Source organism: Delftia sp. PE138, from assembly GCF_018320755.1.
GTDB classification, from domain to species: domain Bacteria; phylum Pseudomonadota; class Gammaproteobacteria; order Burkholderiales; family Burkholderiaceae_C; genus Comamonas; species Comamonas tsuruhatensis.
This window is the reverse complement of the sequence record NZ_JABEPN010000005.1, coordinates 224,222-280,937: the sequence shown is the minus strand read 5'-3', so window position 1 is coordinate 280,937 and position 56,716 is coordinate 224,222. Positions and strand designations below refer to the sequence as shown.

The following is a 56,716-nucleotide window of genomic DNA, read 5'->3' as shown; positions in this document are numbered from 1 at the left end:
TTGGGCGCCAGCGGGCTGGCTATGCGGCGCAGCCGCCAGCCCAGCCAGGCCAGGGCCAGGGTGAAGCCCAGGATCATGGACACGCCCGCGCTGGCCACGCCCAGGCGCGGCAGGCCGCCCCAGCCCGCAATCAGCGCCGGCGTGCAGACCAGGCCCGTGCCGGTGGAGATCAGCAGGGCCAGCATGGGCGAGACCGTGTCGCCCACGCCGCGCAGCAGCGAGGTGGCCAGCAGGAACACGAACAGCCCCGGCATGCCCAGCAGCACGATGCGCGAATACAGCGTGGCTTGCTCCATGATGTCGGGCGGCGTGCCCAGCAGACGCATCAGCGGCTCGGTGAACAGTCCGCCGAACAGGGCCACGACGGCGCCGAACAGCAGCCCTATGCACATGGCCGTGCCTGCGATGGCGCGCAGCTTGTCGTGCATGCGCGCACCGTAGGCCTGGCCTATCAGCACCGAGGAGCCTGCGCCCAGGCCGATCACGAAGGCGATGAAGAGAAACATCACCGGAAAAAAGGCCGCGACGGCCGCCAGGGCCTGCACGCCCAGCATCTGGCCGATGAAGACGCTGTTGATGGTGCCCGACAGCGACTGCAGGATATTGGCCAGGACCATGGGGCCCAGGAACACCAGGAAGGTGCGCCACAGCGGCTGGGTGCCGTGGGCGATGGGCGGCCCGGCGGGGCTGGATGCGGCAGGCGCAGCAGCCTGGGGCAGAGGTTCGTTAGGTTTCGTCATGTTGTGTCTGTTAATGCGACGAGAAAATGCAATGGAAGGCGGGGGCTTCAGTCCTGCGCTGGCGATGGCGGCGAGGACCAGGCAGCGCTGCTCAGTTGCTGCAGATAGCTTCGCACATCCTCGGGCCAGGTGGCGGTGTGCCTTGCAAAGGCGTCGGCCTGGTGTGCAAAGAGGGCGCGGCTGGCGTCCTCGAAATGGGGCAGGTCGCCCGCCATCTCGCTCATGAATCGGTAGGCGGCCTCGGTGGCGGCGCGCACGGCATCCTGTGCGGCATGCTTGCCACGCGCCTCGTCCACCAGTCTGCGCAGTGCGCCGGAGGCGCCGCCGGGCTGGCGGTTCAGCCATTCCCAGTGCCGTGGCAGCAATGTGACTTCGCGTGCCACCACGCCCAGCTTGGGGCGGCCCACGCTGCGCGGTGCGGCGGCTTGTCCGGGTGCGGGCGATGCGGCCAGTTCGCTGCGCCAGTCCAGGTCCAGCCGCATGCCGCTGTGGTCGTCGAAAACCCACAGCGGCGGCGCCGATCCGCTGCCTTGCGGCTGCTGTTCATGGCTTTGCAGGAACTGCAGGACGGCAGGCCTGTCCCCCTGCAGCAGGCGGCCATGGCCCTGGAAGATGGTGTAGCTGGGTGCGGGCTCGGCGCCCGCCATGCAAGAGTCGGTAGTCATGTGCTAGATATTAGCCGGGTAAAATATGCAAGTCAATTAAACCCGGGTAAATGTCTGCATGGATGCCGCGCGCCCAAAGAAAAAGCCCCTGGCAGAGACTGCCAGGGGCTTCGCAGAGGGAACTGCAGGCGTCGGTCAGACGCGCTTGCGGTACTCGCCGGTGCGGGTATCGATTTCGATCTTGTCGCCCTGGCTCACGAACAGGGGCACGGGCACTTCAAAGCCGGTGGCGATCTTGGCGGGCTTGAGCACCTTGCCCGATGTGTCGCCCTTGACGGCGGGTTCGGTCCAGGTGATTTCGCGTTCCACGGACGTGGGCAGTTCGCAGGAGATGGCCTTGCCGTCGTAGAACACGACTTCGGCCTGCATGCCGTCTTCCAGGTAGTTGATGGCGTCGCCCATGTTGGCGGCTTCCACTTCGTACTGGTTGTATTCGGCATCCATCCAGACGTACATCGGATCGGCGAAGTAGGAGTAGGTGCACTCCTTCTTGTCCAGGATCACGTTGTCGATCTTGTCGTCGGCCTTGAACACGACTTCGGTGCCCATGTTCGACAGCAGGGCCTTGAGCTTCATGCGCACGGTGGCGGCGCCGCGGCCACCGCGAGCGTATTCGGTCTTCAGGACGATCATCGGGTCCTTGCCGTGCATGATCACGTTGCCGGCGCGGATTTCTTGAGCGATTTTCATAGCTTGCTTGGCTGAGGTTGAAGCCGCTCAACAGGGCAGGCAAGCGAAGTCGCTGGGACGGTGCGCCTGCCGCAGTTCCGCGGCGGGTGCAACCCTGGTTGGTCGATGGCGGCCGGCTGGCGGTCGCCCGCAACGGCGCCTCCAGGGAGGCAAAACGTGCATTCTAGCTTTTTTCGGTCACGAAAGCTTGCAGCTGCTCAATCAATGGGGTCTGTTGCAGCAGCCGCGCGCGCGCGGCCAGTGCGCAGTCCTGCCATTGCCGCAGCAGCGCAGGCGTGATTGCGGGCAGGGTGCTTGCCGGTGCCATGCCGTTCCAGGCATGGTGGAAGGCGCGCAGGCTGGCCGGCGCCTGCAGCCAGTCCAGGAAGGCGTCGAGCTTGTCGTGGTGGGCGTCGTCGTGCTGGGGATAGATGTGCCAGACCAGGGGCTGGCCGGCCCACAGCGCGCGTACCAGCGAATCCTCGCCGCGCACCAGGTTCAGGTCGCAGGCCCAGAGCATCTCGTCGAACTGCGGCTGGGGGCAGGGCTGCAGCGCATGCCGGGTCACCGAACCGTGGTCTGCGGCGGTCACGCCGGCCATGGCCTGCTGCACCGCGGCTGCCGCGCGCCCGGGAGTCACCAGCAGATGCGTGGCCTGTGGTGCGGGCGGCGCAGCATGCAGCTGGCACAGCCAGTGCGGCAGGGCAGGCGGTTCGTAGCAGAACAGCGAGATGGCGCAATCGCCGGTGCCTAGGCCGTGGCGTGTGCGCCAGGCCTGCCGGCCCCCGGAAGCAAAGGCTGCCTGGCGCGCGGCCAGGTCCGGCTCGCGCAGCAGGCCACCCGTGGCGGCCGTGAAGCCCGGATAGAAGAACCAGCGCGTCAACCCCGCAGCCGGCCCCGACATCAGCGGCGATGGCAGGCGGTGGCAGCGCTCCACATAGTCCTCGGCCGACAGGTACTCCAGGTTGATCCACAGCGGTGCCCGGCGCGCGATGGCCGCCAGAAAGGGCGGCGGAATCTCGCAGCCGAAGGCCTCGATGACCACATCGCCCACGGCCTGCGGGACGTCCTGCGCCTGCGTGGGCCAGCCGTGCACGCTGAGTCCGGCCGGGTGCGGCCGGGGCGCCATCCAGGCCAGGGCGCTGGCGTCGTCCATCCACAGCCGCACGCGCTGGCCGCGTGAGGCCAGGTCGGCCGCCGCGCGCCAGCACACGCCGATGTCGCCGAAGTTGTCTATGACCTGGCAGAAGATGTCCCAGGTCCGTGCAGCGGCCTGCTCTGGCTGCGGGTCCGGGGGGATGGGGTTGAAGGCAAGCATGGGAATCAGGGTTCGCACAGGTGTTCGACCAGCAACTGCGCCACGGGCGGCAGTGCCTCCTGCGAGCGCACGCACAGCATCAGCTGGCGCTCGGCCCAGGGCTCGTCCAGCGCAATGCAGCGCAGCGGCAGGGCGCCCAGGTACAGGCGTGCGCTGCCTTCGGGCAGGATGCCGACGCCCAGGCCCGAGGCCACCATCAGGCACAGCGCGTCATAGCCCGTGACCTTCATGCGCAGCCGGGGCTGCAGGCCCAGGTCGGCCGCGGCGCGCGTGATCTGGTGGTTGAGCGCGCTGCCCGCGTGCATGCCCACCAGGTCATGGTCCAGCACCTGGGCCAGCCGCAGCGAGCGCCGACGCGCCAGCGCATGGCCCTGGGGGACGATGACGATGAGGCGGTCGCGCCGGTACGGGCGCAGGCGGATCTTCTCCCCGTAGCTGCCCTGGTTGAGGATGCCGATATCGGCCTCGTTGTCGGCCACGGCGCGCGCGATGTCGCTGCTCACCCGCTCCTGCAGGCGCACGTCCACATGCGGGTGCTGGTCCAGGAAGCGCTGCAGCTGGGAGGGCAGGAACTGCGTGATGGCCGAGATGTTGGCCATCACGCGCACATGGCCGCGCAGGCCGCTGCCGTACTCGCGCATCTGCTCGCCGATGCCGTCCAGGTCATTGAGCACGCCGCGCGCCATGTTCAGCAGTGCATAGGCGGCGGCCGTGGGTACGCTGCCGCGGTTGCTGCGGGTGAACAGCTCCACCTGCAGCTGGCTCTCCAGCTCGGCCAGCCGCCGGCTGGCGGCCGAGGGGGCGATGTGTTCACGTGCGGCGGCGCGGGCGATGGCGCTTTCCTCCATCACGGCCACGAACAGGCGCAGCGAAATCGGGTCGAGTTTCATGGGGTGGCGATTATCGCCCGGCCCCGCCCGACCGGGTTCTGCCATGCCGGTTTGCGATGGCAGCGTCGCGCTTGAGCGTTTTGCGGCCGGCGCGGACGGCGGCAAGATCGGCGCCGCGGCAATGCCATCGGAGGCTGGCCGCAGGAGACAAAGAGGAAGCGCTAACCCATGACACAACAGACAAGGCAGGCCCCCACACCCGGCGCGCTCAGCGGCGTGCGCGTGGTCGAGATGGGGCAATTGATCGCCGGGCCGTTCTGCGGCAAGACGCTGGGCGAGTTCGGCGCCGACGTGGTCAAGATCGAGGCGCCGGGCGCGGGCGATCCGCTGCGCAACTGGCGCCTGATCAAGAACGGCACCTCGGTCTGGTGGCAGGTGCAGTCGCGCAACAAGCGTTCGGTGGCGCTGGACCTGCGCCAGCAGGAGGGCCAGGACATCGCGCGGCGCCTGATCGCCGAGGCCGATGTGCTGGTGGAGAACTTCCGTCCCGGCACGCTGGAGGGCTGGGGCATGTCGCCCGAAGAGCTCCATGCGCTCAACCCCGGGCTGGTCATCCTGCGCATCTCGGGCTACGGCCAGACCGGCCCCTACCGCGACCTGCCGGGCTTTGGCGTGATCGGCGAGGCCATGGGCGGCCTGCGCCACCTGACGGCAGAGCCAGGCCGCGTGCCGGTGCGCGTGGGCGTCTCGATTGGCGACACGCTGGCCGCGCTGCATGGCGTGATCGGCGTGATGATGGCCCTGTACCACCGCAAGGTGAACGGCGGTGCCGGCCAGGTCATCGACGTGGCGCTGCATGAGGCCGTGTTCAACGTCATGGAAAGCCTGCTGCCCGAATACAGCGCCTTCGGCGCCGTGCGCGAGGCCGCAGGCAGCGCGCTGCCGGGCATCGCGCCGTCCAACGCCTATCCCTGCCAGGACGGCTGGGTGCTGGTGGCCGGCAATGGCGACTCCATCTTCAAGCGCCTGATGGCCACCATCGGCCGCCAGGACCTGGCCGACGATCCGCAACTGGCCGACAACGCGGGCCGCGTGGCGCGCATTGCCGAGATCGATGCCGTCATCGGCGGCTGGACGCGCACGCAGAGCGTGCAGGCCGTGATGGACCAGCTGGCCGCCGCACGCGTGCCGGCCGGCAAGGTCTACACCGCCAAGGACATTGCCGAGGACCCGCACTACCGCGCCCGCGACATGATCCTCAGCCAGCACACGCGCGACGGCGACGACATCGAGGTGCCGGGCATCGTGCCCAAGCTCTCGCTCACGCCGGGCACGGTGCGCACCAGCGCCCCCCATGTGGGCGACGACACCGACGCGGTGCTGGCCGAGGCCGGCCTCACGGCCGAACAGATTGCGCTGCTGCGCAGCAAGGGAGTGATCCAATGAATGCCGTCCACCCCACGGATGTCTGGCAGGGCGCGGGCCGCCGCGTCTTCTTCAACGAGGTCGGCACGCGCGACGGGCTGCAGATGGAGCAGGCCTTTGTCCCCACCGAAGACAAGATCGCCCTGGTCAATGCGCTGTCGCAGGCCGGCCTGTCCAAGATCGAGGTCACGGCCTTTGTCTCGCCCACGGCCATTCCCGCACTGCGCGACGGCGAAATCGTCATGCGCGAGATAGAGCGCCGCCCCGGCACCGTCTACACCGCCCTGGTGCCCAATGCCCGGGGCGCCGAGCGCGCCATCGAGGCGCGCACGGACGAACTCAACCTGGTCATGTCGGTCAGCGAGACCCACAACCTGTGCAACCTGCGCATGCAGCGCAGCCAGTCGTTCGCGGCGCTGGCCCAGGTCGTGGCCACGGCGCAGCAGGCGGGCGTGCCCGTCAACGTCTCGCTGTCATGCTGCTTTGGCTGCCCCATGGAAGGCGATGTGCCGCAGCAGGAAGTCTTCGGCTGGGTGCAGCGCTTTGCCGATCTGGGCGTGCAGGGCATCACGCTGTGCGACACCACGGGCATGGCCTTCCCGACCCAGGTGCGCGCCATGGTGGCCGCCTTCCGGCAGCGCTGGCCGCAGCTGGGCATGACCCTGCATTTCCACAACACGCGCGGCATGGCGCTGGCCAATGTGCTGGCCTCCATCGAGGCGGGCGGCGACCGCTTCGATGCCTCCATCGGCGGCCTGGGCGGCTGCCCCTATGCGCCGGGCGCCTCGGGCAATGCCTGCACGGAGGACATCGTCCACGCGCTGCAGCTCATGGGCTACGACACCGGCGTGGACCTGGCGCAGATCGTCGCGGCCGCGCGCAGCCTGCCCGCGCTGATCGGCCATGACACGGCCAGCCAGATCGCCAAGGCCGGCGCGCGGCTGGACCTGCACCAGCCACCGGCCGACTTTGCAGCCATCCGCGAACGGGCTTTGGCCAAGGGCTGAGGCCGGCGCGCATTCTCATTCACAAGAACCGAGCAAACCAAGGAGACAAAGATGAAGAAGATTCAATGCAGACAGATCGCAGCCGTGGCCATGGCCATCGCAGGACTGGGCCTGGGCGGCACGGCCGCGCTGGCCCAGGGCGGCTACCCCGCCAAGACCATCACCATGATCGTGCCGGCCGCAGCCGGCGGCACCACCGACCTGGCCGCGCGCATGGCGGCCCAGGCGCTGGCGCCGGTGATCGGCCAGTCGGTGGTGGTGGACAACAAGGGCGGTGGCAACGGCTCCATCGCGGCCAGCCTGGTCAAGCGTGCCGAGGCCGATGGCTACACCCTGCTCATGCAGTACTCGGGCTACCACGTGATCTCGCCCCACCTGACCAAGACCCGCACCTGGGAGCAGGGCGACTTCCAGCCCGTGGCCAATGTGCTGTCGGCGCCGCAGATCATCGTGGTGCGGTCCGAGCTGCCCGTGAAGACGCTGGCCGAACTCGTGGCCTATGCCAAGGCCAACCCGGGCAAGCTGAACTACGCCTCTTCCGGCAACGGATCGCTGCAGCACGTGACGGGCGCCATGCTGGAGCAGCAGGCCGGCATCAAGATGGTCCACGTCCCCTACAAGGGCACCGGCCCCGCGCTGCAGGACCTGCTGGGTGGCCAGGTGGACCTGACCTTCGGCACGGCGCCGCCCTTCATGCCCCATGTGCAAAGCGGCAAGCTGCGCGTGCTGGCCGTCACCGGCACGCAGCGCCTGCCCAGCCTGCCGGATGCGCCCACCACGGCCGAGGCCGGCTACGCAGGCGTCAACGCCACCTCCTGGTTTGCCGTGTTCGCGCCCGCCGCCACGCCCAGGCCCGTGATCGACAAGCTCACGGCCGACCTCAAGAAGGTGGTGGAGAACCCGGCCTTCAAGCAAAAGGCGCAGGAGCAGGGCGCCACTGCCGACTACATGAACCCGCAGCAGCTCGGCGCCATGGTCAAGACCGACTGGGCCAACTGGGCCCAGGTGGTCAAGTCCTCGAAGATCGAGGCCGAGTAAGAGCCCGAGGGCCCGCAGGCCCGCTGCGGCGTGCCCGGGCAGCGGCCACAATAGGCGCATGTCCGAACCCCATTCCGATGAACTGCTGGCCCAGGTGGCAGCGCTGCCGGGCCTGCCCGGCGTCTACCGCTATTTCGACGCGGCAGGCACGCTGCTGTACGTGGGCAAGGCCATCAACCTCAAGCGCCGCGTCTCCAGCTACTTCACCAAGAACCATGGCGGCACGCGCATAGGCCACATGGTGAGCAAGATCGCCCGCATGGAGACCACGGTGGTGCGCTCCGAGGCCGAGGCCCTGCTGCTCGAAAACAATCTGATCAAGACGCAGCAACCCAAGTACAACATCCTGTTCAGGGACGACAAGAGCTATCCCTATCTGAAGATCACCGGCGTGGCCGCGCGCGACGGCCGGGATGGCGAGCCGGCCCACCAGCTCTTCGCCCGCATGGCCTACTACCGCGGCGCCGTGGACAAGCGCCACCGCTACTTCGGCCCCTATCCCAATGCCTGGGCCGTCAAGGAAAGCATCCAGCTGCTGCAAAAGGTCTTCAGGCTGCGCACCTGCGAGGACACGGTCTTCGCCAACCGCTCGCGGCCCTGCCTGCTCTACCAGATCAAGCGCTGCTCCGGCCCCTGCGTGGACCTGATCTCGCCCGAAGCCTATGCGCTGGATGTGCGCAATGCCGAGGCCATGCTGCGCGGCGAGACCCAGGAACTGCTGCGCCAGCTGGAGGCCCGCATGATGGAGCACGCCGGGCGCATGGAATACGAGCAGGCCGCCGAGGTGCGCAACCAGATGACGGCACTGTCGCGCGTGCTGCACCAGCAGGTCATAGAAACCGCCGACGACCGCGACGTGGACATCCTCGCCGTGAAGGTGCAGGGCGGCCGCGCCTGCGTGAACCTGGCCATGGTGCGCGGCGGCCGCCACCTGGGCGACCGGCCGTACTTTCCCGCCAACCTGGGCGATGCCGCCTCGGTCTACGCCGGCGAGGAAGAGGCCAGTCTTGCCGAGTCCGCGCGCCCGGTCGAGGAGATCGTGCTGGAGGCCTTCATCGCCCAGCACTACACCGGCGTGGCCGTGCCGCCCGTGCTCATCGTCAGCCACCCGGTGGACAAGAAACTGCTGGCGCTGCTGAGCGAGCAAGGCGGCGTGCGCATCACCGCCGTGCAGCAGCCGCGCGAGCAGCGGCGCATCTGGCTGGAGATGGCGCAAAAAAACGCCGACATCCAGATGGCCCGCCTGCTGGCCGAAGAAGGCTCGCAGCAGGCGCGCACGCGCGCGCTGGTCGAGGCGCTGGACCTGGCCTGCGAGAACCTGGACGAACTCACCATCGAATGCTTCGACATCTCGCACACGGCAGGCGAGGCCACGCAGGCCTCCTGCGTGGTCTTCCATCACCACAAGATGCAAAGCAGCGAATACCGGCGCTTCAACATCGAAGGCATCACGGGCGGCGACGACTATGCCGCCATGCGCCAGGTGCTGACGCGCCGCTACAGCCGCGTGGCCGAGGCGCAAAGAGAGGCGGGCGGTGCCGAGCTCACCGGCAAGCAGCCGCAACTGCCGGACCTGGTACTGGTCGACGGTGGCAAGGGCCAGGTCAGCATGGCGCGCGAAGTCTTCGAGCAGCTGGGGCTCGATGTCTCGCGCATCGTGGGCGTGGAAAAGGGCGAGGGGCGCAAGGTCGGCCTGGAAGAACTGGTCTTTGCCGACGGGCGCGAGAAGATCTACCTGGGCTACGACTCGGCCGCGCTGATGCTGGTGGCCCAGATCCGCGACGAGGCCCACCGCTTCGCCATCACCGGCATGCGCGCGGCGCGCGCCAAGGTGCGCGTGGGCGGCGGCAAGCTCGAGGAGATTCCGGGCGTGGGCCCCAAGAAGCGCGCGCGCCTGCTGCAGCGCTTCGGCGGCGTGCGCGGCGTGTCGGAAGCCACGGTGGAAGACCTGTGCAGCGTGGACGGCATCTCGGCCGCGCTGGCTGAAGATATCTACCGTGCATTGCATTGAAACGACTGTCCCGCGGGCTGCACCGCAGGCCCGCAAACAGAACCTCAAACACCAAGGTACGTGACACAATGGCGGCCATGTTTCTCACAATCCCCACCTTGATGACCTGTACGCGGATCGTCGCGATTCCGCTGATCGTCGGGGTGTTCTATGCGCCTTTCGACGTGGCGACCCGCAACCTGGTCGCCACGGTCATGTTCATCGTCTTCGCGGCCACCGACTGGCTCGACGGCTACCTAGCGCGCAAGCTCAACCAGACATCGGCCTTCGGCGCCTTCCTCGATCCCGTGGCCGACAAGTTCCTGGTCTGCGCCTCGCTGCTGGTGCTGGTGCATCTGCAGCGCACCGATGTGTTCGTGGCCCTGATCATCATCGGCCGCGAGATCGCCATCTCGGCCCTGCGCGAATGGATGGCCCACCTGGGCGCGGGCAAGAGCGTGGCCGTGCACATGCTGGGCAAGCTCAAGACCACGGCGCAGATGGTGGCCATCCCCTTCCTGCTGTACGACGGCCGTGTGTTCGGCATGATCGACACCGGCGTCTGGGGCCAGGTGCTGATCTGGGTGGCGGCGGTGCTCACCGTCTGGTCGATGGTCTACTACCTGCAAAAAGCCCTGCCGGAGATCCGCGCGCGGGTCACGCACTGAGGGCGTTGCGGATCGCTCCCCCAGCCCATGCGCCTGACATGCGGGGCGGTCTGGGGTGCTCTTCTTTTGGAAGCATATGAGTGAGGCAGGGCAGCTGCTGCAGCCTTGCCGGCGCGCAGCGCCAAGGCGCATTGCAGCACTGGCAAGGCCTGCGGCGGGCAAGTCCATTGTCAACCCTTGTCAATTCGTGAAGCCGCTAGCACCCGCTGCGCGCAAAAAACCGGCCGCAAAGCCAAAGCTGGCGCCAAAACCGCATAGAATCGTGCCCTGTCGTTGCGATGCACAGCGTGCATTGACACCTGGAAGGTCGATGGCTTTAATTCACCGATGCCTGCCCCGAGGCAAGCGTCGAACGGCAAGCCAGATTCCGTATCCGTCGCGCCGGGTTTCTGGTCGCGCCAAGTTGGTGGCCGCAGAGACATTCCATTCACTTATTTCTCCAGAGGCATCTTGTGAATAAAACCGAACTGATTGAGCACATCGCTAACAACGCCGACATCTCCAAGGCTGCGGCTGCTCGCGCACTGGATTCCACGATTGAGGCTGTGAAGAAAACCCTCAAAAAGGGTGGTACAGTGTCGCTCGTTGGTTTTGGTACATTCGCCGTTGGCAAGCGCGCCGCCCGCACGGGCCGCAACCCCCGCACCGGCGAGACCATCAAGATCAAGGCCGCCAAGGTTCCCAAGTTCCGTCCGGGCAAGGCATTGAAGGATGCCCTGAACTGACACCAGTCAAGGTGGGGTGCTTAGCTCAGTTGGTAGAGCGGCGCCCTTACAAGGCGTAGGTCGGCGGTTCGACCCCGTCAGCACCCACCAAGAACAAAAGGCGAACGAAAGTTCGCCTTTTCTATTTCTGCCACTGAAAGACAGACCATGTTCGAATCCATCCGCAAGCATTCCAAGTTCGTGATGATCTTGTTGTTCTTGCTGATCATTCCCTCGTTCATCTTCGTGGGGGTCAACCAGAACTACTTCACCGAATCCAGCGTGATCGTCGCGCGTGTGGATGGACATGAGATCAAACAGGCCGACTGGGAGAACGCGCACCGCATGGAAAGCGACCGCCTGCGCGCCGAGAACCCCAACGTCGACCCCAAGCTGCTGGATTCGCCGCAGGCGCGCTACGCCACGCTGGAGAAGATGGTGCGTGACCAGGTGCTGGCCGCTGCCGTGCAGAAGATGCACCTGGCCGCATCGGATGCACAGCTGGTGCGCACGCTGCAGGAGATTCCCGCGATTGCCGCGCTCAAGAAGCCGGATGGCTCCATGGATGCCGAAGCCTACCGCGCCCTGGTCGGATCGCAGGGCCTGACGCCTGAGGGCTTCGAGGCCAATCTGCGCCGCGAACTGTCCATGAACCAGGTGATGGGTGGCGTCACGGGCACGGCCTTTGCGACCGACGCCCAGGTCAAGCAGGCCATCGATGCGCTGTACCAGCGCCGCGAAGTGCAGGTGGCACGCTTCGAAGCCAGCGCCTACGCCAGCAAGGTCCAGCCCACCGAGGCCGACCTCAAGGCCTACTACGACGCCCACACCAGCCAGTTCCAGCAACTGGAGCAGGCCAAGGTGGAATACCTGCTGCTGGATGTGCCCAGCATCGAGGCCGGCATCACGCTGAGCGAAGACGATGTGCGTTCCTACTACAACCAGAACGCCGAGCGCCTGGCCGGTCCCGAGGAGCGCCGCGCCAGCCACATCCTGATCAACGCATCCAAGGATGCCCCCGCGGCAGAGCAGGAGAAAGCCAAGGCCAAGGCCGAGGAACTGCTGGCCGAGCTGCGCAAGGACCCCAAGCGCTTCGCCGAGCTGGCCAAGGCCAACTCGCAGGACGGCGGCTCCGCTGCATCGGGTGGCGACCTGGGCTACTTCGGCCGTGGTGCCATGGTCAAGCCGTTCGAGGATGCAGCCTTCGGCATGAAGGTCGGCGACATCAGCGACGTGGTGCACAGCGACTTCGGCTACCACATCATCTCGCTGGTGGACATCAAGAAGCCCAAGGCGCCGAGCTTCGAGCAGATGCGTCCCAAGCTGGAGGCTGAACTCAAGCAGCAGCAGGCGCAGCGCAAGTTCGCCGAACTGGCGGAAGGCTTCTCCAACGCGGTCTACGAGCAGTCGGACAGCCTGCAGCCCGTGGCCGAGAAGTTCAAGCTCACCGTGCAAAAGGCAGACCATGTGACGCGCCAGCCCGGCCCCAACGTCAAGGGCCCCCTGGCCAATCCCCGTTTCCTGGAGGCGCTGTTCTCCAGCGATTCGCTCAACAACAAGCGCAACACCGATGCGGTGGAGCTGGGTTCCAACCAGTTGGTGGCCGGCCGCGTGGTGGAGTACACGCCTGCCCGCACGCTGCCCATGGCCGAGGTCGGCGACAAGCTGCGCACCCTGTATGTGGCGCAAAAATCCGCCGAACTGGCCAAGGCCGATGGCGAAGCCAAGCTCGCCGCATGGAAGGCCAAGCCTGACGCGGCGCAATTGCCCGCAGCCAAGGTGATCAGCCGTGACCAGCCCGAAGGCCAGTCGCGCGAAGTGGTGGACGCTGCCCTGCGTGCGCCCACGGCCCAGCTGCCTGCATGGACGGGTGTTGACCTGGGCGCGCAAGGCTATGCCGTGGTCAAGATCAACCGCATCGTCGAGCGTCCGGCCGATGATGCGCAGGCGGCTGCCGCGCAGAAGCAGGACTTCCTGCGAAGCTCGGCCGTGGCGGAAGCTATGGCATACTACGAGCTTCTCAAGAAACAGCTCAAGGTGCAGATCAAGGTCCCGCGCCCCTGATGAGGGAAATTTCTAGAAAAACAGAAATTTCAGAAATCAAGCAGTTTTTTGGAATAGAATAGCGTTCTTCTACGGTGGCTGTAGCTCAGTTGGTAGAGTCCAGGATTGTGATTCCTGTTGTCGTGGGTTCGAGCCCCATCAGCCACCCCAAATAAAAAAATCCCCAGAGCAGAAATGCTCTGGGGATTTTTGCTTTGGGCGGCAGGGGGACTGCTTGTGCCCGGCAGCTTGTGCCCGGCAGCTTCAGGTGCGCCGGACAAGGTCCCTGCCGGCTGTGGCTGCATGGAGGATGGCGCCATCCTGCCCCTTGCCCGCTTCCCCCGATGCGCCGTTGTTCCTGCTGCACCCGATCCGTCACGCAACGCCTGTTCCAAAGCATTTGCCTGCTGGTTTTTGGCATATAATCGAATGCTTCAACGGTGGCTGTAGCTCAGTTGGTAGAGTCCAGGATTGTGATTCCTGTTGTCGTGGGTTCGAGCCCCATCAGCCACCCCAAACAAGAAAATCCCCAGTGCAGAAATGCACTGGGGATTTTTGCTTTGGGCGCAAACTTTATCTTCCTCGGGCTGGAAGCAGACGGGATATTCGCATGGCCAATTGCGCTGCGGCTGGATTGCGGCCGCGCATGCTGCGGTGGATTTTCAGGCGCTTGGTGCGAGGCCTGCCTGCCTGACTTCGGGACCTGCCGTATCGCCACCGTGGCCATGCCATGCCCGTTGCGCGGGCCGTCCCGCCGAGCTTGCGTGCACGGACGGCGGGCCGGGCTTGCTGGATGGGGTGTTGCGCTTTGCGCAGGTTTTTATAAGACAAGTCCTATATTTGTCCCATAACCTGTGTCAATAGGTGTTCCAAATTGCCTTTGCATTACGATTGCAAACATCAATCAAGAGCAATGGCGCAGGGCTTGCAGGCCTGTCGCATGGTTCCCCGGCAACGAGAAGCACGCTTGCATGAAAAACCCCGGTTACACGCGCAACGGCTGTCCAGGCGGCACGTGGCAATGGCCCCGTGGCTTCACCCTCATCGAGATGATGGTGGTGGTGGCGCTGGTCGCGATTCTGGCCGCTCTGGCCGCTCCTTCCTTCATCGCTCAAATAGCCAACCAGCGCGTCAGCTCGGCTGCGCTCGAGTTGCAGTCGTTGCTGCAGCTGGCTCGCTCCGAAGCGGTCTACAAACGGGTGGAAAGCAGCTTCGTGGGCGCGGGGCAGACATGGTCCGCCAAGTCGGGCGGGCAACTGGTGCGCGAGGCCCGGGTGCCTGATGCCGTGACCGTCTCGCCCTCCGGTGATTCTTCCCAGGGTGTCCTGTTCGAAACCACGGGGACCGCCAGGCAGTTCTCCGGCGCCAGCACGCTGTACACGCTGACCGTCACGGCTCACCATGCCACGCGCATGCAATGCCTGAGAGTGACTCGCGCCGGGCTTGTGCGCCAGCAGCGGCTGCCTGCCGGCGGCAGTTGCTGATGCGCGTGCAACGGGTCTGCCACATGTCCATTCCTTTTCCTTCTCGCAGGCAACGCGGCGCAGGCCTTATCGAGGTACTCGTCGCCGTGCTGCTGGTGGCCGTGGGGCTGCTGGGCGCCGTGCGCATCCATGTGCGTGCCATTGAATACACCGTGGATACCGAGCGGCGCCAGATGGCATCCATGCTGGCTTCCGAGCTGCTGGAGACCCTGCGGGGCGACACGGCCACGGTCCTGGACGCGAAGGGCGTGCCCGTGGCGGAACTGGGCGGCTACCAGAAGCTGGAGGGTGCCGCGATGCCCGCGGCACCCGTGGCCTGCCAGCCTTTGCCCCAGCCGCGGGCGCAGCGCCTGGCCTGCTGGGGCGAGCGGGCCCGCAAGCTGGTGCCCGATCTCACCGAGGACCGCATCGACAGCTCCTTCGCCGTGAGCGCCGATGCCGACGGCCTGGTGTCCGTGACGGTGGCCTGGCCGGTCAAGAAAGGCCAATGTCTGGATGGAAGCGACAATGAATTTTGCACATTCACGCTGCGGTCGCGGCTTTGAGCGCGGGCCGGGCGCACGGGCGTGCCGCATGCGCATGCCGTCCCAGGCGGGCCTGTCCCTGGTGGAGATTCTGGTGGCGCTGGCCATCGGCCTGTTCCTCGTGCTGATTGCCACCACCATCTACATGCAGGGGCTGTCGAGCTTCGGTTTTCGCGTGGGGCAGAGCGAGAACCTCGGCAACAGCAGGCTGGCGCTGGCCGTGCTGGACTCCGAGTTCTCCAAGGCAGGCTACAGGAGAGACCCTTCGCAGGCGATGTTCGACGCATTTCCTGCCGATTCCTCGCCCCATCCCAACGGCTGCCAGTTCGCCCAGGGACAGGCGCTCTACGCGGCTGACGCGCAGACCATCTGCCTTCGCTTCCAGCCCCGGGACGCTGCGGAAACCGACTGTGCGGGCACGCCGGCGAACCTGGGGGCCGCCGGCCCCTATGACGCTCCGGCGCCGGCGACCGGCATGTTCGCGGAGAAATACACCGTCGAAAGTGGTGTGCTGGTCTGCCGGGCCGCGCAGGAGGTTGTGCCGCTCGCCGATGGCGTGCGGGCGGTGCATTTCGAGTTCGGCATCGATCGGCAGACAGCGCCCGGCGCGATACGCAGGGTCGATGCCTTCACGGCCACGTTGCCCGGGAAGCAGGAAGCCATCCGTTCCCTGCGCCTTGCCCTCTTGCTGGAAAGCTCCGGCAAGGTGACGCAGGGCATGGCCTCCACCGTCTGCGAGCGTTGGGCGCAACTGGGCGGCGCCCGGGCCCGATGCGATGCGAATGCCGGCTCCCTGCTGCAACTGGCCACCGGCACGCTCACCCTGAGGAATCTGATGCCATGACCGCGCTGATCGGAGCCCGGAGCCGCCGCTGCATGTCCTGTGTCCTGCACGGGCGCCAGCGCGGCAATGCCTTGCTGGTGTCCATGATCATGCTGCTGCTGGTGTTGCTGCTGGCGGTGGTCGGCATGCGCGTGGCCACGCTGGAGGCACGCATCGCCGCCAACATGGTGGATAGCCAGCGGCTGTATGAAACCGCGGATGGCACGCTGCGAGAAGGCGAGCGCAAGCTGCTGGAGCATGCCGTCGCACTCAAGCCTTGCAATGGCGCCGGCACTCCGGTGGCCGAGGGCAGCGGCATTCCCTGCTCGGTATCCGATGTGCGTACGGACTCCATCGGGCTCGGTACGGATTTCCGGACGACCAAGGCCAAGGCGGCCGGGTTTCAGAAGCCCGATGGGTACTGGTATCCCCGATACATCACGACCGCCTGTCCCAAGTCGGGTAGTGCGACGTCCGCGCTGGATGCACCCGCCACCGGCTGCACGGACTTCTATGAGGTCAATGCCCAGGCCACGGAAAAGGAGCAGGCCCAGGCCTGCGGAGCGCATGCGCTGTGCCTGCGGTCCAGCGTCAACATGTTCATAAAGTAAGCAGGGGGAGGGAGCTTCAATGGCTCGCATTGCAAGTTGGAAGACCATGCATGGTCCGAGGGGGCGCCAGGGCCGGGCACGCGCGTGGCCGGCCCTGGCGCTGTGGACGTGCGCATTGGCACTGGCCAGTACGCCGGCGCATGCCCAGGGGCGCGCGGACACCGTGCTGTCCCAGATGCCGCTGTTCGTGAACCAGGCGCTGGCGCCCTTGAACATGCTGGTGATGGGGCGTGACCACAAGCTGTACTACGAGGCCTACAACGATGCCTCCGACCTCAACGGCGACGGTGTGATCGATGTCGGGTACAAGCCGGACCAGATCGACTACTACGGCTACTTCAACAACAACGTCTGCTACAGCTATTCCAAGGGTGTTTTCGTGCCCTCGCAGGCAGCGACCGGAAGCAACAGGAAAAAGTGCTCGAACCACTGGAGCGGCGACTTCCTGAACTATCTGGGCACATCGCGCATGGACGCCATACGCCGCGTGCTCTATGGCGGCATGCGTGCGGAGGACACGGCTTCGCGCACCGTTTTGCAGACCGCCTACATTCCCAGGGATGCGCACAGCTGGGGCAAGGCCTATGACCCTGCGCGGGATGCCAAGGTCTACAGCATTTCGGACTATGCGCCGCTGCGCCCGCCGGCGGTCGGCACGCGCCATCTGTTTGCCGTCACCACGCTGGGGGAGGCCGCTGGCGTCATCACCCAGTTGCGCGTGCTCAATGACTCCTCGTTCCAGATCTGGGACTGGGTGTCCCAGGAGGGCTTTGCAGGGCAGAGCAACTGTGCAGGCGGCAATTCGTGCGCGCGGGCCAGCAGCAGGATCACCGACTACAACCTGCTTGTGGAGGCCTGCTCCAGCAGCAATGTCCAGTTGCTCGAGGCCAGCTGCAAGGCCTATCCCAACGGCGGCAAGACCGTCTACAAGCCCACGGGGCTGCTGCACGACTTCGGGGAGAACGGGAAGATGTACTTCGGCCTGCTCACAGGCTCGTACGAGAAAAACATCGCCGGCGGCGTGCTGCGCCGCAATATCGGCAATTTCGCAGAGGAAGTCGACCCTCAGACGGGCCAGTTCAAGACGGGTGTCAATGGCGTGGTCGCCAACATAGACCGCCAGCGGCTGATCGGCTACACCGGCGGCAAATACGTGGAATGCGGCTGGATCACGTCCGGCCCCATCAGTTCGCTGGACAAGCCTTCGAAGTGCGCCATGTGGGGCAATCCCATCAGCGAGATGATGTTCGAGACCATGCGCTATTTCAGCGGCGCGTCCCAGGCCCTCGGCATCTATGACTACGCCGGCGGCTCCTCCAAGGATGCGTCCCTGGGTCTGTCCAAGCCCGCCTGGGAAACGCCCTACAGGGCCAAGGCCGAAGGCGGGGGCGGCTACCAGTACTGCTCCCGTCCCGTCATGACGGTGCTCAGCGACATCAATCCCTCCTACGACGGCAAGCTGCCCGGCAGCCGCTACGCGAGCGTCGGTGCCAGCGCCCTCAATGGCTTCAATGTCTCAGACGAGGTGGCGGCCATCGGCTCGGCCGAGCGCATAGACGGGAAGAACTTCTTCATCGGCCAGTCAACATCGGCCAATGCCGACCAGGCTCCTTCGGTCAAGACCATTGCAGACCTGTCCTGGGCGCGCGGCCTGTCTCCTGAGGAGCCCAGCAAGGAAGGCACCTACTATGCCGCAGGCGTGGCCCGTTTCGGCGCCAGGAATGCCATCTTCGGCAACAGCCAGGGCAAGAATGCGCTGAGGACCTACTCCGTGGCCATTGCGTCACCGCTGCCGGAAATACGCTTTCCGATCGGCGGCAAGCGCTTTGTGACCATTGCACCGTTTGCCAAGACCGTCTCCGGCAGTGCCGGTGGCAGCACCGTGAACAATGCGGTCTTCACGCCGACCAACCAGATCGTCGACTACTACGTGGTCAACATTGCCAACACGGGCAAGGCGGACATCGATGCCTCGGTCAATGGCGGGCGGCCCTATGCGGAGTTCCGCATCAACTACGAGGACGTGGAGCAGGGCGCCGACCATGACATGGACGCCATCGCGCGCTACACGATCGCGCTGCAGGCCGATGGCAAGGTGAAGATCGACATGGTGTCCGAATACGCCGCTGGCGGCCTGGGGCAGCACATGGGCTATGTGATCTCGGGCACCACCAAGGACGGCATGTACCTGGAGGTGCGTGACAAGGACACGGCCTCGGCCTACTACGCCTACAACACGCCCCCCAATCGCGATCCGGGCTACTGCCGGGGCAGCATCTCGGCCCAACAGCGCACGGAATGCTCGAACCTGGGGCTCACGGCCACCCGCAGCTTCACTCCCGGCAATGCGACCGATGCGGGCAGCTTCCTGAAGGGACCGCTGTGGTATGCCGCCAAGTACGGCGTGCCGGACCGCGACCCCTCCAAGATCACGGGAGATCCGGACAACTATTTTCTGGTGACCAATGCCGGCACGCTCAAGGACCAATTGACCAAGGCGTTCAACGACATCCTGCAGAACATCGGTTCCGTGACGGCGGTCAGCGTGGACATGCCCACGGCGACACTGGGCGAAGGCGCCGACCTGTACCGGACCACGTTCGAGGTCCAGTACTGGAGCGGCGATGTCATCCGCGAGAAGCTCACCACCAGCGACAGAACGCTGGTGTGGAGCGCGGCGGAACTCCTGTCGGAGCGGTCCGCCGATGACCGCAAGATCTACTACCCCAGCAGGACCGGCAGTGCCGTGTCGCTGAGCCCTTTCACGTACTCCAGTCTCAGCGGGCAGCGTTCCGATGCGTCCTGGCTGGCCGTGCTCAACACGGACCCGGCCACGAACTCCGCCGATGGCCAGGCAAAAAAGCGCATCGAGTTCCTGCGTGGCGAGGTGCGCGATGACTTGCGCGTGCGCAAGCCCCTGGCCAGCGGAAAGCCCAATGTGCTGGGCGACATCGTCAATTCCTCGCTGGTGCGGGTCAAGGGAGGCCTGTACCGCGCCTCCGCTGCGGACAAGCTGGAGGGCAGCGCCACCTATGCCGCCTTTGCCGCGAAGCAGGCTGCCAAGGAGATGCTGTATGTGGGCGCCAACGACGGCATGCTGCACGCCTTCGACGCGACATCTGGCAAGGAGGAGTTCGCCTTCATTCCATCGGGGGTGAAGAATTCGCTCAATGTCCTGACGTCCCGGTATGGCGCGGGCGGCGCTCCCCACCGCTACTTCGTGGACGGGACGCCCGTGGTCTCCGATGTCTACTTCGGCAACGCCTGGCACAGGGTGCTGGTCGGCAGCCTGGGCGCGGGCGGGCGGCAGGTCTTCGCGCTGGACGTCACGGACCCCACCTCCCCCCGGTTGCTGTGGGAGTTCGGCGTTGAACAGGACGAACGCATGGGTTACTCGATGCCCACGCCCGTCGTTGCGCGGCTCAACGACGCCGGCCGGTCCAAGGGCAGGTGGGTGGTATTCCTGTCCAATGGCTACCAGGCGTCGAACAGCGCCTCCGGCGAGTCCAGCCTGTTTGTGCTGGATGTCTCCAGTGGCGAGGTCATCCGGCGCTTTGATCTCGCGGCAGGCATGACGGCCGCAGAGCTGAGCGCGCTGCCTGCGCCGAAGAACGGCCTGTCGCGCGCCGCCGTGGTGGACAACAACGGCGATGGCAAGGTGGACGTGGCCTATGCCGGTGATCTTGCGGGCAATGTATGGCGCGTGGACCTGGCCAGCGGTGCCAGCGGCTCATGGAATGCGCAACTGTTCTTTGTGGCACGCGAGTCCGAACGCAGCGGCGGCAAGCGGCTGTCCATCACCACCGCGCCCTACGTGGTGCGGCACTCCAGCGGCAAGGGCGATGTGGTGGCCTTCGGCACGGGCCGCTTCATGACGGATGACGACAAGCTGGACATGCGCCGGCAATCGGTGTTCGGCGTCTGGGATCGCTACGGCACACCCGCCACGACTGCGCCGCAGCCGCTGCCTACCGCCAGCAAGGGGCGCGGGGACCTGCAGGCCCAGCAGTTCACCCAGGTGAGCGGCTTTCCGGGCAAGTTCGCCCTGTCGGCCAACCCGGTCACCTGGTACAAGGACGCCACCAGCACCGGCGACTCCAATGTGCACAGCTGGGGCTGGTACGTCGATCTGCCGCGCGACGGCGAAAGACTGGTCTACGACATGAGCCTGTACGGGCGGGGACTGGTGTTCACCTCCATCCGGCCGCCGCTGGGCGACCCCTGCTCCGCGGGCCTGGCCAGCACGATCTACGCCATCGATCCCGACACCGGGGGCAAGACCGACTATGTCGCCTTCGATGTGAACGGCGACGGCATCTTCAACGCCTCCGACAACCTGGCAGGCCAGCAGGTCAACGGCCGCGAGGTGGGGCCGGGCCGGCCCACCATCAGCGGCGCGAAGATCTTCGACTCCAGCGGAAAGCCAAGCGGGGCGGGAGACCCAGTCAAGACCGGGGGCGACGATATCAACAGCGGAGTGGACCGGGGGCGACAGAGCTGGCGCCGCCAGCCCGCGAACCCGTGACCGCCATCCCATCCACAACACACAGGGGCCTGCCGGCCCCGGCCGTCTGGCTGGCCCTGCGGGCCCCCGAGGAGAAATGCGTGCGCAGCAAGCTACATGGATTCACGCTGATCGAGCTGATGATCACGGTGGCGGTGGTCGCCATTCTTTCGGCGATCGCCTACCCCTCCTACCAGGAATACGTGCTGCGATCGCGGCGCGTGGAAGCGCAAAGCCTGCTGGGCGAGGCCGCCGCCCGGCAGGAGCGCTGGCGGGCGCAGAACGGCGGCTACACAAGCTCCGTCGCCAACCTCAGGCTGCCCTGGGGGGACAAGTCCGAGAACGGCCACTACACCCTGACGATGGCCACGGCCGCCAATGACGGCGGCTACACGCTCAAGGCCACGCGCACCGGCCGCCAGGCATCGGACAGGCGCTGCGGCGACTACACCCTGAACGCCCTGGGCGTGAAAGGCATATCGCCCCTGGGAACGGTGGAGGACTGCTGGCGCTGAGCGCCACCGGGGCCAGGGTCTCAGTCCTGCGCCTCATCCACAAATTCCACCATGGCCGCCGACACCTTGGGCAAGCGGCCTCGTACCCGTGCCGTGCTACCGCAGTCAGGTGCGTTGCGAATCCAGCTGCTCACCGTTCCTGGCCACTTCCTGCGCCTTGGAGTAGCTTTCGATCAGCAACTGGTACGGCGGGAAGACTGCGCTGTAGGCCTGCGCCCACTGCAACGCGTCCTCACGGTTCCAGGTCTTTTGCACCTCCGAGCACACCGCCGCCGTGTCCATCGGCACGACACCAGCCTGCACGATGCGCGCCAGCGTGATTTCCTGCGCCATTTTCGAGTAGGTCCCCGAGGCGTCGATCACCGCGAAGACCTGGTAGCCCTCGTGCACCGCGGCGATGCTGGGAAAGGCCATGCAGACGCTGGTGATCGTCCCCGCGATGATGAGCTGCCTGCGCCCGGTGGCCTTGACGGCAGCGACGAACTCCGGGTTGTCCCAGGCGTTGATCTCGCCCTTGCGCGCAACGTACCGGGCATGCGGGGCGTACTGGTGGATCTCGGGGATCAAGGGGCCGTTCGGACCCTGCGGCACCGATGCGGTGGTGATGACCGGGATCTTCGCCAGTGTCGCTACCTTGGCGAGTGTGGTGGCATTGGCACGTACCTCGGTGAAGGGCATGTCCTTGATGGTCTGGAACAGGCCGCTTTGATGGTCGATCAGCAGCATCGCCGCATTGTCGGGATCGATGACCGGGCGGGCGCCGTTGAAGTTGGCGATGGTTTGGGGTGTGCTCACGGTCTTCTCCTCAATTGCCCTGGGTGAACGTGGTGTGGCTCGTGATCAGGTTGCGGTAGTCGGGGATGTGGTTGGAAAACAGAGTGCCCAGCCCCTGCACGTCGTTGCGCCAGTCGCGGTGCAGTTCGCAGGCAGCGCCGAACCAGCTCATCAGTTGCACGCCGGCCTGCGACATGCGATTCCACGCCGCATCGCGGGTGATGGAGTTGAAGGTGCCGGAGGCGTCAGTGATCACGAAGACGTCGAAGCCTTCCTCGATGGCCGACAGTGCCGGGAAGGCCACGCACACCTCGGTCACCACGCCGGCGATGATCAGTTGCTTCTTGCCCGTGGCCTTCACGGCCTTGACGAAGTCCTCGTTGTCCCAGGCGTTGATGTTGCCGGGCCGGGCGATGTAGGGCGCCTGGGGAAACTGGCTCTTGAGCTCCGGCACCAGCGGTCCGTTGGGGCCGTTCTCGAAGCTGGTCGTCAGGATGGTGGGCAGCTTGAAATAGCTGGCGATGTCGGCCAGCGCCAGCACGTTGTTCTTGAACTTGTCCGGGTCGATGTCGCGTACAAGGGAGAGCAGGCCGGTCTGGTGGTCTACCAGCAGCACGGCGGCGTTGTCCTTGTCCAGGCGGACGTAGGGCTTGGTCATGGTGAATCTCCTTGGGGTTGCAAAGTGCCCGGGATGGGCGGTTCAGGCGCAGCCGTGCACGACCGGGGCAGCAGGCCCCGGCTGAACAAAGCCGCGTCGGGGGAAACATGCAGGACTCCCGGCGGGAGCCCTGCGGCGCTCAGTGCGCCATCTGGCCGAAGCGTCCGCTGTTGAAGTCGGTCATGGCCTGACGGATCTCGGCCTCGCTGTTCATCACGAACGGGCCATAGCCCACCACCGGCTCATCGATGGGCTCGCCGGACAGCCACAGCACGGTGGCGTCGCTGCTGCCCTCGATCTCCACGCCGCTGCCGGTGCGCTCCAGGTGCACCAGTTGTCCTTCCCGCGCGATGGCGCCGTTGACCAGCACCGAGCCGTGGAGCACCACCAGGGCCAGCGTGTGGCCGTCCTTCGCGTCGAACCGGCCCACGCCGCCATGGCGGATGCGGATGTCCCACACGTCCATCGCCGTGAAGGTCTGCGCCGGGCCGCGGTGGCCGCCGAACTCGCCGGCAATCACCCGCACACGGCCCGCGCCTTCCGCCAGGTCCGCCCAGGGAATCTGCGCATCCAGCAGCGTCTGGTAGCCCGGCGCGGTCAGTTTGTCCTTGGCGGGCAAGTTGACCCAAAGCTGCACCATCTCGATGGTTCCGCCGCGTTCGGTGAAGGCGCGCGAGTGGAATTCCTCGTGCAGGATGCCGCCGCCAGCGGTCATCCACTGCACGTCACCGGGGCCGATCAGGCCGCCGGCGCCGGTGGAGTCGCGGTGCTCCAGCTCGCCCTGGTAGACGATGGTCACGGTCTCGAAACCACGGTGCGGGTGCTGGCCGACGCCGCGCGGCCGGTCGGTCGGCCCAAAGGGCGTCGGCGCCGCGTGGTCAAGCAGCAGGAACGGGCTCAGGTGCTTGCCCAGCCCGTCGTAGCCGAACAGCGAGCGCACCGGAAAACCGTCGCCTACCCAGTGCATGCGGGGGGCGCTGTAGACACCGAGGATTTTCTTCATGCTGATCTCCTTGTGTCGCCGAGACAAAGGTCTTGGCTGACGGATAGAGAATAGGATTTGAACGATGAACGCGGTAGTCGTTAATATTTGCCATCAGAGTCCTATCTGAGGAACGATGAAGGCGGTGTGCAATGAAAGACCTGAACGACCTCTACTACTACGTGCAGGTGGTGGACCACGGCGGCTTTGCGCCCGCGGGCCGCGCGCTGGGGATGCCCAAATCCAAGCTGAGCCGGCGCATCGCGCAGCTTGAGGAGCGTCTCGGCACGCGCCTGATCCAGCGCTCCACGCGGCGATTTGCCGTCACCGAGACCGGCCAGACCTACTACGGCCACTGCAAGGCGATGCTGGTGGAGGCCGACGCCGCCGACGAGGCCATCGCGCTGACCCACGCCGAGCCGCGCGGCATCGTGCGCATGACCTGCCCGGTGGCGCTGCTCGATGCGCGCATCGCCGACATGCTGGCGGCCTTCATGGCCGCGTATCCGCGCGTGGAGATCCACCTCGAGGAAACCAACCGCCGCGTCGACGTGGTGGGCGAGGGAATCGACGTTGCCATCCGCGTGCGCCCGCCGCCGCTGGAGGACAGCGACCTGGTGATGCGCATGCTCGCCGAGCGCGGTCAATGCCTGGTGGCCTGCCCGCAGCTGCTGACAGGCGGCATCCCCCAGGTGCCCGCCGACCTGGCAGGCCTGCCGAGCATGGACCTGGGCCTGCCGCAGCACGAGCATGTGTGGCACCTGATCGGCCCGGACGGCACGCAGGCGGCCATCCGCCACCGGCCGCGCCTGGTCACGCGCGGCATGCTGGCGCTGCGCGCGGCGGCCTTGGCGGGGGTGGGCGTCGTGCAACTGCCCTCGATGATGGTGCGCGAGCAGATCGCGCGCGGTGAACTGGTCCACGTCATCCCGGGCTGGGCGCCACGGCGCGAGATCATCCACGCGGTGTTCGCCTCGCGGCGCGGGCTGCTGCCGGCCGTGCGGGCGCTGCTGGATTTCCTGGCAGAGCGGTTTGAGGCGCTGGACGAAGACTGAGCGGCCGGCAAGCCCCATGGTGGCGGTAGCAGCTCATGGCTGCATCTCGCCTTGTGGGGCACGGCTCCTGCCGCATGTCCGTTCAATGCGGGTGTTGGTGTCCGGATGGCATGCGCTTGGGTTGCTGCACCCAGACCTTGACCTTGTACTCGCCTGACTTTTCGAATCGAAGCGTCAGGTCGAAGCGATCACCCTCGCGCAGGGGCTGCGTGAGTCCGATCAGCATGAGGTTGTGTGACTGGCCATGGCGCAACTGCACCTCCTGGCCTGCGGGCAGTTCGATGAAGGGCACTTCGCGCATGCGCATGATGTCGCCCTCCATCTTCATCTCATGCAGCTCCACGCGTGCGGCCGCTGGCGTGCTGGCCCCGATGAGCCGGTCGGCGTTCTTTCCCTTGTTCCTGATCCCCCGCAAATACGCCGCCCCGTTGCTGGAGCCGGCGATGGAGGGCGTGGCGTAGGGGTGGTCTATGACCAGGTCTCCCGCCCGGAAGTCATGGGCCCGTGCCGTCAGCGGCAGTGTCAGGGCACAGCCCGTGCCCAGCAGCATTCCAAGCGCCTGGCGGCGAAGCATCGTGGTCATTTCCAGTTCCTTTCCAACAGGGCATCGGGGGTCCAGATCAGCCGCAGGCCTGCCACCGTATGGCCTTTGCCGGCAATGTGCTCGCGCCCGGCTTCAAGCGCGATCAGAACGCTTTTGACGGGGCGCCAGCCGGCCATGGCCGTGAAGCGGCGCGATGGGTTGTTGGGCAGCAGGTTGGCGTCCGTGGCCACCAGCAGGGCGCCCGGCCCGCTGACGCGATTGGTGCTTCTGAGCCATTCCTGGCGGGCACCGAATTCCCAGCGCGCGCGCGGCTGCCAGAGCACCTCCAGCCAGCCGCCCAGGGTGCGGCCCTGGTAGCGGGTGTCGCCGTTCTGGGAATAGAGGTTTCCGCTTTCGCGCCGCCAGATGCCTGCTCCGGTGAGCTGGACGCCCTGCAGCGGCGTGGTCCAGGTGGCGCTGGCCCCGGCCAGGTCCACGGTGCCGTCGAAGCAGGTGATGTCGCGCAGGCTGGCATTGCACTGTGGCGCCGTGTGGATGTGGCCGCTGTTGGAGCGCTGTACATAGGCGCCGCGCCCCTTGGGCTGCATCCGGCTGTAGAAGGCGTCAGCTTGCACCGATGTCCAGGCGGCGCTGGCATGCACGACGGGCGCCCAGGCGGCGTTGTCGCTGCCGGGAAAGCGCCGGGCGCGCCAAAGCCCCAGGTCAATGCCCTGCAGCCAGGACATGGCGCCTTGCAGGTGGGGACGCCATGCGGCGTTGACGCCATCCTCGATCCAGTCGCCGTTGAAGGCCGCCCGCTTGGCCAGCGGCATCTGGCCGTAGCGGTCGAAGTGCCCGGCACGCGTGAGCACCTGTCCCATGGGCACGCGGTTGCGGCCTGCGCCCAGGGTCAGCTCGGCGTCTGAGCCGCTGCGCGCCTCCATCCAGGCGGCCTCCACGTGGGCTGGGTCGCTGTCGTGCCAGCCCATCACGATGTTGGCCCCCAGTTGGGGAGATACGCGCAGGCCGGCGCCCAGGGTGCCATGCTCCAGCCGCCAGCCGCGCTGGTCGTCAGGCGTGTCGCCCAGGCCCAGCGTGCCGGCCAGCCTGGGTGCCGGCAAGGTGGAATCGCCATGGAGATAGGCGGCCACCGCCGCCATGTCGATGCGCAGGCCGTTGGTCTGCGGTATGCCGTCATCCAGGGTGTGCGCGGCGGCGCTGCCTGCTGCCAAGGCGATGACGACGGCGATGGCCGCTGCCAGCGGCTTGCATTGCGCGAGGAAGGTGCGTTGCATGCTATTGGCCTGCCTGCCGTGCAAAGGGATCGGCGAGCCTGGGGTTGGTGAGCAGCTCATGGTCCGTGAGGGTTTTGAGAAAGGCCAGCAGGTCGGCGCGGTCGTCGGCCGTCAGGGCGATCTGGTTGATGAAGTCGTTCTTGTTGGGGTTGGCGCGCCCGTCGCCGGCATGCGGGCCGGAGGTGATGTTGCGGCCACCGGCTGCATAGAACTGCAGCACTTCCTCCAGCGTCGCGATGCTGCCGTCATGCATGTAGGGGCCGGTGACCTCCACATTGCGCAGGCTGGGCGCGCGGAACTTGCCCATGTCCTTGAAGAGCTGGGTCAGTTCGTAGACGCCCCGGTTGGGCTCGGGGAAGGCGCCGGTGCCGCCGATGTTGTAGAGGCCCGTGTTGTGGAACGGGGTCTCGACGATGCGGCTGCCCGCGTGCACGATCTGGTCGTTGAAGTTGAAGCTGCTGTGGCAGTGGAAGCATTCGGCCTTTTCGCCGAAGAACAGGTTCATGCCGCGCTGCTCGGCCGGGTTCAGTGCCGTGCTGCCCTTGAGGTACTGGTCATATTTGCTGTTGCCCGAAAGAATGGTGCGCTGGAATGCCGAGATGGCGTGGATCACATTGCCCCAGGTGATGGGCGCTGCCTGGCCCGGGTAGGCCCTGGCGAAGCGCGGGCCGTAGCCGGTGTCGGCAGCCAGCCGCGCGAGGATTTCCTCCTTGTTGTTGTCGTTGACGCCCATCTCCACCGGGTCCGTGCCGAACAGCGGCGTCTCCATCTGCTTTTCAAGCGTGACCAGCGAGGGGTTGGCCCAGGTCAGCGTGGCGTTGTAGACCACGTTGGCCAGGCTCTGGGCGTTGCGCGGATGTGCGTGCCCTGTGGAGCCCAGTGATGTCGTCAGGCCATCGGTGAAGGCCTTGGACTGTATGTGGCAGCTCGCGCAGGCCTGCGTGCCGTTGCCCGACAGGCGCCTGTCATAGAACAGAAAGCGGCCGAGCTCGGCCTTCTCCGCCGTCATGGGATTGGTGTCGGGCACCTTGGGGGTGGGGAAAAAGGAGGGCAGCACCCAGGACCAGCCCGTGCTGCTGCCGGAGTCATCGTGGACGGCGGTGTCGCCGCCCCCGCAGCCCGCCAGGGCGATGACCCCGGCAAGGCCGCACAGGGCGGCGGTCCATGCCGCCACCCGCCGAAGCGAATGGGGCTTGTGCATTACTTGGCCTCGGTACGGAACACGGTCTGGCCGCTGCCTTCATTGATGGAGCGGCCTGTGGTCAGATCGATCTTGAGCGCGCTGAAGATGGGCACGCATTCCGGATCGGTGGCCCCGGACATGCAGCCGGCGGCGCCGCCCAGGTCTTCCTTGACGTTCGAGCCCTGCAGCAGCTGCGCAATGTCCAGCACCACCTTCTGGGTGCCGGCATTGAAATCGCCGAACCCGAAATCCATGCGGTCCGCACGCGCGCAGCTGACCGTCTCGCCGGTCACGGGGTTGCCCGTGCAGCCGGTGGAGCCCAGGTGCACGTAGAAGGTCTTGCCGGGGGCGGCCGGCGCGGGGCGGGCCACGCCGCCCACGGGGTTGACCTCGATCTGGGCGAACTTGCGGCCGGCCTGCCAGGACCAGGCCAGGGCCTGCACATCGAGCGGCTTGGGCGCGACGGCATAGTCGGTGTGGTTGACCGAGGAGGGCACGCCCACGGTCATCCTGATGCCCTTGTACGTGCCTGCGGGCACCGTGCCCCGGACCTGCGTGTTCTGCGCCTGCGTGCCTGCGTCGGCGCATGCGCCGGTGCCGTCCTCCAGGTCGATCAGCGTCACCTCCTTGGTCTGCCAGTCGTTGACGTCCAGGGTGACGGCTACGGCCTCGCCCTTGTCATTGATCAGCGAGACGCCGCTGACGTAAAAGCGCAGGTCATGCAGGTCCACCGTGGCCTGGCTGGTTCCCACGCCGGCGATGGGCGTGCCGCATTTGGCGGGCAGGTTGCCGGCCTTGGCGGCGAACTCGATGGCCACGGGCTGGGGGCCCGTGGGCGTGGTGGGCGTGGTGGGCTGGCCGTTGTCACCGCCTCCGCCGCCACCGCAGGCGGCCAGCAGCAGCGGCAGCGCGGTGGCGATCAGGGCGAGGGGAAAGCGGGAGTTGTCAAAGTAAGTGGTACGCATGGGTAAACGGTTTCTTGGTGCCTGCGCTGGGGCCATGGTGGCGCGCAGGCGTGGGTAACCCTGCAGGCTGCGACACGGGTCGCGGCTTGGCATGGGAGAGGAATTCGGGAATGGGCGACGGCATGCCGCCCGTGCGGCCCTTTCGGGCTTCAGGAAAGGGGAGGCGCCCTGGGGGGAGTGCTCAGCACCACGCGCAGCACGGTGTCCCGCGGGCGCAGGGCCTGGGGCGGCAGCGGGGTGGGAGGCGGCGGTGCGGCAAAGCGCAGGTCCGCGCGGGACACATCAGGAGGGGCATCGCCCACGACCCGGCACAGCGGGCAATGCGCCTGGCCAGCGGCCGTGGTTTGACCATCGGCTTCGGGCTCGCCTGCAGCAGACACCGGTTGCGCCTGCTGCAGTCCCAGGGGCGTGCAGACTTCCATGGCCAGCCGCGCCAGCGGGTCGCCACTGCCCTGGCCCGATGCCAGCACCATCGCCAGGGCAGGGTGCACAAAGGCGAACAGCAGCGCCGCAGCCATCCATGCGGCAAAGCGCCGTCCCTGGTCGCGCCGCTGTCGTGCGCCCGGCAACGCCCACGGCCAGGCGGGTGGCCCGAAGGCCACCCAGCGCTTGATGCGGAAGCTGCTGCAGCGCATGGGCCCTGTGTCAGTGCTTGTGATCGTGGCCCGAGGGCGCCGCCTTGGTGGCCAGCGGGCGTACGGGCGCCTGCACCTGCACGGATTCACGCTTGCCGTCCTTGCCTTCGATGATGAGGGTCAGGGGCACGGTCTGGCCTTCCTGCACCTGCTGCTTGAGGTCCAGCAGCATCACGTGGTAGCCGCCGGGCTTGAGCTCCACGGTCTTGCCTGCCGGCAGCGCGATGGACGGCACCTGGCGCATCTTCATCACGTTGTCCTGCATGGCCATCTCATGGACTTCGACGACCGGCGTCAGGGGCGAAGTCGCTGCGACGAGCTTGCTGTCCTGGGCGGCCTGCAGTTTCAGGAAGGCGCCGGTGGCCTTTTGCTGCGGCACGGTGGCGCGCACCCAGGCATCACTGACGCTGACCTGGGCATTGGCGAATCCGCTGATCATGGCGGCGGCGAGGGCAAGCAAACGGACGTGGCGTTTCATGGGTTTCTCCTTCGTTGGCAAAAATGTCGTGTGTGTCGGGTGCGTGCCTGGTGCGTGACTGGTACGCGACTGGTGCGGTGGACGGCTGGAAGGTGTCCGTCAGAAGCGCAGGTTCATGCTGGCATAGACGCCGCGCCCGTCGGCGGGCGAGTAGCCCGAGGAGCCGCTGTCATACCAGGCGTAGACGTACTTGCGGTTGGTGACGTTCTTGACCTGCAGGCCCAGGTCCATGGTGTCCGAGAGCCGGTAGCTGGCACCCAGGTTCAGCACGGCGAACTTGCCTGCGCGGCCCTGGGTATTGGTGCGCTCCAGGTAGTAGTCGCCCTGGGCATTGCCCCAGGCCGACAGCTTCAGCCGGTCCGTGGCCTGCCAGTCCACGCCGGCCGAGACCAGGTAGTGCGGCACGTTCTCGATTTCCTTGCCCAGGGTGGCGGGTGCGCTGGGGTCGGGCGCGGTGATGCGCGCCACCTGGTGGGAGTAGGCGATCCAGGCGGTGGTGCGGGCATGGGGCTTCATGTTGAGCTGTATGTCGTAGCCCTTGCGCAGCGTCTTGCCCACGTTGCCCAGGCCGCCGGGGTCGGGCAGGCCGTCCACGCCCAGCACCCGGGCCACCTCGCCCGAGGCGCGCTGCTCCCAGTAGGCCACGCGGCCGTTGAGCCAGGGCAGGGGAGAGAACTTGACGCCCGCTTCCCAGCCATCATTGATGGAGGGCCTGAGGTTGCGATCCTGCGTGCGGTAGGCGTCGATGCCCGAGCCGATCTGGAAGGTCCGGCCCCAGTTCGCGTAGACGCTGGCCTGCTGGCTCAGGGTGTAGGCGATGCTGATCTTGGGCTGCTTGATCAGGCCGTAGTCATGCACGGGGGCGCGCGTGCCGGCCAGGCGGTCGATGAAGTGGCCATCCACGTCGTCAATGCGCAGCGCCGGGATGATCCGCAGGGCTTCGATGGGGCGGATCACGGCCTGCACGTAGGCGCCCTGCGTATGGAGGTCGAAGTCCCAGTCGCGGAACGGTGAGGTCCGCACGCGCTCCGTGGTGCGGTAGCGCTGGCCCAGGTTGCTTTGCCGCTGGGCGTCCAGACCGCCTTCGAGCGTGAATTCATGCGCCCAGGCCACCTTGGGGCGCCAGGTCAGGGTGGTGATGGCGCCTTGCTGCTGCTCGTCGTTGTAGCGCTCCTGCTGCGATCCCGCTGCCGAGAAGCGCACCCAGCGCTGGTTCTCGTACTGGTTGGCGTAGACCTTGGCGGACAGCGACAGCTCGGGCGTCAGTTCGCCATCCAGGTGGGCGCTGAGCTGGCCGGTTTCCCGCTCGCCACGGTCGGCCGCCGCGTAGGCCGGGGAGCTGCGCGGCGCCTTGATGGCTTCTTCGTAGCTGAGGTAGCCCGACTCCAGCGCCTTGTTGCGGTAGTAGCGCGCGATCACGCCGGTGCGCCAGCGGCCATCGTCCGAGGTGTAGAACCATTTGCCGGACAGGGACAGCTTGCGGGCATCGGCATGGTCCCGGTAGCCGTCCGAATCGCGCCAGGCCAGGAAATAGTTCTGGCTCCAGTTGCCGCTCTCGATGCCCTTGGACACCTGAAACTCCTTGGTCCCGAAGCTGCCCACGGTCACGCTGGCACGGCCCTCGTTGCCGCCCGTGCGGGTGATCACGTTGGCATTGCCGGCGATGTTGTTGAGGCCGTAGCGCGCGTCATTGGTGCCGCGCACGATCTCGATGGCCTCGATGTCCAGCGGGAAGACCGCGTCCAGAAAGGGCATGCCCCCGGCGTTGTCATTGCTGGGGATGCCATCGATCAGCAGCTTGACCGCATTGATGCGGCCTTCGCCGTTGAAGCCCCGGAAGGAGAAGCGCCCGGCATCCGTGCCCTGCTTGAACTGCGTGACCTGCACGCCGGGCGCCTTGGACAGCAGCTCCCAGCTGTAGTCCACATGCTCGTTCTCGAGGATGTCCGCGCCCACGATGTCCACGGAGCTGAACACGCTGCGCGTGGACAGCGGGCCGGAGGCCTTGGAGGTGATGCTGATGGTGCCCAGCGTCAGGGCGGAGTCGTCCTGGCTCAACGGTTGGGGGGCGACCAGGCCCTGGGCATGTGCCGCCGAGGCCAGTGCCAGGGTGATGGACAGGGCCAGGGGGCTGCGCGAGAAGGAGAGGGAGACAGACATTACGTGAGGCGGACGGTGGATGGTGTGGAGGATGCGATCGGCTCAATGGGCCGGATGTGCGGATGGGGGATGCTGGCCCTGCGCGTCCATATGGACCATGCCGTCGAACAGGGACAGCAGGGCGCGGCGCGGGGCGGGCATGGCGGACTCGGCCTGCACGACCTTGCTGGCCAGGCTGCGCGCGGCCGATGCAGACAGGCCAGCCATTGCCAGCATCTTGGGGTCCTTGAGTCCATCGCCGCCACAGACGGCCACCAGCCATTGGCCGTGCGCGTCGCGCCGCAGCAGGGCCCGGCCACCGCGATCGCCTTGTATCCATCCGGCGACCGCATGGCCGCCTTCGATGGAGATGGGCGCTACCTCCAGCCTGGCCTCGGGCTTGTCCCAGGTGGCCATCATGGCGCTGCGGATGGCCGCCGCGTCAGCCGATCCGGCCGTGGCGGGGGGCGTCGCGCCCGAGGCCGCCGCCATGGCGGGCAGGCCCAGGACCAGGACCAGGGCCATCGACAGGGCGATGCTGCTCAAAGAAAGATGTCTCATGCGTGCTCCTTGTGCGGGCTGTGCGGGCGGGGGATCAGAAGCTGGCCGCCACGCCGATCTGTGCCGAGCGGCCGGGCATGGGGTAGCCGGGGCGATAGGCGTAGTTGCGGTCGAACAGGTTCTCCACGGCCAGGAAAACCTCTCCCTTGCTGCCCAGGGCAGGCACCGGATAGGCCACTCGCAGGTTGGCCACGGCAAAGCCGGCCACGCGCTCGGTGTTGGCGGCATCGGCGCCCCGCGCGCGGCTCAGCGCCCAGACTGCCGACTGGTACTGCGCATCGAAGGCGACCCGCACCGGGCCGGCCTTGCCATTGACGCCCAGCGTCAGCGCGCGGCGCGGGCTGTAGGGCAGGTTGTCCATGCTGGGGTCCAGCAGCGTCAGGCCGGCAAAGCCCGACCAGCCGCCGCCCAGCGCCTGGCGCAGCGACAGCTCCATGCCGCGCATGGTGTAGCCGCCCAGGTTGATGAACTGCGGCGGGGGCGGGACATTGGGCGGAAAGCCGAAGACATAGCGGTTCTTGACCTTGTCGTGGAAGATGCTGGCGTCAAGCTGTGTGGCCTGCGACAGCGTCCACTTGAAGCCCAGTTCGGCGTGGTCCATCTCCTCGGCGGACAGCCGCTGCCACGTGGAGCCCAGGGCCGGAATCAGCGATGCCAGCAGCGGCGTCTCCAGCCCGGGGTAGTTGATGCCGCGCGACAGGTTGGCGTAGACGGTGAACTGCTCCGAGGCCAGCGACAGGCCCGCATGGGGGGCCGCCTTGGAGCTGAACTGGCTGTGGTCGTACATGCGCAGGCCGGCAGAGGGCACCAGGCTCCATGTCGCCGACAGCGGGATCTCCTGGCTGAGTCCCGCATAGGGGGAGGTGATCCTGAAGGTGGGCGCCTGGAAAAATCCCTGCGGCGCTGGTGCGACGCGGTTGAAAGCGGCATCGCCCGAAATGCGGTCATGGTCCAGGCCTGCAGTGACGGTGGCCCCCTTCCAGGGCGAGAACTGTTCCTTCCAGCGCAGGCCGCTCATGCGGAACTTGTTGATGCTGTCGCCGTCCGGCGCGGGCTGGTCCAGCCAGTCGCCCCGGCCATGGTTGCTGTACAGCTTGAGCTCGCCCCGCCAGTCACCATGCACGTGGGACACGGAGCTGCTGAACATGCTCGCCTTGGTGTTGTACTGGGGGGCTTGCGCCGCAGCGGCAAGCCGTGCGTCGCCAGGGTCCCTGGCCTTGTTGTCCACCTGCAGGAAGCTGGCCGCCACCGACCAGTTCGCACCCAGCCTGTAGCCAATGCGCCCCATGAGGTTGCTGAGCCGGCCATCCGCATTGGTGCGGTGGCCGTCCGAGCGCGCAAAGCCCTGGGCCAGGCTCCAATCCAGGTTGCCGCTTCTGCCCAGCAGACTGGCCTGTTCGGTGAGGGTGCCGTAGGAGCCCGCCGAGATCCTGGCATCCCCGTGCACGCCGTCCTCGGTGGCGCGGCGCGTGAGCAAGTCGATGGAGGCGAAGTTGTTGCCATTGACCTGGGGCTGCGGGCTCTTGTAGACCGTGATGGACTGCATGCCGTTGACGGGCAGCAGGTCCAGCAGGGGATGGCTCCACAGTCCCATGTAGAACGGCACGCCGTCCACATAGGTCTTGATCTCGCTGCCGGGTCGGCTCACGCCCATGCCGCGGATATAGACGGCGCCGCCCTGATCGCCGCCAAAGGCACCCACGGGGTTGTAGCGCGAGATCTGGACACCGGGCGTGCGGCGCAGGGCCGAGGCCAGGTCCACCGCGTTCTGGTCGCGCAATTGGTCCTGGGTGATCACGGCCGAGTTGGAGGAAAACGCATCCAGCTCCATCTCTTCCACCACGGGGCGGGCATTGACGGTGACGGGGGCCATCTGAGGCTCCTGGGCATGCGCGCCGGCAGCCAGTGTGAGAAGCGCCGAGGCGATGGAGGACCTGTGGAAAACGGCCGGAATGCAGGTGAAGCGTTGGGCAAGCATGGGTGTGCACGCAGTCCGTCTGAACTGCGCAAATCATTGTTGGACGATCCAGGGCAGGCCATTGCCCGTGCGCCGCACCGCCGGCCTGGTCACAGGCGGGCGCATTGGGGGCTTGGGGCAGGCCAGGAAATGACCTCGCAACTGGCGTGGCGCAAGGCCTTGCCATGGTGTCGCGGCCAAGGCAGCCGCGCTATCGATGCGAGGGAATCAGGCCTGTGCGGGAGGCCCGCGGGGCGGAAGCGGCGCGCCGACCAGGGCTGCGATATGGGCCGCTGCAAACGGATGCAGGGCTGCCGCCAGAGGATGGGGTTGTGCCACCGCCAGGCTGACGGGAGGCAGAGGCAATGCAGGGGCCAGGCACATCGAGCAGTCGAGCGTGTGCTGACCTGGCGCCTGGGCCTGGCCCTCGTCGTCAAGAACCACCATGGTGATGGCTCCGCCGCTGGAGCAGATGAGCTCCATGGTCTTGGGGTTCACGAAGGGCGAAGCGCCCGCAACACCCAGCGTCAGCAGGAACCACGCCAGGGCGAGGCGCTTCCAGAATGACGATGTGCGAAGGGTGTGCATAGCCCGCGATTATGGCGGCGATATCGGACCGACAGCAACCTTCTTGCGCAATGGCGGATGCAGATCCGGTCCGGTTGATCTTGATCAAGGCGCTCGCCGCCGCTTGAAGGCGACGGATGGCAAGGCAGTTTTGCAGGGAACTCACAACAGCTTGCCAGGCAGCTGCCTCGCTCAACAGGCGATGGCCCCCCATAATGCGTACGCATGCAAACCTTGCGCAATTGCCTGATGCTGCCCCGCCTTGCTTTGGCGTGGTTCATGCTGGCATTGGCGATGGCCGTGGCGTCGCCCATCGTGCATCCGCGCTCCCTGGAAGTGGTTTGCACGGGCAATGGCAGCATGCAGGTCGTCGTGCTGGATGACGAAGGACAGGCGAGTGCCGGCACGCATCACTCGCTCGACTGTCCTTTGTGCCTGGTGGTCACGCCTCCCTTGTTTCACCCTTCGCCGGAGTTTGAACAGCCGCAGCCGTTGGGATTGGCGGTGCAGCCCGTGGAGTCGGCGCGCATTGCCGCGCTGGTGGGGGCACCGCTTCCGCCCAGAGGTCCGCCGGCGCGCGTGTAAGCCTTGTGCGGCGGGCCCCGATGCCTGCCTCACCTTCGCCGCCGGGCCTTGTGGGGCACGGCAGGTCTCACTTGCACGCAAATCGCTCATGACCCGTTCCATTGGCCCCGCGATGCCCGAAGGCATCGTTCACACTTCTTCATCCACCTTTTTGCAACGTTCTCGCCAGACCCGGGCCGTGGTGTTGCTCCCCATGGCGTTCGCTTGCTCGGCAAGCTGGGGACAGGCCTCCACAACCCTGGACACCATTACCGTGCGCTCATCCGGCGACAGCGCCCTGGAGCGCCCGCTGGCCACCGGCAGCCGACTGGATCTCAGCGCACGCGATACGCCCGCCAGTGTCGAAGTGATCACGCGCGAGCAACTGCAGGCCAGGGGCGACACTTCGCTGGTCGATGCAATCACCCGCTCCACGGGTATCACCAGCCTGGGGCATCCGGGCAACAGCGGCAGTTCGCTGTCGGCACGGGGCTTCACCGACACCACATCGGTCATGCGCTTGTATGACGGCACTCGCCAATATGGCGGTGTGGGCGTGAGTTTTCCCTTCGACACCTGGTCCGTAGACCGCATCGAAGTGCTGCGTGGACCGGCTTCCGTGATCTATGGCGATGGCGCCATTGGCGGGGTCATCAATGTGATTCCCAAGAAGCCCACGCGCAGTCCGATACGCAACGAGGTCCAGGCCACGGTGGGCACCGACGGAAAACGCGGCCTGGCCTTTGGCAGCGGCGGCGCAATCAATGAGCACTGGTCCTACCGTCTGGATGCCAGTGGCGACCGCTCCGACGGATGGGTTGACCGGGGTGATTCCAGCAGCCGCACCCTCTCCGCAGCCTTGCGATGGGATCCGGTGCAGGACTTCAGCGTGCAACTGTCCCACGCACTGGGCAGGCAAAAGCCCATGCGCTACTTCGGCACGCCGTTGATCAATGGAGTTCAGGATCCGGCGGTGCGCGAACGCAACTACAACGTGGCCGACAGCCGCATCCAGTACAAGGACCGCTGGACCGAACTGGCGGCGCAATGGACGCCCTCCAGCAACGTGATCGTGCGCAGCAAGCTCTATCACATAGCCAGCGACCGCTACTGGCGCAACGCCGAGACCTACCTGTACAACGCCTCCACCGGCCTGATCGACCGATCCGGAAACACCGAGATCGCCCATGACCAGACGCAGACCGGCAACACCACGGATGCGACCTTCAGCGGCAGTCTCTTCGGTCGCAAGAACCAGGTGTCCCTGGGCTTCGATGTCAACCGCGCGGCTTTCCAGCACTCCAACAACACCTATGTGGGCAGCTCCGGTTCGGTGGACCCCTACAACCCCGATCCCGGTCAATACACCAGCTCCATTCCCTTCATTCCCCGCTATCGCAACAAGGCCGAGCAATATGCGCTGTTCGCCGAGGACCGCCTGGAGATGACGGACCGCTGGTCATTGGTGGCAGGTGCGCGGTTTGACCATACAAATCTCTCGCGCCAGGACCTGGTGGCTGGTACGCAGGCCTTCAAGCGCAGCTACTCCAATGCGGGGTGGCGCTTGGGAACGGTCTACCAACTCCACCCCGGCCTGTCACTGTATGCCCAGGCATCCAAGGCGGCGGATCCGGTGAGCGGCCTGCTGATGCTGTCTGCCGCCAACGCCGCTTTCGACGTGTCCACAGGGCGGCAGTTCGAAATCGGCCTCAAGCAATCGTTCTGGGAAGGCAAGGGCGACTGGACGCTGGCGATGTACTCCATCACCAAGAACAATCTGCTCACGCGTGACCCTGCCAACCCCGCGCTGCGCATCCAGGTGGGGCAGCGGTCATCCAAAGGCATGGAGAGCACCCTGTCGATGCAGGTCGCCAAGACGGTCCGGCTGGATGCCAACGTGGCCTTGCTCAAGGCGCGGTACGACGACTTCAGCGAGTCGGTTGGCGGCGTCACCGTGTCCCGCAATGGCAACGTGCCCACCGACGTGCCTGAACGTGTCGCCAATGTCTGGGTGGGCTGGAACCTCGCTTCGAACTGGACACTGTCAGGAGGGCTGCGCCATGTCGGCAAACGCTATGCCGACAACGCCAATACCTTGAAGCTGGGGGCGTACACCACCTTCGATATGGCACTGCAATGGAAGGCCACTGCAGATACCACGCTGACGCTGCGCGGGTTCAACGTTCTGGACAAGCACTATTTCTCCACGGCCTACTACACCACGACGCAGTGGCTGGTGGGCGAGGGGCGGCGTGCGGAGATCACGTTGCATCACCGCTTCTGAAGGCGTAGCTGGCGACGCGAACCCACCTGATACTCCCCATCGCCCAGCCAGCACACCGCGCTGAGCTGAAAAAGGTCGGTCTCCTTGAATGCCGCACAGGACTTCAGGAGCCGGCCGGTTGTAACGCTTCGAGCACCATCAACGCATCTCCCGCAGCCACAGCCTTTCCAGCTTGGCAATGCGCGGCAGCAATCCTGCCTGCCTGACTGGCTACCACCTGGAACTCCATCTTCATCGCTGGCCGATGGACGACGTCCTAAGCTGGATGTACCTGAAGCCCGAGACCAGCGCGGGCTCTTGGACTTCTTTGGATCTATTGGGATTTCTTGGGATGCCAGGATGGCCCCCGGAGGGGCTCGAATTGATCGATTGTTTCTAGGGAAAAATCAGTTTAGAAAAAAAGTACCAACATAAATACCAACAAAATGAAAGCAGCTTTCCTGTCTGTCTGCTGGCTGTACCTGGCCGTTGTGCTGGTCCTCTACATTCGCAAGATCGTGGGCCGGTCTATGAAGGCAGCGCTGGGCAGAGAGCTGGCGCTCGAGGCCTTGTTGATGGCGGTCTGGTGACGCAAACCTCGGCCGCACTTCTTGCCCTCTTGGGACCAGGGCGGCCCTTGTGAAAGCGACGTCTTTAAGCGCCTCTGAGTCGCCCGTAACCTTGAGCGGAGCATGAGCCGGCGCGACAGCTGCAGGGGCAATGCCGTTGCCTAGCCATTCTTCAATAACATGAAAAAGTGCGCATCCAAGCACCTTGACTTGAGGTTGTAGCCTTTCTAGCAGAGCGAGGGCAGTCCAGGCAGCGATGACAGGCAGTCAGAACCTAAGTGAGCTTCCCGCTGCTCCCATTCGCGGTTTCTGCAAGTGCCAGGCACGCAGCCTTCAAGCGAACTCCCAGGAGGCCTAAAGAGGCTGCGTCCTGGTTACTCCAGTGGGCCATCACAATCGCACCTTCCGTCAAGCAGGAGATCAGCGTGGCTGTCGTGTGCGCTTCGGCCTCCGTCAAGTTCGGGTTGATTCTGCGCAGGATCGGGGCCAAAGCCTGGATGTATTCCGCGTAGATTTGCTTGAGCCAGTCCGCAACGATGGGACGGTGGCGGCCCATCGCCCACACTTCGAAGTAGAGGTTTCGCACGTTGACGTCGCGAACAAATGTCCAGGCGTCGTCGAGGAAAACTTTCAGGTCATCTGTTGGGGACTCGTACTGGCCTTCTGCCAACTGCCTGGAGTACCGCATGAATTCCTCGGTCGAGGAAGTGATCGTTGCAAGAATGAGCGATTCCAGATCGCCGAAATGATGCTGAACGGTGTTGAGCCGAACGCCTGCTGCTGAAGCCACTTTGCGCAACGAGAAATCTGCATAGCCTTGTGCCAGGACCTCTTTCGACGCCTTCAGGATATCCGCACGCCTACGTTCGGACTGTACGGCTCGCACGCCCGGCGCGCCTGTTTCGGAGGCAGCGGACGGGGCGTTTTCGTTTTTGGGTTTTGTCATGGCATGGATTGAAGTCTGTCGGATCTCTGGTGATTATGGAGACGCTTCGATAGCGCCCACCTCCTGTCTGATTTAAGGTTTCAAGCCCCGCATGGTCTGCATGCGGGGCATGAAACGAGCGCTTTTTGCCGAGCAGAGTTGGCTTCAGTTTGTGCTCGTGGCGAACCCCGCCGACACGCCTGGCAAGCGGGGCGTCAAGAAGCGTGCAAGTGATGTTTGTCCTGTGTCAGAGCTTGAGGTGGTCGCCCAGTTCGCTGTAGTTGACCTGCCAGAGGCCGGGCGATCCGATAGGGTACTGCGAGCGGAACCCGAGCAGGCGCTGGACGCGCGGCGACAACTGCCGAACGATGTCCATGCTGACCAGGAAGGGGTAGGCCTCTTCGCCGGTGAGAAAGCCTGGGTTGAAGGCGAAGGCAACGCCTCGGCGGTACTGGTCGGTGGTCAGGTTGGCGCCACCGCCATGGGCGGTTTTGCCGCTGAACAGGAGGACATCTCCTGCATTCATTTCGGCCGGGATGGTCTGCTCCGGCGTACCGCGATCTTCGAAATTTTCCCAGTGGTTGCTGCCGGGGATGACGCGGGTGGCGCCGTTCTTCTCTGTGTAGTCGGTGAAGGCGATCATGAAATTCATGGCGGCCTCGGGGCCCTTGGGGCCCATGCCGATGAACGGATACCAGTTCTCGAGGTCGCGGTGCAGCATCTGGGCCTTGTTGCCAGGGCCGATCTCGATCACCTGCGCGGTGGTCATCCAGTACGAGCCCGATTCCTCGAGGAAGATCGCATCGAGCAGGTTGTGCACCAGGTCGCGGTCGAGGATTTCCTCGCGGAAGGTCTTGCTGTGCGTGACCAGATTTGTCAGGCGCTTGGTGTTTGCGCCGTGAAACTCGGCAATCAACTCGATTTCGTGCGTCGATCCCGGCGCGAGGGCGTCCATCGGTCCCTGGATCTCGGCATTGAAGCTGTCGATCTGTGACTGGGTAAGGAAGTTCTTGATGATGACGCCGCCGTCTTCCTTGAGGATCCGGAGGATCTCGGCGATGGGCGTCGAGGTCGTGGCGGTGCGCAATGCGCTGATTGTCGGGGTCATGAAGCGTCTCCTTTGTGCCGGCTGGTATTGATTAATTTGATTGGTCATATGACCAATCTTCTGAAATGATGGGATACATCGCACCGCGCTGTCAAGGGTGGCCACACCCCCTTGAGGCATGTGGTGGACCTGCTCCGGTGCCGGGCACAACGGACGTCCCACCCATCAGCGGGAAGGGCCGCCGCGTCTTCCTTGTCGGCACGTTTTCTCCAACGGCCGAGGCGGCTCGGATCGATGGAGACGCCCGTTTGCACGTCAGCTTCGCCTCGCATGAAATTGTCAGCAAGGGTTTCCCTGACCTGTGTTCGTTACAGCTTCTCGAGAGAGAAAAACGGTGATTTCACCTTGACCGTGCTTGGACAGGCAGGCCTGCGAGGAGCCACCTGTCGATCCATTTTTTCCTGCCGTGGGTGATCCGGGTCGATCCCCGCGCTGTTCTCGATGGGATCTCCCTGACCCGGGAAAAGCTTGGGCGCGCGCCGTCTCATCCACCTACTTTTCCGCAGCGGCACCAGCATGAATCTGGACGCCCACGCTCCCTGCCGTTCGCTTGTGGGGGGTAGTTTCACTAACCGCATTTCCCCTATGTTGTTTATGTGGTCATGTGACCAATAATTTATTCACTTTGCTTGCGCAGATGCGCCGAAGAGAGCGTGAGTGGACGCGCAGATGGCGCGTTCGATGACTGAGACCTCCGTACAACCACACATCACAGGAGTAGTTCACGTGACCCCAGCAACACGATTCGTGGTGGCTGCGATTGGCGCCTTGGCAGCGGCGGGCGCTCCAGCCGCCGAGAGCCAGGACTGGCCGCTGCTCGGCCGCAATGCGGACATGCAGCACAACAGCCCCTTGCAAGCGATCAACGAAAAGAACGTGGCGAACCTTGGCCTGGCCTGGTCGGCCGAGATGCCGACGAAGGACGGCATGGTCGGCAATCCGCTGGTGGTCGATGGGGTCGTCTATCAGAGCGCACCTCGCACGCAGGTGTTCGCGAACGACCTGAAGACGGGCAAGCTGCTCTGGAAGTTCGAAGCCCCAGTCAAGATGCCTGACGAAACGGGTGTTCCGCGTTGGGCATACAACGTGAACCGGGGCGTCGCGGTTAGCGGCGACCATGTCTTCTACGCCTCGGCGGACTGCAGGCTTTATGCGATCAACCGCAAGTCGGGCGCGCTCGCCTGGTCGGTGGAGGCCTGCGACGCCTCTCAGGAGACGGGCTGGTATGCCATGACCATGGCGCCGCGCATAGGCGGTGGCATGGTTTTCGTCGGCAACGCTTGCGGCGACAGCGGCATCGGCCGCGGCCACGTCGATGCTTTCGACGAGAAAACGGGCAAGCCGGTCTGGCGCTTCTACACCGTGCCGGACGATCCGGCGAAGGGCAAGCAGAAGACGCCCGAGCTCGAAAGGGCCGTGAAGACCTGGGGGAAGGACTGGCACTCCAAAACCAACGGCTGCGGCAGCGTCTGGGACGGCATGACCTACGACGCCAAGCTCCATCAGCTCTACATCGCCGTCGATGGCCCGGCGCCCTGGATCCCCACGCTGCGGGGCAAGGGGGCGGGCGACGAGCTCTACACGAACTCGGTCGTCGCGCTCGACGCGAGCACCGGCAAATACCTCTGGCACTACAAGCAAACGCCTAACGACGGCTGGAACTATTCGCCCAATGCCCCTTTGATGCTGGCCGAACTGCCCATCGGTGGCAGTTCGCGGCGCGTGGTGATGACGGCCCCGAAGAACGGCTTCTTCTATGTGCTTGATGCGAAGACGGGCAAGTTCATCTCGGCCAACAACATCGTCCCGGTCAACTGGGCAAGCGGCATCGATCCCAAGACCGGGCGCCCGATCTTCAAGGCCGAGGCACGCTACTGGGAAAAGAAGGATGGCAAGGCCGTGATCATTCCTTCGACGTCAGGGGCTCACAACTGGCATGCGATGGCCTACAACGAGCAGACCGGACTGGTCTATCTCGGCGCTGCCGTGGTGCCATCCCTGGCGGAAATGAAGCCGGACATGATCGGAGGTCTGGTCACGCACGATTATTTCGGCTACGAGGCCGCGAATGCGAAATACCGTCCTTATGGCGAGCTGATTGCCTGGGATCCTGTTGCCCAGAAGGCCCGTTGGCGGGTTCGGCGCGACATCCCGTACAGCGGCGGCACGCTGACCACGGCGGGCAATCTGGTGTTCCAAGGAACGGGCGACGGCAAGTTCGAGGCCTTTGCGGCAGACACCGGCAAGCGTCTGTGGTCGTTCGACACGGGAGGTGTGGGCATGGCAGCGCCCACGACTGTCTCGCAAGATGGCGAACAGATTGTCCTCATGCCGATCGGTAACGGCGGCGCGGCGTCCATCGGACAGATCCTGACGCGCGTCGCATCGACTGCACAAACCCGTGCATCGCCTTCCCGCCTTCTGGCATTCAAGCTGGGAGGGACCGCGACGCTTGTCAAGGCTGAACCCCAAGTGGTTCCCGAACCTCCTCTTCCGCGGCCTGCGAACAAGGCGCAAATCCACGCCGGGGCAATTCTGTGGGAGGGCAAGGGGTGCGTGTACTGCCACGGCCATGAAGCTGGCAGCGCCAACGGCAACGTGAAAGACCTGAGATTCAGTTCGGCTGAAACGCACGGACTGTTCGCCGGCATCGTCATCGGCGGCCTGCGCAAAGAGCAGGGCATGCCGGTATTCCAGGACATCACGATCGAAGAGGTCAACGCGTTGCATGCGTATGTGCTCGACCGTGCCTGGGCCGGGTACCTCGATGCCGGCAAGTCGAAGCCCTGAACCGCACAGATCGAGGAGGCGAGCCATGATGACGGTACGCGAACGATTCCCCAAGCTTTTTGCCGCTGCGTTGCTCTGGCTGGCATGTGCGGGTTATGTGTTTTTTGGAGGTATGCCCGCCTTTGTCGTCCAGATGGCCGCGGACTGGCACTACACGGCGACGCAACAGGGCGTGATCGCCATGGCCGAGGTGGTCGGCAATGCCATCGGCTCCCTGCTGCTCGTCTACGTGATCCACAGCCGAACGGCGCGCTTCACCTTGGCCTGCGGCTTGCTGATGCAGCTTGCGGGCAATGCGGCGATGTATGGCGACCCCGCGTTCTGGCTCGCCTGCTGCGAGCGGGTATTCGCAGGCATTGGCGGCGGCATCGTCTTCGGCACGGCCATTCGCTACGTGTCGTTGAACCCGCGCGCCGACACCTTGCTGCCGCTGATGGTGGTTTGCCAGTATCTCGGCATGACCTTGTTGACCTCGGTCATCGTGCCGGGGCTGGGTTCGATCGGCGCTTCGCTCATCTACTGCGCGGCGACGGCGGGCGTCTCTTTGTTCGTGCTGTTCTTCTTCATGGATGGATGCAGGGTGGTCGGGGAGTCGCCAGATGGCGAGCTTCCCGCAGTGAACGCCGGCGCCGCGTGGCTGGTGCTTGCATCCATCTTTCTGGTGTCGGCCTGCGCCGGCCTGGCATGGACCTTTCTGGAAGCCGTGGGCCTTGCTTCGGGTCTTGCGCCAGACCAGGTTCACAAAGCCATTGGCGCGTCTGCCGTGCCCACCGTACTGGTCTGCCTGTGCATGCCGGCACTGCTTCGTCGCGGCTGGGCCTTGTCGTCAGGGACGGTACTTCTGAGCGTCTGCGCGGCGGGTGCGCTGCTGCTGGCCACACCTTTGACCCCATGGACGTTTGCCGTCGGTGCAACGGCGTTCACCGGCGCCTGGATGGCTAGCGGGGTGGCGCAGTACGCAATGCTGCCGGGGTTCGACCCTGTGGGCCGGCATATCGCGCTGATCCCTGCCTGCGTCGGCATCGGTTCTGCGGTCGGATCGCTGGTGGGAGGAGGGCTGATCGACTCCTCTTCCGCCTTCGGTGTGGCGTACGACATCTCCGCGATCTTCGCCGTGCTGGCCATCGTCTCGATGCTGGCGGCCCACCGGTGGGGCGCACAACGAAGTGTCATTGGCGAGGCCCCGCTTCGCGATTCAACGAACTGACGCAACAGCGCAGCCCTGCGTTTCATCCCTGCTCGAAAGGACCCTCAGCATGAACCCCATGAACTGTCACCGCGCGGTTGCCATTGCCGCGGCCATGTCGATGTCGTTTGCCTACGCGGACGATGCCGGCAAGTTGGGCACAACCCTGTCGCCCTCGGGCGCTGAAAAAAGCGCCTCTGCCGACGGTGCTGTGCCGGTCTGGTCTCAGCCGGAGCCTCAGGGGGCAGGCTGGACATTCGGCAAGCGGCGCATCGAATTCTTCAAGTACAAAGACGACAAGCCCCTGTATGCCATTGATGCGGGCAACGTTGACAAGTACGCCGACAAGCTGGCGCCGGGCCAGGTCGAACTGATCAAGTCCACAAAGGGCTTCCGCATGGACGTGTACCCCAGCCGAAGGACCTGTGGCACGCCGGACTTTGTGGCGGAGAACACCAGGAAGAACGTCGGCTTCGCCAGGATGGCGAGCGACGGGGTTTCCTTGGAAGAGGCCCATGTTCCGGGATTCCCTTTTCCGATGCCGGGCAATGGCGCGGAGGCCATGTGGAATATGAAGCTGCGCTACCGCGGGCTGGCGTCGGGCATGCGCAATTCCCAGACCATCGTCTCTCCACGCAAGGGCAGCGACGAATGGATCAAGGCGGCAAACGACATCACGGTGTTCGTCCCCTGGGGCGTCAAAGGCAGCACGCTGTTTTCGAAGGTGGACCGCATGGAGGCGGCGGTCTACTTCGCCTACAACGCACCGGCGGCGCTTGCCGGGCAGGCCGCGGTGGTGACCACCATCGCAGGCAAGCCCCAGGAGGCGCACTACTACTTCCCCGGCCAGCGCCGCGTGCGGCGCATGCCCACCTATTCCTATGACTCGCCCCAGATCGGCATGGACAACCAGGTCACGGTCGACGAGTCGTACGTATACAGCGGACCGATGGACCGCTTCGACTGGAAGCTCGTCGGCAAGAAGGAACTGATCGTCCCCTACAACGCCCTGGGCATCTTCGACTTCACGGCCAAGGCGGACGACGTGCTGCTGCGCGATGCGCCTGCGCCGGCCGTTCGTCGCTATGAGACACATCGCGTCTGGATCGTGGAGGCCACCGTCAAGCAAGGTGTGCGCCATCTGGCACCCAAGCGCACGTTCTACCTCGACGAGGACAGCTGGGTGCCATTGCTGGCGGTGGACCAGGATGCGCAGGGCAAGGTCTGGAAGGTGCGCGAGGGCTACGCGATGCCTGTCTACGAGACAGGCACATGCGACGTCGCGGCGTACTCCCAATACAACCTGGCGGACCAGCGCTACTTCCTGGACTACACCTCGCTTGGGGCAGGCAGTGACATCCAGTACTACACCGAGGCTGCGGGCAACCCGCGCCTGAAGCGCGACTTCTACACCTCGGACAACCTCCGTGCCATCAGCGAACGCTGAGCAGGCGACAACACGCCGCGCAACGAGGAGAACTGCGATGCATCACAACTGGAGACTGGCGGCTCTGGTGGGCCTGATGGCCGCCGGTACCGGCCACAGGGCCTACGCTATCAATTTCGAGACCGAAGGTCTGAGGGGGTCTTTCGATTCTTCCATTTCACTGGGCACGGGAGTGCGCGCCCAGTCGTCGGCCTGTGGATTGGTCGTTGCCGGGGCCACGGGCAACGGCGCGCCTTCGGGCTGCCTCTCGCCCACATCCGGGATCGGCGATCAAGGCAACCTGAACTATGGCAGGGGCGATGCCTTCACCACCTACCTTAAAGGCAGCCACGAACTGCTGTTGAAGTTCCCGGAGGATGTCACGGTGATGGCGCGGGCCAACTGGGTGCGTGATTTCTCCGCGACACATACGACAGGCGTGCTCAGCGCGACCACGCCGCCCGGCATGGGTGGCCTCACCGGCAGTGCAAGCGAGGATCTGCGTTTCAAGGCCCGCTTGCTGGATCTCTGGGTGAGCAAGTCCTTTGCCATCGGCGAGCGGCAGGCGCGCGTCCGTGTCGGCAACCAGGTAATCAACTGGGGAGAGAGTCTCTTTTTCCCTGGTGGTATCAACGCCACCAACGCTTTGGACTACATGCGCCTGGCACAGCCTGGCGTGCAGTTGAAGGAAGCCGTGCTGCCGGCACCCATGGCCAGCTTCGCGACTGGATTGGGGCACGGGCTTAATCTGGAAACCTATGCGCAATTCGGCTGGAACAAGAGCTATCTCCCTCCGGTGGGGAGCTACTGGTCTTCGACGAATTCCCTGGGCAAGGGGATGGAAGACTTCGGATACGCAGGCAGCAAGGCTCGCAATGGTGGCCAATGGGGGGCGTCGCTGCGCTGGCAGCCGCCGGGGTCGGAGCTAAACCTGGGTCTCTATGCCCTGAACTACCACGACAAACTGCCCGCGCTGAAGATTGATCAAGCGACCTTCGCACCGTCCTGGGTGTATCCGGAGAACCGCAGGCTGTACGGCATCAGCGCGAATTTCCCCGTGGGCGATTGGGCCGTGGGCACCGAGCTGTCGTATCGGCCCCGGGATGCCGTGGCCCTGAGCCCCTTGGCTGGCTGCGCTGACCGTGACGGCCGCTGCTGGGTGGATGAGAAGCGCTTTCAGTGGCATCTGACCGGGGTCTATGCCTTCTCGCCCGCCAATACGCCGGATTTTCTGAAGCTGATCCGCGCCCAGGCGGCGAACCTGATGGTCGAGACCGTCGTGGTGCACTACCCCGGCATGCGGCGATCCTATGGCGGGGATCCCGTGTCCGCCGGCTATTGGGGATGGGGCCAGGAAACCGATCCCACGGCGGCGCCGCTCACCGGCGGAACGCGTACCTCGGCGGGTATCGCGCTCGACTTTAGCGTGACTTACGACGGAACCCTCATCCCAGGCTGGCAGGTCATCCCGGAGATCTACTACTCGCGGGCACTGACGGGCCGCACGCCGAACGCGTCGGCGATGTTCATGAAGGGGGCCCAACAGATGAACCTGATCGTGACGTTCATCCAAAACCCCGCGAAATGGCAGTTCGCCGTCAACTATGCACGCTTCTGGGGCGGCTCCTCGCCTTTCGATCAGCCCTTGCGCGACCGCGCCTTCGTCGGCGCCGTGCTGACTCGAAATTTCTGATGGGGAGCCGAACGTGACTTTTGCCGAGCGAAATTCCAAACGCGGCCTGCTGAAGCGTTTGGAAAGCTGGTTGTTTCAGCGGCGCGTAGCGGTGCTGGGTGTGCTTGCCTTGCTGACGGTAGGCATGGGCTGGTTCGCCAGCCAGCTGCGGATGGATGCGGGCTTCGAAAAGCAATTGCCGATCGGGCACGAGTATGTGCGGACCTTCAACGACTACCGCAACGACCTGCTCGGCGCCAACCGACTGATCATCGCGGTCAAGGTCCGCAAGGGGAACATATGGAGCCCGGCGGCACTGCAGCGCCTGTATGACGTGACGCAGGCGGTGACGTTCATGCCCTACGTCGAGCGCGCTAGCGTGCAGTCCCTGTGGACGCCAAACGCCTTTGTCAACGAGATCACGGAAGAGGGCTTCCGCGCCGACCCCCTGGTGCCAGGGGACGTGACGCCCGACCGGCTGGACGAGCCAACCATCCAGGCCATCGCGCGTTCGACGGCCCAGGGAGGCTTCGTGGGAACCCTGGTCTCACGCGACCAGTCCAGTGCCATGGTGACGGCCGATCTGTCCGAAGTCGATGCCCAGGGCCGGCACATGGACTATGTCGAATTCAACCATGAGCTCGAGCGCGTCTTGCGTGCGAAATTTGAAGACGACGCCTTCGAGATCCAGATCATCGGCTTTGCCAAACAGATCGGCGACATTGCCGATGGTGCCTCTGCGGTTCTGCTGTTCTGCGGTGTGGCGCTGCTGCTCACTGCACTGGCGGTGTATGGCTACTGCCGCTCATGGCGGCTGACCCTGCTGCCCATCGTCTGTTCGCTCTCCTCGCTGGTATGGCAGTTCGGGGCCCTGCGGATTCTGGGCTATGGCCTCGATCCCCTGGGTGTGCTCGTCCCTTTCCTGGTGTTCGCGATCGGGGTGTCGCACGGCGTGCAGCAGATCAACCACATCGTGCGTGAAGTGGCCCATGGCAAGAGCTGCGACGAAGCAGCCCGCTCGGCCTTCACGGGTTTGTTGATCCCCGGGACGCTGGCCCTGGTGACGGCCTTTGTCACCTTCATCACGCTGCTGATGATCCCGATCCCCATGGTTCGCGAGCTGGCCATCACCGCTGCGCTGGGCGTGGCATTCAAGATCGTGACCAACCTGGTGATGCTGCCCGTGGCAGCCTCGCTGATGCAGGTCGATCAGGCCTATGCGCTTCGCGTCGAGCAGTTGACGGTACGCCGGCAGCGTTGGTTGCGCCTGCTGGCGCAAGTAGCCGTTCCGCGCCATGCGGTCGTGGTGCTGGCCATTGCAGCTGTGGTGCTGGGGGCCGCAGTCTGGAACAGCCGCGACCGTGTCGTCGGTACGCTCGAAGCAGGCGCCCCCGAATTGCGTCCCGAGTCCCGGTTCAACCGCGATGCATTGGCGATCGCATCTGGATACGACCTGGGACTGGACTGGATGAGCGTGATTTTCGAGGCGCCTCCGCAGTCGTGCGACAACGTCGCTGTCGGCCAGTACCAGGACCGTTTCGTCTGGGCAATGCAAGGTGTGCCGGGCGTGCTGTCGATCAACTCATTCTCGTCGGCGCTGCGCCAGTACAACGAAGGCTACAACGAAGGCAACCCGAAGATGGGGGCGGTCCCCATCGACGGCGGCAACTACGCAGCGCTGGCCGTGGAGATCGCGCGCAGTCCAGGGCTCATGCGCAAGGACTGCAGCATGACGGCCGTGCATCTGTTCCTCTCGGACCACAAGGCCACCACCATCGAAGGCGTGGTTTCGGCAGTCAAGGCGTTCCGCCAGCGCGAACAGCTGCCAGGCGTCGCGATTCGCCTCGCGTCGGGCAACGCCGGCGTCCTGGCCGCAGTCAACGAGGAGATCGAACACAGCGAACTGCCCATGATGCTGTACGTCTACGCAGCCATCATCGGACTGATCCTGCTGGTTTACCGGGATGTGCGGGCCGTGCTGGTGTGCTGCCTGCCTTTGGCGATCAGTACCTTCATCGGCTACTGGTTCATGAAGGAGCTGCAGATCGGCCTGACCGTTGCCACGTTGCCTGTCATGGTGCTCGCGGTAGGGATTGGCGTGGACTACGCGTTCTACATCTACAACCGGCTGCAGCTGCACATGGCCAGCGGGCAAGGCATCGTCAAGGCGCTGGAGCATTCCATCCTTGAGGTCGGGGCAGCGACCATTTTTACGGCGATCACGCTGGCCATCGGCGTGGCGACGTGGAGCTTCTCGTCGCTGAAGTTCCAGTCGGACATGGGCAAGCTCCTGGCCTTCATGTTCATGGTGAACATGGTGATGGCCATGACGGTGCTGCCGGCATTCGCGGTATGGCTTGAGAGGGCGCTGCCGCGCCGGGGGCCGGTCCGGTCCGTGGGCCTGATGGCGCATTGAACGCGGGGATGACGATGACAAGACGTTTGTACAAGTGGGCGGCCTGGGGACTGGCAGGGGCCATTGCCTCCGCGGCCTGGGCAATGGACGAAGTCAAACCCGTACCGGCCATGACATCTGCCATCGCGACTCAGGCGGCCATCCTGGGCAGCACCTGGGCGGGAACACGGGCCGTGGCGGTCGGCGATCGCGGCGTTGTGCTGCTTTCGGACGATGGCGGCGCACGGTGGCGTCAGGCGCGGTCGGTGCCGGTCTCCTTCACGCTGACATCGGTGAGCTTTGCCGATGCGCAGCATGGGTGGGCCGTAGGGCACGGCGGGTCGGTGATCGTGACGCGCGATGGCGGAGAAACTTGGCGCGTTCAGCGGGTCGTCACGACGGAGGATCGGCCGCTGTTCTCCGTGCACTTCTTCGATGCACATTCCGGCGTCGCGGTTGGGCTGTGGTCGCTGGTTCTGGTGACTTCCGATGGCGGTGAAACCTGGCAGGAGCGGCCATTGCAGCCTATGCCCGGCGCCAAGAAGGCCGACCTCAATCTGCTGGGCCTCTTTGCCGGCAGCGATGGCGTGCTCTTTGCCGCCGCAGAGCGCGGCCAGGTCCTGCGCAGCGACGACCGCGGTGCCACCTGGACATACCTTTCCACGGGCTACAACGGAAGCCTTTGGTGCGGTGCCATGTTGGCGGATGGTGCGCTGCTTGTCGGCGGGCAGCGCGGCACGCTGCTGCGCAGCGAGGACCACGGCCAGACCTGGAAGCCATTGCGGCTGGATACCAAGAGCTCAGTCACCGCAATCGCGGGCGCGTCGCAGGGCGTGACGCTGGTGGGGCTCGACGGACTCCTAGCGCGCAGCGGCGATGGCCGCGATTTCACGATCGAAACCAGGCCCGACGGGGTGGCGATCACCTCCGCGCTGGTGACGCCGCGCGATGGGGGCAGACAAGCGCTGCTGTTCACACGCCGAGGCGTGGTGCGCGGCGGCGGGCCGCCCTAATGCACTGGCGTCCATTGCCAGCCTGAGGCCTGGCCTTCGCCCATCTTCAATTTCATCCAAACAGGAGACAAACGTGATCACCCAACCTCAGGCCGCGCTCGTGAGCGGCCAGCATCTCGACTTTATTGTCGTGGGCGCCGGCATCTCGGGTCTTGGTGCGACTTACAACACGCACAAGCGATTTCCCGATCATTCATTCGCCGTACTCGAAGCCATGGACGGATTCGGGGGCACCTGGTGGACGCATCGCTACCCTGGCGCGCGTTCGGACAGCGATTGCTACACCTACGGCTACAGCTTCAAGCCCTGGGAAACGGGACGCGCCATCGGCACGGCCGACGAGATCCGCGCCTACTTAGGTGAGCTGATCGAAGAGAACCAGCTGACGCGCCACATCTACTACGGACACCGGATCACGGCAGCCCGGTGGTCGTCCCAGGACAAGTGCTGGACGCTGGAAGTCACTCGTATCCATTCGGGCGAAACGCTGACGCTGACGACGAGTTTTCTGTGGATGTGCTCGGGCTACTACGACCACACCAAGGGCTACACGCCCGAGTGGTCCGGCATGGGTGAATTCAAGGGGCAGTGGGTGCATCCGCAGCACTGGCCCCAGGATCTGGACTGCACGGGCAAGCAGGTGGTCGTCATCGGTTCAGGCGCCACGGCCGCTACCTTGATCCCGTCGTTGGCGGACACCGTTGCACACGTGACCATGTTGCAGCGCTCGCCCACGTTTTTCGCGGCAGATTCCCCTATCCATCCGCTGGAGACACAACTGCGCGAACTGGATGTGCGTCCCGACTGGGTGCACGAGATCATGCGGCGCGCATTCGTTGCCAAGGTGGACAGCGAAGTCCGCATGTCCTTCGAGCATCCCGAGGAAATGCGCGCGTGGATTCTTGAGCAGGCGCGAGCCCTCCTGCCTGAAGGCTTCGACGTGGACAAGCATTTCAACCCGAGCTATCGCCCATGGCAGCAACGCATCGCGCTGGTTCCTGACGGTGACCTGTTTGCGGCCATCCGCTGCGGCAAGGCTTCGGTAGTGACCGACGGTATCGAGCGCTTCGACGCCACGGGCATCCAGTTGACCAGTGGAGCGCATCTTGATGCCGACATCGTCGTCACCGCGACGGGCTTCAACATGCAGATGTTCGGAGGCGTGCCATTTTTCGTTGACGGCGAGGCGGTGGACTTCACCAAGCGTGTCAGCTATCGCGGCGTGATGATCGAAGGCATCCCCAACATGGCCTACGTCATGGGCTACTTCCGCTCAAGCTGGACGCTGCGCGCAGACCTGGTCACCGACCTGGTGTGCCGCATCGCCGAGCACATGCAGAGGGAGGGTCACAGCATGGTGGTTCCCACCGTGCCTACCGCGGACGCTGACATGCCGCGCCTGCCCTGGATCGATTCGGAGAACGTCAACTCGGGCTACATCATGCGTGCCCTGCACCTGCTGCCCCGCCAGGGCGATCGTCATCCCTGGAAGCAAGGCCTTGAGTACGAAGAGGAGCGTGTCTCGTTCCCCTCGGTGCGGCCTGACGAAGAGGCCCTCACATACCGCTGATCGCTCGTGACGCCTGCGACCCCTTCATCGCTCCAAAAAAGAAAGCCATTCCATGTCACTCGATCCCCATATCGCCGGCGCCATGAAGATGCTGGCCGAGGCTGGCGCGAAGCCGCTGCACGAAGGCACGCCCGAGGAGGGCAGGGCCTTCTATCTGGCGACGACGGCCGGCGCACTGACGCCCGAGCAAGTCGTCCCCGTGGCCCGTGTCCAGGACATCACCGTCGGTGGCGCTGTCGGGCCACTGAAGGCCCGCGTGTACCGCCCGGAAGGCGAGGGCCCGTTTCCGACCGTGGCCTATTTCCACGGCGGCGGATTCGTCATTGGCGACCTGGACACGCACGACAACATCTGCCGTGACATCTGCCGCGGCGCGAGTGCCGTGGTGGTGTCCGTGGACTACCGGCTGGCGCCCGAACATGCGTTTCCTGCAGGCATTGAAGACGCCGTCGCGGCCACGAAATGGATCGTGGCGCATGCGAGCGAGCTGGGCGGCGGCCGCATCGTCGGCGTCGCTGGCGACAGCGCGGGCGGCAACTTCTCGGCGGTCGTCGCCCAGCAACTGCGCGATGAAGGTATCCCGCTGGCAGCGCAGTTCCTCATCTACCCCGCTGTGGATCATGTGGCGGCGCAGTACCCCAGTGTCGCGGAGAACGGCGAGGGATATCTGCTCGATGTGGCCACCATCAATTGGTTCTATGACCACTACGCGGGCGACTATCCAGATCCGATGGATCCACGCCTGGCGCCGTTGCAGGCCAAGGACTTGAGCCGGCTCGCACCGGCGCTGGTGGTCACGGCGCAATTCGATCCATTGCGCGACTCGGGCGCTGCCTACGCGGCGGCCATGAACGCGGCCGGCAGCCCCGCAAAACATATGCCGGGCCCAGGAATGATCCATGGCTTCTTTGAAATGGGACCGTGGTCGCCTGGCGCGCAACAGCTGATGCAGCGAAGCATCCAGCAATTCGGGGCGATGTTGCATGAATGAAGCGAGGGCCGTCACGCCTGTGCCGGCTTGAGATCAACGAGCTCGACGCTCACCGAGGCCCAATCACCATGAATACGATTTTTCTTTTGCTGGCCGATGTGCTGCTGATCCTTGCCGGGATCATCTATGGCGCGAAGTTTCTCAAAAAGCGCAATTATCTGTGTGGGATCGAATGGTTCGTCATGGCCATCTCAGGCACCCACTTCCTGTTGTGGGCGCTCTTGGGATGGGATTTCGGCTACAGCGTTGCGCATTTCTTCGATGCGTTCTCGCGGTCCTTCGGTTTTCCTGTGGTCGCGGTCGCGGGCATGATGGTGGTGACCCACAGCTACCAGCCCTCGCGCCTTGCGGATGTCCTGTATTTCCTGCTCGGTTTCGCAGGCGCTGCCGTGCTTGTGGCGGCCGACCATGCGCCGGCGTTCGCGGTCTACAAGCCGCCGTTCTACCTTCTGATGTGCCTGGTCTTCCTGGCCTATCTGGCGTACTTCGCCTGGAGGCTGCACAAAGCGGGAGAGGCGCTGCATGCGATGGGAACGGTGTTCGTTGCGCTGAGCGGCCTGGCCATCGCCGTCTTCTACGACTATGTCCCGATACCCGGCGACGACGCGGATCGCACGGTGTTCTACACCGCAGCCTTGTCCGTCTGGGCTTTCATGATGGTCGAGCTGTACTACGGCTATTGCGCACTCGAGCGTGCCACACAGGCGCGGTTCGGCGCCTATGCCCGTGAGCCGCTTGCCAAGACCCGTTTGCGCCGTCACGCCTGACAGCGCGCAAAGCCCCCCTCATCGCTTAATCCTTTGGAGTGCAATCATGGCTCACTGGCCAGACCTGGCTTCCCGTTCCCGGGAACTGTATGAACGCGGCTTGAAAGTGCTGCCCGGCGGCATCACGCGCACATTGCCATGGCAGGAACCTTTTCCGGTCTATGCCTCGTATGGCGAAGGGGCCTACGTGGTCGACGTCGATGGAACGCGCCGCCTTGACCTGCTGAACAACTTTGCCTCTCTGATCCACGGTCACGCGCATCCAGGCGTCGTGCAAGCCGTCCGTCACCAGGTCGGCAATGGAACGGCCTTCACGCTGCCCACGGAGCAGGAGGTCGCGCTGGCGGAAACCCTATGCGGACGGGCAGAGAGCTTCGAGCAGGTGCGATTCTGCAACTCGGGTTCGGAAGCCGTCATGAGCGCGATCAAAGCCGCCCGTGCGATCACGGGCCGGTCCAAGATCGTCAAGGCGGAGGGCGTCTATCACGGTGCCTACGACTATGCCGAGGTCAGCCTCGATTCTTCACCGTCGAATTGGGGCGAGGATCCGAACTCGATCGGCTACTCAAAAGGGGTGCCCAAAGGGGTGACCGACGATGTTGTAGTCATCCCCTTCAACGACGTCGAGGCCTCCGAGCGAATCATCCGCGCAAATGCTGCAGACATCGCGGCTGTCCTGCTCGACGCAGCGCCCAGCTATTTGGGATTCATCCAGGTCTCCCCGCGCTTCACCGACATGATTGAACGTGTGACCCGCGAGATCGGAGCACTTTTCATTCTTGACGAAGTCATCTCGTTCAGGTCTCACACGGGTGGCGCTCAAACGCTGCTGGGCATCCATCCGGATCTGACCACCTTGGGCAAGATCATTGGTGGCGGCTTCCCCGTCGGCGCAGTGGCGGGACGGCGTGAGCTCATGCAGATCTACGACCATCGCCAAGGCAAGCCCGGCTTGCCGTGGAGCGGCACCTTCACGGCCAACCCGGTCACGATGACCGCGGGCAAAGTCACGCTGGATCTGCTTGACGACAGCGCGATCGATCGCATGGCACAGCTGACTTCCCGGCTGGTGGGGGCGCTGAACCAGGCATTCGCGCGGTCCGGCTTTCCAGGGCAGGTCACAGGCTTCGGGTCGAGCTTCATGGTGTTCGGCCATCAACGGCAGGTGACCGATTACCGCTCCGGCTATTCCAGCCCTGAGGAAACAAAGCGCGTTGTCGCACTTCAACGCGCCTTGACGCTGGCGGGCTTCCATATTGCCCGCACCGGTAAGGCATTCCTTTCCACCCCGATGACCGAAGCGGACATCGAGAGCTTCATCAGCGCCGTCAGCCGCATCGTCGATGCGCGGCTGGAGCCGGTGGGCGCGGGGGTGGTGTCATGACTTTTCCCAAGAACCTGCGAGCGAGGGCCACACTGTGACGGACTACATCATTGTCGGCGGCGGGTCCGCAGGCTGTGTTCTGGCGAATCGACTGTCCGCGAACCCGGACGTCGAAGTCACGCTGATCGAAGCCGGCGGCTGGGACAGCAGTCCCTTCATCGGCATGCCGGCCGGCTATTTCCAACTGATGAAACGGGCAGATCGACTGGGGCTACAACACCGAGCCCCAGGAGCATCTTGCCGGCAGACGGCTGTTCTGGCCGCGGGCGAAAGTGCTGGGCGGATGCAGTTGCGTCAACGGCATGGTCTATATCCGAGGCAGCGCCACGGACTACGACCATTGGGCGGCTTTGGGCAACAGTGGTTGGTCCTTCGAGGATTGCCTGCCCTATTTTCTTCGTGCCGAGAACTGGAACGGCCCCAGCAGTCCCATCCATGGACACGACGGTCCGTTGCATACCAGCCGCTACGGTGTCCAGCACCCCTTGTCGAAGGCGTTCGTGGAGGCGGGCGTCCAGGCCGGATACCCGTACCGGGACGACTTCAATGGCGGTGAACAGGAAGGCTTTGGCCCCTGCGACAGCACGATCAAGGCCTACGGAAACAAGGGGATCCGGGCGAGCACGGCTTTCGCTTACCTGCATCCGGTCAAGGACCGAAAGAACCTCAAGATCATCACCAAGGCATTGGCCACCCGGGTCATCGTCGAGCATGGCCGCGCGGTCGGCGTCGAGTTTCTTCGCCGTGGCCGCAAGGAAGTTGT

At 65.1% G+C, this 56,716-nt stretch carries 49 protein-coding genes, 3 tRNA genes and 1 pseudogene (2 of these 53 cut by a window edge); 32 read left to right on the top strand and 21 right to left on the bottom strand.

Annotated features, from left to right (window positions below; all coding sequences use genetic code 11):
* The 5 genes from HFGMBDPB_RS18700 to HFGMBDPB_RS18680 form a co-directional block, all read right to left on the bottom strand.
* Positions 1-740, bottom strand: partial view of an MATE family efflux transporter gene (locus HFGMBDPB_RS18700; protein ID WP_046983666.1) — the 5' portion only. 682 nt of this gene lie to the left of the window's left edge; only the first 740 of its 1,422 coding nucleotides appear in the window; it begins with the start codon at positions 738-740; the stop codon falls past the left edge of the window.
* A 47-nt stretch (positions 741-787) separates the two neighbouring features.
* Positions 788-1,387, bottom strand: a complete 600-nt coding sequence (locus HFGMBDPB_RS18695; RefSeq protein ID WP_017406154.1) for a DUF2239 family protein — start codon at positions 1,385-1,387, stop codon at positions 788-790.
* A gap of 153 nt (positions 1,388-1,540) precedes the next feature.
* The gene (efp, locus tag HFGMBDPB_RS18690) at positions 1,541-2,095 is read right to left on the bottom strand and encodes an elongation factor P (RefSeq protein ID WP_016445346.1); all 555 of its coding nucleotides are present in this window, start codon (positions 2,093-2,095) and stop codon (positions 1,541-1,543) included.
* Between the two features lie 163 nt (positions 2,096-2,258).
* A complete protein-coding gene (earP, locus tag HFGMBDPB_RS18685) occupies positions 2,259-3,392 on the bottom strand; it encodes an elongation factor P maturation arginine rhamnosyltransferase EarP (RefSeq protein ID WP_046237909.1) in 1,134 nt (377 codons plus the stop codon).
* 5 nt (positions 3,393-3,397) lie between these two features.
* Positions 3,398-4,282, bottom strand: coding sequence for a LysR family transcriptional regulator (locus HFGMBDPB_RS18680; RefSeq protein ID WP_017406152.1), 885 nt, complete (start codon positions 4,280-4,282; stop codon positions 3,398-3,400).
* Between the two features lie 168 nt (positions 4,283-4,450).
* Between HFGMBDPB_RS18680 and HFGMBDPB_RS18675 the strand changes: the two genes are divergently transcribed.
* The 16 genes from HFGMBDPB_RS18675 (at position 4,451) to HFGMBDPB_RS18595 (ending at position 21,558) form a co-directional block, all read left to right on the top strand.
* Entirely contained in the window at positions 4,451-5,668 is a 1,218-nt protein-coding gene (locus HFGMBDPB_RS18675; RefSeq protein WP_047217675.1) for a CaiB/BaiF CoA transferase family protein, read from the top strand.
* A complete protein-coding gene (locus HFGMBDPB_RS18670) occupies positions 5,665-6,654 on the top strand; it encodes a hydroxymethylglutaryl-CoA lyase (protein ID WP_016445350.1) in 990 nt (329 codons plus the stop codon). The genes HFGMBDPB_RS18675 and HFGMBDPB_RS18670 overlap by 4 nt, the downstream gene beginning before the upstream one ends.
* Before the next feature lie 51 nt (positions 6,655-6,705).
* Positions 6,706-7,692 carry a Bug family tripartite tricarboxylate transporter substrate binding protein gene (locus tag HFGMBDPB_RS18665; protein WP_212645998.1) on the top strand — a complete coding sequence of 329 codons (987 nt, stop codon included), beginning with the start codon at positions 6,706-6,708 and terminating at the stop codon, positions 7,690-7,692.
* 58 nt (positions 7,693-7,750) lie between these two features.
* Positions 7,751-9,703, top strand: a complete 1,953-nt coding sequence (gene uvrC / locus HFGMBDPB_RS18660; protein ID WP_046237912.1) for an excinuclease ABC subunit UvrC — start codon at positions 7,751-7,753, stop codon at positions 9,701-9,703.
* A 77-nt stretch (positions 9,704-9,780) separates the two neighbouring features.
* On the top strand, positions 9,781-10,350 hold the full coding sequence (pgsA, locus tag HFGMBDPB_RS18655; RefSeq protein ID WP_026062576.1) for a CDP-diacylglycerol--glycerol-3-phosphate 3-phosphatidyltransferase: 570 nt from the start codon (positions 9,781-9,783) through the stop codon (positions 10,348-10,350).
* A gap of 452 nt (positions 10,351-10,802) precedes the next feature.
* A complete protein-coding gene (locus HFGMBDPB_RS18650) occupies positions 10,803-11,075 on the top strand; it encodes an HU family DNA-binding protein (RefSeq protein WP_012204727.1) in 273 nt (90 codons plus the stop codon).
* Positions 11,076-11,089: 14 nt separating this feature from the next.
* Positions 11,090-11,165 (top strand) — tRNA-Val (locus HFGMBDPB_RS18645).
* 57 nt (positions 11,166-11,222) lie between these two features.
* Positions 11,223-13,118, top strand: a complete 1,896-nt coding sequence (locus HFGMBDPB_RS18640) for a SurA N-terminal domain-containing protein (RefSeq protein ID WP_016445403.1) — start codon at positions 11,223-11,225, stop codon at positions 13,116-13,118.
* Between the two features lie 74 nt (positions 13,119-13,192).
* Positions 13,193-13,268 (top strand) — tRNA-His (locus HFGMBDPB_RS18635).
* A gap of 269 nt (positions 13,269-13,537) precedes the next feature.
* Positions 13,538-13,613 (top strand) — tRNA-His (locus tag HFGMBDPB_RS18630).
* Positions 13,614-14,068: 455 nt separating this feature from the next.
* Positions 14,069-14,581 carry a GspH/FimT family pseudopilin gene (locus tag HFGMBDPB_RS29935; protein ID WP_034364911.1) on the top strand — a complete coding sequence of 171 codons (513 nt, stop codon included), beginning with the start codon at positions 14,069-14,071 and terminating at the stop codon, positions 14,579-14,581.
* Between the two features lie 23 nt (positions 14,582-14,604).
* On the top strand, positions 14,605-15,126 hold the full coding sequence (gene pilV, locus HFGMBDPB_RS18615; protein WP_249343546.1) for a type IV pilus modification protein PilV: 522 nt from the start codon (positions 14,605-14,607) through the stop codon (positions 15,124-15,126).
* A gap of 28 nt (positions 15,127-15,154) precedes the next feature.
* Complete coding sequence (locus HFGMBDPB_RS18610; protein ID WP_212645995.1) at positions 15,155-15,949, top strand: prepilin-type N-terminal cleavage/methylation domain-containing protein; 795 nt, start codon at positions 15,155-15,157, stop codon at positions 15,947-15,949.
* Positions 15,946-16,539 (top strand): pilus assembly PilX family protein, encoded by a 594-nt coding sequence (locus tag HFGMBDPB_RS18605; RefSeq protein WP_047327167.1) that lies wholly within the window; start codon positions 15,946-15,948, stop codon positions 16,537-16,539. The genes HFGMBDPB_RS18610 and HFGMBDPB_RS18605 overlap by 4 nt, the downstream gene beginning before the upstream one ends.
* Before the next feature lie 46 nt (positions 16,540-16,585).
* Positions 16,586-21,064 (top strand): pilus assembly protein, encoded by a 4,479-nt coding sequence (locus HFGMBDPB_RS18600; protein ID WP_249343543.1) that lies wholly within the window; start codon positions 16,586-16,588, stop codon positions 21,062-21,064.
* Positions 21,065-21,144: 80 nt separating this feature from the next.
* Positions 21,145-21,558 (top strand): type IV pilin protein, encoded by a 414-nt coding sequence (locus HFGMBDPB_RS18595; RefSeq protein ID WP_174538912.1) that lies wholly within the window; start codon positions 21,145-21,147, stop codon positions 21,556-21,558.
* A 105-nt stretch (positions 21,559-21,663) separates the two neighbouring features.
* Here HFGMBDPB_RS18595 and HFGMBDPB_RS18590 read toward each other — a convergent pair whose 3' ends face one another.
* From HFGMBDPB_RS18590 to HFGMBDPB_RS18580, 3 genes are all read right to left on the bottom strand, one after another.
* Positions 21,664-22,353, bottom strand: a complete 690-nt coding sequence (locus HFGMBDPB_RS18590; protein WP_016445410.1) for a hydrolase — start codon at positions 22,351-22,353, stop codon at positions 21,664-21,666.
* Positions 22,354-22,363: 10 nt separating this feature from the next.
* Complete coding sequence (gene ycaC, locus HFGMBDPB_RS18585; protein WP_016445411.1) at positions 22,364-22,990, bottom strand: isochorismate family cysteine hydrolase YcaC; 627 nt, start codon at positions 22,988-22,990, stop codon at positions 22,364-22,366.
* A gap of 139 nt (positions 22,991-23,129) precedes the next feature.
* Positions 23,130-23,993, bottom strand: a complete 864-nt coding sequence (locus HFGMBDPB_RS18580; protein ID WP_016445412.1) for a pirin family protein — start codon at positions 23,991-23,993, stop codon at positions 23,130-23,132.
* Between the two features lie 131 nt (positions 23,994-24,124).
* Between HFGMBDPB_RS18580 and HFGMBDPB_RS18575 the strand changes: the two genes are divergently transcribed.
* Positions 24,125-25,027 carry a LysR family transcriptional regulator gene (locus HFGMBDPB_RS18575; RefSeq protein ID WP_016445413.1) on the top strand — a complete coding sequence of 301 codons (903 nt, stop codon included), beginning with the start codon at positions 24,125-24,127 and terminating at the stop codon, positions 25,025-25,027.
* A gap of 82 nt (positions 25,028-25,109) precedes the next feature.
* Here HFGMBDPB_RS18575 and HFGMBDPB_RS18570 read toward each other — a convergent pair whose 3' ends face one another.
* From HFGMBDPB_RS18570 to HFGMBDPB_RS18525, 10 genes are all read right to left on the bottom strand, one after another.
* Positions 25,110-25,610 (bottom strand): copper chaperone PCu(A)C, encoded by a 501-nt coding sequence (locus HFGMBDPB_RS18570; protein WP_212645993.1) that lies wholly within the window; start codon positions 25,608-25,610, stop codon positions 25,110-25,112.
* Positions 25,607-26,845 carry a hypothetical protein gene (locus HFGMBDPB_RS18565; RefSeq protein ID WP_212645992.1) on the bottom strand — a complete coding sequence of 413 codons (1,239 nt, stop codon included), beginning with the start codon at positions 26,843-26,845 and terminating at the stop codon, positions 25,607-25,609. The genes HFGMBDPB_RS18570 and HFGMBDPB_RS18565 overlap by 4 nt, the downstream gene beginning before the upstream one ends.
* Before the next feature lies 1 nt (position 26,846).
* Positions 26,847-28,046, bottom strand: a complete 1,200-nt coding sequence (locus tag HFGMBDPB_RS18560; protein ID WP_212645991.1) for a methanobactin export MATE transporter MbnM — start codon at positions 28,044-28,046, stop codon at positions 26,847-26,849.
* Positions 28,046-28,993: an MbnP family copper-binding protein gene (locus HFGMBDPB_RS18555; protein ID WP_212645990.1), complete on the bottom strand. Its 948-nt coding sequence runs from the start codon at positions 28,991-28,993 to the stop codon at positions 28,046-28,048. Before HFGMBDPB_RS18555 ends, HFGMBDPB_RS18560 begins: the two co-directional genes overlap by 1 nt.
* A 149-nt stretch (positions 28,994-29,142) precedes the next feature.
* Positions 29,143-29,628, bottom strand: a complete 486-nt coding sequence (locus tag HFGMBDPB_RS18550; protein ID WP_212645989.1) for a DUF2946 family protein — start codon at positions 29,626-29,628, stop codon at positions 29,143-29,145.
* Between the two features lie 10 nt (positions 29,629-29,638).
* Positions 29,639-30,106: a copper chaperone PCu(A)C gene (locus tag HFGMBDPB_RS18545; RefSeq protein ID WP_013803107.1), complete on the bottom strand. Its 468-nt coding sequence runs from the start codon at positions 30,104-30,106 to the stop codon at positions 29,639-29,641.
* Positions 30,107-30,205: 99 nt separating this feature from the next.
* A complete protein-coding gene (locus HFGMBDPB_RS18540; protein ID WP_212645988.1) occupies positions 30,206-32,266 on the bottom strand; it encodes a TonB-dependent receptor in 2,061 nt (686 codons plus the stop codon).
* Between the two features lie 42 nt (positions 32,267-32,308).
* A complete protein-coding gene (locus HFGMBDPB_RS18535; protein WP_212645987.1) occupies positions 32,309-32,806 on the bottom strand; it encodes a copper uptake system-associated protein in 498 nt (165 codons plus the stop codon).
* Positions 32,807-32,840: 34 nt separating this feature from the next.
* Positions 32,841-34,679 (bottom strand): TonB-dependent receptor, encoded by a 1,839-nt coding sequence (locus HFGMBDPB_RS18530; RefSeq protein WP_212645986.1) that lies wholly within the window; start codon positions 34,677-34,679, stop codon positions 32,841-32,843.
* Positions 34,680-34,991: 312 nt separating this feature from the next.
* Positions 34,992-35,351 carry a DUF2946 domain-containing protein gene (locus HFGMBDPB_RS18525; RefSeq protein ID WP_088165237.1) on the bottom strand — a complete coding sequence of 120 codons (360 nt, stop codon included), beginning with the start codon at positions 35,349-35,351 and terminating at the stop codon, positions 34,992-34,994.
* 204 nt (positions 35,352-35,555) lie between these two features.
* On the opposite strand from HFGMBDPB_RS18525, the gene HFGMBDPB_RS18520 reads away from it, so the two are divergent.
* Together HFGMBDPB_RS18520 and HFGMBDPB_RS18515 are read left to right on the top strand one after the other, a co-directional pair.
* Entirely contained in the window at positions 35,556-35,915 is a 360-nt protein-coding gene (locus HFGMBDPB_RS18520; RefSeq protein ID WP_133074043.1) for a DUF2946 family protein, read from the top strand.
* Between the two features lie 88 nt (positions 35,916-36,003).
* The gene (locus HFGMBDPB_RS18515; RefSeq protein ID WP_212645985.1) at positions 36,004-38,178 is read left to right on the top strand and encodes a TonB-dependent receptor; all 2,175 of its coding nucleotides are present in this window, start codon (positions 36,004-36,006) and stop codon (positions 38,176-38,178) included.
* Between the two features lie 103 nt (positions 38,179-38,281).
* On the opposite strand, the gene HFGMBDPB_RS30080 is transcribed toward HFGMBDPB_RS18515, so the two are convergent.
* Entirely contained in the window at positions 38,282-38,407 is a 126-nt protein-coding gene (locus HFGMBDPB_RS30080) for a biotin/lipoyl attachment domain-containing protein (RefSeq protein ID WP_392451640.1), read from the bottom strand.
* A 196-nt stretch (positions 38,408-38,603) separates the two neighbouring features.
* Here HFGMBDPB_RS30080 and HFGMBDPB_RS18505 point away from each other — a divergent pair, with 196 nt between their 5' ends.
* Positions 38,604-38,747 (top strand): hypothetical protein, encoded by a 144-nt coding sequence (locus tag HFGMBDPB_RS18505; RefSeq protein ID WP_193615983.1) that lies wholly within the window; start codon positions 38,604-38,606, stop codon positions 38,745-38,747.
* A 253-nt stretch (positions 38,748-39,000) separates the two neighbouring features.
* Here the strand turns inward: HFGMBDPB_RS18505 and HFGMBDPB_RS18500 are convergent, their stop codons facing one another.
* Complete coding sequence (locus HFGMBDPB_RS18500; RefSeq protein WP_080649903.1) at positions 39,001-39,672, bottom strand: TetR/AcrR family transcriptional regulator; 672 nt, start codon at positions 39,670-39,672, stop codon at positions 39,001-39,003.
* Positions 39,673-39,898: 226 nt separating this feature from the next.
* Positions 39,899-40,759 carry a phytanoyl-CoA dioxygenase family protein gene (locus tag HFGMBDPB_RS18495; protein WP_016445427.1) on the bottom strand — a complete coding sequence of 287 codons (861 nt, stop codon included), beginning with the start codon at positions 40,757-40,759 and terminating at the stop codon, positions 39,899-39,901.
* A 726-nt stretch (positions 40,760-41,485) separates the two neighbouring features.
* Between HFGMBDPB_RS18495 and HFGMBDPB_RS18490 the strand changes: the two genes are divergently transcribed.
* From HFGMBDPB_RS18490 to HFGMBDPB_RS18440, 12 genes and pseudogenes are all read left to right on the top strand, one after another.
* Positions 41,486-43,549: an outer membrane protein assembly factor BamB family protein gene (locus HFGMBDPB_RS18490; protein WP_046240220.1), complete on the top strand. Its 2,064-nt coding sequence runs from the start codon at positions 41,486-41,488 to the stop codon at positions 43,547-43,549.
* 25 nt (positions 43,550-43,574) lie between these two features.
* On the top strand, positions 43,575-44,756 hold the full coding sequence (locus tag HFGMBDPB_RS18485; protein ID WP_126312319.1) for a YbfB/YjiJ family MFS transporter: 1,182 nt from the start codon (positions 43,575-43,577) through the stop codon (positions 44,754-44,756).
* A gap of 49 nt (positions 44,757-44,805) precedes the next feature.
* Positions 44,806-46,182 carry a DUF1329 domain-containing protein gene (locus HFGMBDPB_RS18480; RefSeq protein ID WP_212645984.1) on the top strand — a complete coding sequence of 459 codons (1,377 nt, stop codon included), beginning with the start codon at positions 44,806-44,808 and terminating at the stop codon, positions 46,180-46,182.
* 37 nt (positions 46,183-46,219) lie between these two features.
* Positions 46,220-47,854, top strand: a complete 1,635-nt coding sequence (locus tag HFGMBDPB_RS18475; protein WP_126312318.1) for a DUF1302 domain-containing protein — start codon at positions 46,220-46,222, stop codon at positions 47,852-47,854.
* Positions 47,855-47,867: 13 nt separating this feature from the next.
* Complete coding sequence (locus HFGMBDPB_RS18470; protein ID WP_016452456.1) at positions 47,868-50,249, top strand: efflux RND transporter permease subunit; 2,382 nt, start codon at positions 47,868-47,870, stop codon at positions 50,247-50,249.
* 83 nt (positions 50,250-50,332) lie between these two features.
* Entirely contained in the window at positions 50,333-51,241 is a 909-nt protein-coding gene (locus HFGMBDPB_RS18465; RefSeq protein WP_227468431.1) for a WD40/YVTN/BNR-like repeat-containing protein, read from the top strand.
* A 73-nt stretch (positions 51,242-51,314) separates the two neighbouring features.
* Entirely contained in the window at positions 51,315-52,811 is a 1,497-nt protein-coding gene (locus HFGMBDPB_RS18460) for a flavin-containing monooxygenase (RefSeq protein WP_016452455.1), read from the top strand.
* 52 nt (positions 52,812-52,863) lie between these two features.
* Entirely contained in the window at positions 52,864-53,802 is a 939-nt protein-coding gene (locus tag HFGMBDPB_RS18455; RefSeq protein ID WP_016452454.1) for an alpha/beta hydrolase, read from the top strand.
* Between the two features lie 68 nt (positions 53,803-53,870).
* The gene (locus HFGMBDPB_RS18450) at positions 53,871-54,569 is read left to right on the top strand and encodes a hypothetical protein (RefSeq protein ID WP_034364932.1); all 699 of its coding nucleotides are present in this window, start codon (positions 53,871-53,873) and stop codon (positions 54,567-54,569) included.
* A 46-nt stretch (positions 54,570-54,615) separates the two neighbouring features.
* On the top strand, positions 54,616-55,953 hold the full coding sequence (locus HFGMBDPB_RS18445; protein ID WP_016445437.1) for an aspartate aminotransferase family protein: 1,338 nt from the start codon (positions 54,616-54,618) through the stop codon (positions 55,951-55,953).
* Positions 55,913-56,044: pseudogene (locus HFGMBDPB_RS29780) on the top strand (hypothetical protein); the annotation flags it as partial. The gene HFGMBDPB_RS18445 and the pseudogene HFGMBDPB_RS29780, both read left to right, overlap by 41 nt.
* A 109-nt stretch (positions 56,045-56,153) precedes the next feature.
* A protein-coding gene (locus HFGMBDPB_RS18440; protein WP_349305386.1) for a GMC family oxidoreductase N-terminal domain-containing protein crosses the window boundary here: on the top strand, positions 56,154-56,716 show its start. The gene runs 910 nt beyond the window's last position; the window shows 563 of its 1,473 coding nt (coding positions 1-563); its start codon is at positions 56,154-56,156; its stop codon lies beyond the right edge, outside the window.

What these genes read in the sequence shown, in the direction of transcription:
- HFGMBDPB_RS18695 (WP_017406154.1), bottom strand. Translation starts at nt 1,387, where the DNA reads ATGGCGGGCGCCGAGCCCGCACCCAGCTACACCATCTTCCAGGGCCAT.
- efp (WP_016445346.1), bottom strand. Translation starts at nt 2,095, where the DNA reads ATGAAAATCGCTCAAGAAATCCGCGCCGGCAACGTGATCATGCACGGC.
- earP (WP_046237909.1), bottom strand. Translation starts at nt 3,392, where the DNA reads ATGCTTGCCTTCAACCCCATCCCCCCGGACCCGCAGCCAGAGCAGGCC.
- HFGMBDPB_RS18680 (WP_017406152.1), bottom strand. Translation starts at nt 4,282, where the DNA reads ATGAAACTCGACCCGATTTCGCTGCGCCTGTTCGTGGCCGTGATGGAG.
- HFGMBDPB_RS18675 (WP_047217675.1), top strand. Translation starts at nt 4,451, where the DNA reads ATGACACAACAGACAAGGCAGGCCCCCACACCCGGCGCGCTCAGCGGC.
- HFGMBDPB_RS18670 (WP_016445350.1), top strand. Translation starts at nt 5,665, where the DNA reads ATGAATGCCGTCCACCCCACGGATGTCTGGCAGGGCGCGGGCCGCCGC.
- HFGMBDPB_RS18665 (WP_212645998.1), top strand. Translation starts at nt 6,706, where the DNA reads ATGAAGAAGATTCAATGCAGACAGATCGCAGCCGTGGCCATGGCCATC.
- uvrC (WP_046237912.1), top strand. Translation starts at nt 7,751, where the DNA reads ATGTCCGAACCCCATTCCGATGAACTGCTGGCCCAGGTGGCAGCGCTG.
- pgsA (WP_026062576.1), top strand. Translation starts at nt 9,781, where the DNA reads ATGTTTCTCACAATCCCCACCTTGATGACCTGTACGCGGATCGTCGCG.
- HFGMBDPB_RS18640 (WP_016445403.1), top strand. Translation starts at nt 11,223, where the DNA reads ATGTTCGAATCCATCCGCAAGCATTCCAAGTTCGTGATGATCTTGTTG.
- HFGMBDPB_RS29935 (WP_034364911.1), top strand. Translation starts at nt 14,069, where the DNA reads ATGAAAAACCCCGGTTACACGCGCAACGGCTGTCCAGGCGGCACGTGG.
- pilV (WP_249343546.1), top strand. Translation starts at nt 14,605, where the DNA reads ATGTCCATTCCTTTTCCTTCTCGCAGGCAACGCGGCGCAGGCCTTATC.
- HFGMBDPB_RS18610 (WP_212645995.1), top strand. Translation starts at nt 15,155, where the DNA reads ATGCGCATGCCGTCCCAGGCGGGCCTGTCCCTGGTGGAGATTCTGGTG.
- HFGMBDPB_RS18605 (WP_047327167.1), top strand. Translation starts at nt 15,946, where the DNA reads ATGACCGCGCTGATCGGAGCCCGGAGCCGCCGCTGCATGTCCTGTGTC.
- HFGMBDPB_RS18600 (WP_249343543.1), top strand. Translation starts at nt 16,586, where the DNA reads ATGCATGGTCCGAGGGGGCGCCAGGGCCGGGCACGCGCGTGGCCGGCC.
- ycaC (WP_016445411.1), bottom strand. Translation starts at nt 22,990, where the DNA reads ATGACCAAGCCCTACGTCCGCCTGGACAAGGACAACGCCGCCGTGCTG.
- HFGMBDPB_RS18580 (WP_016445412.1), bottom strand. Translation starts at nt 23,993, where the DNA reads ATGAAGAAAATCCTCGGTGTCTACAGCGCCCCCCGCATGCACTGGGTA.
- HFGMBDPB_RS18575 (WP_016445413.1), top strand. Translation starts at nt 24,125, where the DNA reads ATGAAAGACCTGAACGACCTCTACTACTACGTGCAGGTGGTGGACCAC.
- HFGMBDPB_RS18570 (WP_212645993.1), bottom strand. Translation starts at nt 25,610, where the DNA reads ATGACCACGATGCTTCGCCGCCAGGCGCTTGGAATGCTGCTGGGCACG.
- HFGMBDPB_RS18565 (WP_212645992.1), bottom strand. Translation starts at nt 26,845, where the DNA reads ATGCAACGCACCTTCCTCGCGCAATGCAAGCCGCTGGCAGCGGCCATC.
- HFGMBDPB_RS18560 (WP_212645991.1), bottom strand. Translation starts at nt 28,046, where the DNA reads ATGCACAAGCCCCATTCGCTTCGGCGGGTGGCGGCATGGACCGCCGCC.
- HFGMBDPB_RS18555 (WP_212645990.1), bottom strand. Translation starts at nt 28,993, where the DNA reads ATGCGTACCACTTACTTTGACAACTCCCGCTTTCCCCTCGCCCTGATC.
- HFGMBDPB_RS18550 (WP_212645989.1), bottom strand. Translation starts at nt 29,628, where the DNA reads ATGCGCTGCAGCAGCTTCCGCATCAAGCGCTGGGTGGCCTTCGGGCCA.
- HFGMBDPB_RS18545 (WP_013803107.1), bottom strand. Translation starts at nt 30,106, where the DNA reads ATGAAACGCCACGTCCGTTTGCTTGCCCTCGCCGCCGCCATGATCAGC.
- HFGMBDPB_RS18540 (WP_212645988.1), bottom strand. Translation starts at nt 32,266, where the DNA reads ATGTCTGTCTCCCTCTCCTTCTCGCGCAGCCCCCTGGCCCTGTCCATC.
- HFGMBDPB_RS18535 (WP_212645987.1), bottom strand. Translation starts at nt 32,806, where the DNA reads ATGAGACATCTTTCTTTGAGCAGCATCGCCCTGTCGATGGCCCTGGTC.
- HFGMBDPB_RS18530 (WP_212645986.1), bottom strand. Translation starts at nt 34,679, where the DNA reads ATGGCCCCCGTCACCGTCAATGCCCGCCCCGTGGTGGAAGAGATGGAG.
- HFGMBDPB_RS18525 (WP_088165237.1), bottom strand. Translation starts at nt 35,351, where the DNA reads ATGCACACCCTTCGCACATCGTCATTCTGGAAGCGCCTCGCCCTGGCG.
- HFGMBDPB_RS18520 (WP_133074043.1), top strand. Translation starts at nt 35,556, where the DNA reads ATGCAAACCTTGCGCAATTGCCTGATGCTGCCCCGCCTTGCTTTGGCG.
- HFGMBDPB_RS18515 (WP_212645985.1), top strand. Translation starts at nt 36,004, where the DNA reads ATGACCCGTTCCATTGGCCCCGCGATGCCCGAAGGCATCGTTCACACT.
- HFGMBDPB_RS30080 (WP_392451640.1), bottom strand. Translation starts at nt 38,407, where the DNA reads ATGGAGTTCCAGGTGGTAGCCAGTCAGGCAGGCAGGATTGCTGCCGCG.
- HFGMBDPB_RS18505 (WP_193615983.1), top strand. Translation starts at nt 38,604, where the DNA reads ATGAAAGCAGCTTTCCTGTCTGTCTGCTGGCTGTACCTGGCCGTTGTG.
- HFGMBDPB_RS18500 (WP_080649903.1), bottom strand. Translation starts at nt 39,672, where the DNA reads ATGACAAAACCCAAAAACGAAAACGCCCCGTCCGCTGCCTCCGAAACA.
- HFGMBDPB_RS18495 (WP_016445427.1), bottom strand. Translation starts at nt 40,759, where the DNA reads ATGACCCCGACAATCAGCGCATTGCGCACCGCCACGACCTCGACGCCC.
- HFGMBDPB_RS18485 (WP_126312319.1), top strand. Translation starts at nt 43,575, where the DNA reads ATGATGACGGTACGCGAACGATTCCCCAAGCTTTTTGCCGCTGCGTTG.
- HFGMBDPB_RS18480 (WP_212645984.1), top strand. Translation starts at nt 44,806, where the DNA reads ATGAACCCCATGAACTGTCACCGCGCGGTTGCCATTGCCGCGGCCATG.
- HFGMBDPB_RS18475 (WP_126312318.1), top strand. Translation starts at nt 46,220, where the DNA reads ATGCATCACAACTGGAGACTGGCGGCTCTGGTGGGCCTGATGGCCGCC.
- HFGMBDPB_RS18465 (WP_227468431.1), top strand. Translation starts at nt 50,333, where the DNA reads ATGGACGAAGTCAAACCCGTACCGGCCATGACATCTGCCATCGCGACT.
- HFGMBDPB_RS18455 (WP_016452454.1), top strand. Translation starts at nt 52,864, where the DNA reads ATGTCACTCGATCCCCATATCGCCGGCGCCATGAAGATGCTGGCCGAG.
- HFGMBDPB_RS18450 (WP_034364932.1), top strand. Translation starts at nt 53,871, where the DNA reads ATGAATACGATTTTTCTTTTGCTGGCCGATGTGCTGCTGATCCTTGCC.
- HFGMBDPB_RS18445 (WP_016445437.1), top strand. Translation starts at nt 54,616, where the DNA reads ATGGCTCACTGGCCAGACCTGGCTTCCCGTTCCCGGGAACTGTATGAA.